The organism is Cohnella hongkongensis, assembly GCF_042654645.1.
GTDB classification, from domain to species: domain Bacteria; phylum Bacillota; class Bacilli; order Paenibacillales; family Paenibacillaceae; genus Cohnella; species Cohnella hongkongensis.
Genome location: NZ_JBHSEP010000003.1, coordinates 287,344 through 344,215, shown reverse-complemented (window position 1 = coordinate 344,215; position 56,872 = coordinate 287,344). Strand labels below are relative to the sequence as shown.

The following is a 56,872-nucleotide window of genomic DNA, read 5'->3' as shown; positions in this document are numbered from 1 at the left end:
TTTTCGGTAGGCGTCACATCGTTGCCGAAGTATTATCCGAGGGAACGGCATGGCTTTGTCAACGGCATCTACGGGATCGGCAACTTGGGGACCGCCATTTCCGCTTTCGGAGCTCCGGTGCTGGCCAGTTCGATCGGATGGTCGAAAACGGTGATGTTCTACAGCGTGATGCTCGTCCTGCTGGCCGGGCTCAACTTCCTGATCGGAGACCGGAAGGAAGCGCCGATTCGGACGCCGATTATGGAGCAGATTAAAGCGGTATCCGGCAACGAAAAGCTGTGGTTCCTGTGCCTGTTCTACTTTCTGACCTTTGGTTCGTTCGTTGCTTTTACGGTATACCTGCCGAATTTTCTGGTGAGCCACTTCGGTCTGGAGAAAGTGGACGCGGGCTTGCGCACGGCGGGCTTCATCGTGCTTGCTACGGCGATGAGGCCGGTTGGAGGCTGGCTGGGCGACCGCTTTAATCCATTCAAGATTTTAATGCTCGTATTCGCCGGACTAACGGTGGCTGCGGTCGTGCTGTCCTTCTCGCCGTCGATGGAGCTATATACGGTCGGCTGTTTGACCGTGGCGCTGTGCGCGGGGACCGGCAACGGGACGATCTTCAAGCTCGTTCCGCTCTACTTCACCAAGCAGGCGGGCATCGCCAACGGGATGATATCGGCCATGGGCGGCTTGGGCGGCTTCTTCCCGCCGCTGCTGCTTACGGCGATCTATAATCTATCCGGACAGTACGCAATCGGCTTTATGGCGCTTTCGCAAATTGCCTTAGCCAGCTTCGTGCTGGTCAACTGGATGTTCTTCCAGGACAAACTCAGACTATCCGCCAACATTTTGGAGAACACGATCGAAGCGATTCTGGTTACGGATACGAATGGCGTCATTACATCGGTTAACCCCGCCTTTACGGCGATTACTGGCTATACGGCCGAAGAGGCGATCGGCCGGAAGCCGAGCATTCTGAAGTCCGGCAAGCAGGACAAGAGCTTCTATGACGAGATGTGGCGCTCCCTTCGGGAAAACGGCTACTGGCAAGGGGAAATCTGGAATCGGCGGAAAAACGGAGAGATCTACCTGGAATGGTTAAGCGTTACGGCGATCAAGAACGATGCCGATGAGGTGAAGAACTATGCGGGCATGTTCAGCGACATCGGCTCGAATCGACGAACGGTCCGGGAAGGGTGAAATGACGCAACAGCAAAGAAATGGCGGTGCGAGGGTTATCCCTGCATCGCCATTTCTTAATATCGAAGCCTTAGAGAAAACCAAGCGTTTCTTTCGCTTCCATCGACATCATGCGGGGGGACCATTTCGGTTCCCAGACGATGTCGACATGGACGTCCGCTTGGCCCGTTCGTTCCGCCAGCACCCATTTGACGCCTCCGGCGATCGTATCGTGCAACGGACAGCCGGGAGTCGTCAGCGTCATCTTGACGTAAATACGATCCGGCTCTTCGCGAACCTCGTAGACGAGGCCGAGATCCACGATGTTGATGCCCAGTTCCGGGTCGTAAACTTCCTTTAACAGCTCGCGCAGACGTTCTTCGCTATGAGCCACTGCAATCAACCCCATTTCATTAGAATTAGCGGGCGAATACGAGCCCGATCAACGAAATATAGGCGATGGAAAGCAAGGATAAAGCTGTACCGGCTATCGAGATCAGCGTCGGCGAGCCCGACGAGAGCCCCGCCAGAAGGACAAGGCTGGCTGCGGCGATCGCTGCCAGTCCGAGGTTTGCTTTATTTTCGTCCAGCAGGTCGGCCATCAACGGAGTTCCGGGCTTGCCGGCTTGCTTTCCGTACTTGTGCGTCCACCAGAGGAAGGGAACGATTTTGGACGCGTAGCCGAGAATCGTGAAGGAAACCCATCCGCCCAAATAAGCCCATCCCGCTACGACAACGGAGCGGCTTTGGAGCAGCCGTTCCGGATAGAGGAGCGCATAGACGAGCAGCGCGATCGTCATGCAGGCGAACGCCTGGCTGGCGTATATCGACCACTTGATTCCCGGTCCGGGATTGCGCTTGTGCCGTTTGCTCTTGATCTGCAGCAGGTGCAGATTGTACAATACGGCCGCCGCCGCAAGCAGAAGCAGCGCCGATTGGATCGCCCATATGCTCCAGTCGGCCAGAAATGCGAGCGCGCCGATCCATACCGCGGCATTCCACAAGAGCGTGACGGCGCTCTGCAGCTTTGTCGGATAATCGTGCGCGAGGTAGAACATAGGCAGCATTTTGTAGCTGAAGCCGGTAATCAGCAGACCGAACCAGCCGATCGTTCCGAGCCAGATGTGAGCGCCGAACAGGTTATCATGGTGCCCCGCCCATATGCCGGTGGCGAAGTTCAGTCCCAGCGCCATCCCGGACAAGCCGGTCAGCAGCAGGCAGATGACCGAGCAAGCCGCGCTGATCGTGATCGCATTCCACTTCGCAGCTCGCAACAGCGTCGCGCCGATATTCCAGGCGAACGCGACGATGCCGCAGAAGGCAAGCGAGGCGAAGGCGGCGATCCAGAGAACCTCGCCCCGCATAAAGCCGATCAGCAGACCGGACAGACCGACGGTGAACAGCGCATAGTGCGCGTAGCCAAGCCCTTCGCTGTACAGCGAAGATTGCAAAATCACATTGATCAGTTGATATACGGCGCCCATGGCCAGCATGGTCGCCCATCCCAGAACGAACAAATGAATGTGGAACCAACCGTTCGGACCGCGCACTTCCTCGCCCAGCCACCCGGATAACGAAAGCAGGGAAGCCGCATGGAACAGCACGAATCCTGCGATCCCCGTTACGATAAACAGAAAGGGGAGACGGGACATCGTTCTCGCCTCCTTACGCTTTACGTATTTTCACCTTGGCCGATCCGTCGGGCTGCTCCTCCACCGTATACGGATAGCCCAGACTGTGCAGCTCTTCGATCAGGAACATCGGTACGCGGTCGTTGTGAATGAGCACTTCATCTCCGGGCCGGCAGCGATCGAGCGCGGACAACGTGCGGATCATCGGCTTGGGCGGCTCCAACCCGCGGTTGTCCAGAACGATCGAGCGGGGCTCCCCCTCTGGAGCGGGAGCGTCTCCGCTGACATCGGGCGCTTCATTTTCATCCGCAGCTTCATCCTCGGAAGCCCCTTCCTCGAGCCAGCTTCTGTTTTTCTTGTTCACGAAAGTCGAAATCCAATGCTCCGGACCGATCTGTTCGGCTTTTCCCGCGAAGCCCTTCACTCTCAGCACGCCGAACAGCGGCGTCGGCTTGAAAGTGGCGTGGAGGACGAAGATATCGTCTTTGCCGAGGGTTTTGACCGAATCCATAATGAGTTGGAACGGCTCCATCTTCTTGCGAAGATAGGGCCTGACGTCCAATTCGACGACTCTGGCCTCTTGTCGCTCCATCCTTGCTCACCTCCTCGATTATCCGGTCTCCCGTTGCTTGGCCGCCTCGTACAAGCCCGCCATGCCGCCGTACAAAGAGTAGAAGAAGGAGTCGGGTGCGTCCAGCGAAAAGGAAGTGTACTCCTTCGGGTCGATGCCGAGCATGCTCTCGAACAGCCGGGCCGAGTCGTAGGCGTAAAAGCAGAAATACGTATAGTGAAACTCGGGCATTTTCTCGTAAATCTTCACAATCTCGGAAGCATACTCGTCGATATGACGGGCCGCCTCCCGAACCATAGAGACCGCATCCTCCAACGTGACGGTAATTTTGATCGTCCTCTCGTCGACGATATCGACGGCTGCCATCAGACTTTTCCGATTTTGACCTGGAAGACGGCAGGCCCGCGTTCAATGTAGTCCCATGTAAAATGCTCCGGGTGATTCGCTTCGAACTGATAACGCAGAGGGACGGGATCATGATCGTTGATGAGCAGCATAGACTCGTTCGTCGCCAGACGCTCGAACGTTTCGAAAATGACTTTGTGCTTCAGATGCGGCGGATATTCCGTAGCGTTAACGGTAGCGGCATAGGAACTCATTTTACATTCCTCCTCGGGAGTAGATGCCTTACGCCTCTGATTATAGAGCAGGCGGTTCCCGGACTTTGTGACCGCGATCACATATGGAGCGGATTTCGCGCCTGAAGGCTTGCGCAGAGTGATGTCAGTCACAGCCTGAGAGGGACGGTGAACCTATACTTATGGAGCATTCATGGAGAGGAAAGGGACGAGGCGTATGGGGAGCGGCCGGAGGAAAGCCGGACAACGGAAGCAGCCGCTGCATCCGGAAAAGGTGAACATTCGCGGCTATGCGATGGGGCGGGATGTCGTGTTTCTTGTGACGGGAGGCGAGGCGCACGTCGGCGCGGCGGCGACGGCGTACTGGCCTGAGGGGGAAGACGGCGTTCGCAGCGGCGTGATGTCGCTTCCCGGACACCGCGAGGACGATCTGGCGGCCGAGCTTGCGATGATGGCCGCTCAGGCTCTGCGCCGCACAGCCGTCGTCGTGGCGGGCATCCACCTGCACCGGCCGTCCGCACAAGAGATTGAAGAGATCGTTGCGGAGGCGCGCGAGCGGATGAGACAGGTTCTCGTCGAATGGGAGGACCGGGCAAAGGAGAGCGGCGCGAATGGTGAAACGTCTCATTGACCCATTCGGCAGCGTTCACGATGGCTTGCGCATTTCGCTGACGGATCGCTGCAGCCTGGGCTGCGTCTACTGCATGCCGGAGAACGTTCGGGCTTATCGACCCGATCAGCGGGCCTCTCTGCGGCGGCTGCGGTCGAGGCGCTGTTGCGGCAAGCGTTTGTGTCGATTTGATGACGGGGTGATGCCGGTCACAGTTGGTCGAAAGCGCTCGATGTTACATTGAACTACGGATTTAGGATGAGACCGTCCGATGATGAACATACTCCGCACCCAGATAAGGAGGAGAACGATGGGCAAGTCGAGAACGCCATTGTTTCACAAGCTCAAATACTTTGCCAAACGGGAACAGCATGCCGACGGTTGGAGCGAGGTGTCGTCCGCCGATCGGAATTGGGAAGACGTGTACCGCAGACGGTGGCAGCACGACAAAGTCGTGCGCTCGACGCACGGCGTTAACTGCACGGGCTCGTGCAGCTGGCAAATCTACGTCAAGGACGGCATCGTCACCTGGGAGAATCAGGCGACGGATTATCCGTCCACAGGCCCGGATATGCCCGAATTCGAGCCGCGCGGCTGCCCGCGGGGCGCTAGCTTCTCCTGGTACTTATACAGCCCTCTGCGGGTGAAGTATCCTTACATTCGCGGGGTTCTGCTCGAGCTGTGGCGGGAAGCGCTGCGGCGGGAGGGCGATCCGGTGCGGGCCTGGGCCAGCATTGCAGGCAATCCCGAGCTTGTCAAGAAGTACAAAACCGCCCGCGGCAAAGGAGATCTGGTGCGCGCCTCCTGGGAGGAGGCGACGCAGATGATCTCCGCGTCGATGATTCATACGATCAAGCAGTACGGGCCCGACCGAATTATCGGATTTTCTCCGATTCCGGCGATGTCCATGGTCAGCTATGCGGCGGGATCGCGCTTCCTGTCGCTGGTCGGATCGCCGCTGCTTAGCTTTTACGACTGGTACGCGGATCTGCCTCCGGCTTCGCCGCAAATCTGGGGCGATCAGACCGACGTGCCGGAGAGCAGCGATTGGTTCAACTCCGGCTACATTGTCGTTTGGGGCTCCAATCTGCCGATGACGCGGACGCCGGACGCCCACTTCCTGGCCGAGGCCCGTTATCGCGGCACAAAGGTCGTCTCCGTCAGCCCCGATTACGCCGAGTTCGTCAAGTTCGCCGATACGTGGATGTCGGTCAAGCAAGGGACGGACGGCGCGCTCGCGATGGCGATGGGACATGTCATTCTGAAGGAGTTCTACGTCGAGAAGCCGACGGATTATTTTATTCAGTATGCCAAGCAATACACGGACTTCCCCAATCTGGTCCTGATCGAAGAGCGCAACGGCGGCTATGCGGCGGGACGCTTCCTTGTCGCGGACGATCTGGGCGAGAAGGGCAACAACATGCAGTGGAAAACGGTCGTATACGACGACGACAGCGGCGCGCTTGCCGTGCCGAAGGGCAGCCTCGGGTTCCGCTGGGGCGAGGAGGGCGCCTGGAACTTGCGGATGGAGACGGCCGATGAGAGGCGCCCGATTAATCCGCGGCTGTCGCTGCTGGGCGTTCACAACGAAACGGTGACGATCAGGCAGCCTTACTTCGACGACGACGGCCGGCATGTCATGGAGCGGGCGATACCGGTCAAGCGAATCGTCAGCGGCGGCAAGTCGCTGACCGTCGCGACCGTCTACGATCTGGTGCTGGCCAAGTACGGCGTCGATCGCGGGCTGGAAGGGGCGCGGCTGGCGGAGGAAGAGGAGAACCGGCCGTTCACTCCCGCCTGGCAGGAGAAAATTACGGGGGTCGATCGCGAGACGGTCGTGCAGATCGCGCGCGAATTCGCGCGCAATGCCGACGAGACGAAGGGCAGATCGATGATTATTGTCGGCGCGGGCATCAACCACTGGTATAACTCGGACGTCATCTATCGGGCGATTCTGAATCTCGTCGTCATGACGGGCTGCGAAGGCGTGAACGGCGGCGGCTGGGCCCATTATGTCGGGCAAGAAAAGCTGCGCCCTGCGGAAGGCTGGCAGACGATCGCCTTTGCCAGAGATTGGACAGGGCCGGCGCGGCTGCAGAACGGAACGTCGTTCTTCTATTTCGCGACGGATCAGTGGCGCTATGAGGAAACGGCGATGGACAGCCTGATCTCGCCGCTCGCCGACAAAGCGCGCTATGCGCATCCGGCCGACTATAACGTCCTGGCGGCAAGGCTTGGCTGGCTGCCATCCTACCCGCAGTTTACCCGCAATTCGTTGGAGCTGTACCGCGACGCGCAGCGGGCGGGGGCCGGAACCAAGGAGGAGATCGCCGCCTATGTGGCGGACCAGCTCCGGTCTCGGAACCTGAAATTCTCGATCGAGGCTCCGGACGATCCGGCGAACTTCCCGCGCGTGCTGTTCGTATGGCGGGCGAATCTGATTTCCAGCTCGGGCAAAGGCCACGAATACTTCCTGAAGCATCTGCTCGGAACGACCAACGGTCTGCTAAACGACGACGCCAACAGCTTCAGGCCGGAGGAGATCGACTGGGCGGAGCAAGCGCCGGAAGGCAAGCTGGATCTGATGGTGAATCTCGACTTTCGGATGGCCGGAACGGCGCTGTACTCGGACATCGTCCTGCCGGCGGCGACCTGGTACGAGAAGAGCGACTTGAGCAGCACGGACATGCATCCGTTCGTGCATCCGTTTAATCCCGCGGTGTCCCCGCAATGGGAATCGCGCTCCGACTGGGACATTTTCAAGGAATTGGCGCGTACGTTCTCGGCGATGGCCGGCCAGCAGTTCGAGCAGCCGCAGCATGACATCGTGGCGACGCCGCTGCTGCACGATTCGCCGGACGAGCTGGCGCAGCCGCAAGGCCGCATTCGGGATTGGAGCAGGGGGGAGTGCGAGGCGATCCCGGGGCGTACGATGCCGCACATCCACGTGGTGGAGCGCGATTACGCAGCCGTCTACGAGAAGATGATCGCGCTTGGTCCGCTGGTCCGAGACAAGCCGATAGGCACGAAGGGAATCGCCTGGTCGGCGGCTCCCGAGTACGAGAAGCTGAAGCGCGTGCTGGGTATGACAAGACAGGGTCTGGCGGAAGGCTGTCCCGATCTGAGCACCGACCGCAAGGTGGCGGAGGCCATTCTGACGCTGTCCTCCACAACGAACGGCCATATGGCGGTTCGCGCCTGGGAATCGCTGGAGAAGAAAACGGATCTGCAGCTGAAGGATTTGGCGGAGGAACGGGCGGAAGAATGCTTTACCTTCGAGGAGATTACTTCCCGTCCGAAGACGGTTATTACTTCGCCCGCCTTCAGCGGTTCGGAGAAGGGCGGACGGCGCTACTCCCCGTTCACGACCAATGTGGAGCGGCTTATTCCGTGGCGGACACTAACTGGCCGGCAGCAGTTCTATATCGACCACGAAATGCTGCACGAATTCGGGGAGACGCTGGCGACGTTCAAGCCGACGCTGAAGCATACGCCATTCCACCCGGACAGCAAGCGGCCGGTCGAGGGTGGCAAGGAAATCGTGCTGAACTACATGACGCCGCACAACAAATGGTCGATTCACAGCATGTACTACGACGCCTTGCCGATGCTCACGCTGTTCCGCGGCGGACCGACGGTATGGATGAATCACGAGGACGCCGTCGAGGCGGAGATTGCCGACAACGGCTGGATCGAATGCTTTAACCGCAATGGCGTAGTCGTCGCCCGCGCCGTCGTCTCGCACCGTATTCCGCGAGGCGTTGCCTTTATGTATCACGCTCAGGATCGGCACATCAACGTGCCTGGAACGCCGATCTCGCAGACGCGCGGCGGAACGCACAACAGTCCGACCCGCATCCATATCAAGCCGACGCACATGATCGGCGGTTACGCGCAACTAAGCTACGGCTTTAACTATTACGGCCCGACCGGCAACCAGCGGGATCTGCATGTCATCATTCGCAAGCTGGAGGAGGTGATCTGGCTTGAAGATTAAAGCCCAGGTCGGCATGGTGATGAATTTGGACAAATGCATCGGCTGCCATACGTGCAGCGTAACCTGCAAGAACACATGGACGAACCGCCCCGGCGCGGAGTACATGTACTGGAACAATGTCGAGACGAAGCCGGGCATCGGTTATCCGAAGCAATGGGAAGATCAGGAGCGGTACAAGGGCGGCTGGGAGCTGAAGAATGGCAGGCTGGAATTGAAATCGGGAAGCCGGAGCAAGCGGCTGCTGAACATTTTCCACAATCCGGATCAGCCGACGCTGGACGATTATTACGAGCCGTGGACGTACGAATACGAGAAGCTGACGAACAGCCCGGCCAGGAAGCATCAGCCGACAGCAAGACCGAAGTCGAAGGTGACCGGCTCGTACATGAATATCGAGTGGGGGCCGAACTGGGAGGACGATTTGGCGGGAGCGCATGTCACCGGGCTTGAGGACCCGAATATGCGAGGCCTGGAGCAGGAGATCAAGATGGATTTCGAGCAAGTGTTCATGATGTACTTGCCGCGCATATGCGAGCACTGTCTCAATCCGGCTTGCGTATCGTCCTGTCCGTCGGGAGCGATGTACAAGCGGGACGAGGACGGCATCGTGCTGGTCGACCAGAACGCGTGCCGAGCGTGGCGGTTCTGCGTGTCGAGCTGTCCTTACAAGAAGGTGTATTTCAACTGGCAGACGAACAAGGCGGAGAAGTGCACGCTGTGCTTCCCGCGGATCGAAGCCGGTCTGCCGACGATCTGCTCGGAGACGTGCGTCGGACGCATTCGCTATCTCGGATTGATGTTTTACGATGCGGACAAAGTCGAGGCTGCGGCTTCGGTGGAGAACGAGCAGCATCTGTACGAATCCCAGATGGGCGTTTTCCTCGATCCGCACGATCCCGAGGTGATCCGGGAAGCGCGCAAGGAAGGCATTCCGGAGGATTGGATCGAAGCGGCGCAGCGCTCGCCGATCTATAAGATGGTCATGGAGTGGCGGATCGCGCTGCCGCTGCATCCGGAGTACCGTACGCTGCCGATGGTGTGGTACGTGCCGCCGCTAAGCCCGATCACGAACCGGATCGAGGGAAAGGGCAGCTCGCTGGACCCCGACGACATTTTCCCGGCGATCGACAACATGCGGATTCCGGTCGAATACTTGGCCAACCTGCTGACCGCCGGCGATTCGGAATTGATCCGGGAGGTGCTACGCAAGATGGCGGTCATGCGGATTCATATGCGCAACAAGCAGACCGGACGCGTCAGCGACCCGGCTATGCTGGAGGAGATCGGGCAAAGCGCGCAAACGGTGGAAGACATGTATCGGCTGCTGGCGATCGCCAAGTATGACGACCGCTTCGTCATTCCGCCGGCTCACCGGGAACAGGTGGCCGATCTGTACAACGAGCAGGGCGGCTGCGGTCTGGACTTCATGGGCGGACCGGGCGCTTGCGGCGTATTTTGACCGAGGAGGAGCTGCGGATGAATATCAAGACGACGCAAGCGATGTGCGGGCTGCTTTCCTATTTGTTTCAGTATCCCGATCCGTTCTGGCGGGAGCAGCTTCCGGTCTGTCGGGAGGAGGCGCAAGCCTTCCCCGATCCGGAGGCGCGGCGGATATTGTCGGCATTCGTGCAGCTGGCGGAAGAGACGGACGACATGCAGTGGCAGGCCGGCTATGTTCGCGCCTTCGATTTCGGGAAGAGGTCCAATCTGTATTTGACTTACGCGCAGCACGGCGACGAACGGGAACGCGGGCCGGCGCTGCTGGAATTGAAGCGGCGTTATGCCGCCGTCGGCCTCGAGCTGACCGGAAGCGAGCTTCCCGATTACCTTCCGCTGGTGCTTGAATTCGCGGCGGTTGCGCCATGGGATGCGGCCGAAGCCGTATTGGCGGGAAGGGCCAGGGCGCTGCAGTCGATTGGTCGTGAGCTGGCGGAAGCGGCAAGCCCATATTCGGCATTAATCGAGCTGCTCTTGCGGCACGTTCCGAACGAGCCGCCTGCGCAAGCTCTGGAGCCGGTCATGGCGACGAGAGGAGGGAGCTGAGCGGATGGATCTGTTCCTATGGGGGGTTCTGCCCTATATTGTTTTGACGCTCTTTATTGCCGCGATCGTCTGGCGGTACGTGACGAACCCGTTCGGTTGGACGTCCAAGTCGAGCGAAATGCTGGAGAAGCGCAAGCTGAAATGGGGGAGTCTGCTGTTTCATTACGGCATTCTCGCCGTATTCTGCGGACATGTCGCGGGCTTGCTTGTGCCTGTAGAGGTGTACCGGACTCTGGGGATCAGCGACGAGCTGTACCATCTCGCGGCGGTTGCCGGCGGCATGCCTGCAGGCATCGCGGCGTTCGTCGGCTCGCTGATTTTGCTGTACCGCAGATATGCCGATCCTCGCATTCGCGCGACGAGCAGCTTCGGCGATCGGGTCGCGATCATCGTTCTCGTCATCGTCATCTTCACCGGGCTGGCGGCGACGACGGCCAATTCGCTTAGCCACAGCGAGTTCGATTATCGAACGACGATCAACCCGTGGCTGCGCGGAGTGCTCGCCTTGCAGCCGGAACCGGCGCTGATGGAGACGGTGCCGATCGGGTTCAAAGTTCACATTGTCACAACGTTCGTGCTGTATCTCGTATTCCCGTTTACCCGCCTCGTGCATGTGTTTAGCTTGCCTCTCGGCTACTTAAGAAGAAGCTATGTGCTGTATCGTCGAAGAGGCGGTTCGGTATAATCGAATCAGAGCATTCTTGTATCCTCCTGAACGCCGGATGCGGACGCACCGGATTCAGGAGGATTTTGGCATATTTCGGACGCACCGGACTCTGAAGGACTTTGGCATATTTCGGGAGCATCGGATTCAGGAGGACTTGGGCGTCCGGAAAGCGGCCTTCGATGCGAGGCTACATTCGGCACAGCTCTTTGGGACATAGTTCGCAGCGGCATATCGACTGCAAGTAGGGCATGTCCGTAACGGTAATGATTCCGTCTTGGATGACGATCGCGCCAGCCCGTTTCAGATCGCTCAGCATGCGGTTGACGCTTTCGCGCGCGCAGCCGATGTGGTCGGCCAACTCGCCGTTCGTCATTTTAAGCCCGATGCGGATGCCGATGTCGGTGCTGGTTCCGTACGTGTTGGACAAGCGGATCAGGGTGGAACAGAGCGCGCCGGGCTTGCCGAGCATGACCAGATCGCGGAATTTCGTCTGGGTCAACCGGTGCATAAAGCCCATCCAATACATGAACTCGATCGCCAGGTCCCCATGCTGCCACAGCAGAACCTCCAGATCGCTTCGCTGAATGACGCCGATGACGCACTTTTCGATCGTCGTGGCCGAGAAGGGATGGGGGAGCTTGGAGCCCGAATCGAACTGGCCGAAAAAATCGCCCTCATGGAACAGCGACATAATGTACTCTTTGCCTTCCTCCGAAAGCTTAGTTAATTTCACCTTGCCCGATTGAATGAAGAACAGGCTGCTTGACGTTTCCCCTTCGCGAAATACGGGAGCGTGGGCGCTCAGGTTCTGAAAGTACATAATCTGTTTTAATTTCTTCATATTATCGCAGGAAAAACAAGAAGAGTTTTGAACGGAGTGGATGTCGGGCTGTCTGTATACGGTGAACATATGAGACACCTCCAGGTTACGTTGGTGTAAGTATAACAAAGGAACCGAAGGTCAAGTGTGATTCATCTCACACCGGGGGAGGCGAGATCGAACGAAGTGTGTTCCGCGTCACAGAGGGAGCTTATCTTTGCGCCTATACTGTGAGTGAACCCACTATAAGAGATGAAAGGATGGATCGGAGATGAGCCAACGCTTTAACGGAGAGGAGACCGTCGGCGCGATCGTGGCCGATTTTCCGGGAGCCAGCAACTTGTTCAAGGAAATGAAGATCGACTTCTGCTGCGGAGGGAACCGCGCCTTGTCGGAAGTTGTCCGCGCTCAGGGGTTGAACGGAGACGACATCCTGACCAGGCTGAACGAGAGCTATGCCGAGGCGGCCGCCAGAAGCGAAGCCCGCGGCGTGGACTGGCGGGAGGCGCCGATCCCGGAGCTTGTCGATTATATCGTCGATCGCCATCACGCTTATTTGAAGAAGGAGCTGCCGCTGCTTAGCGAATTCGTGACGAAAGTGCTTCGCGTCCACGGTTCCGAGCATGCCGAACTGGCTGGTCTGCACAAACGGTTTCATCAGATGAAGATCGAACTCGATCAGCATTTGATTGCCGAGGAGGAGACGCTTTTCCCGCTGCTGAAGCAATTTGCCGCCGAGCCGACGCCGGAGATGCGGGAGAAGGCGGCCAAAAACTTGGACGATCTGGAGAAGGATCACAGCGTTGTCGGAGACTATTTGAAGGAAATGAGAGAGATCACAGACGGATACGCATTGCCTTCAGGAGCCTGCAACACTTACGTTCTCGCGTTTCGCAAGCTGGGCGAGCTGGAGTCGGATCTGTTCGAGCACATCCATCTGGAGAACAACATTCTGTTTCCTCGAATAGCGCACGAATCGGCCTGAGTCGGCTTACTTGTGCTCTTTTAACAGCTTTAGCGCTTCCAGGTCGATGATGACGATTCGGCCGCGCTCAATCTGCAGCAGCTCTTCCTTGTTGAACTGGTTGAGCAGCCGATTGATCGTCTCTCTTGTCGTCCCGATCGAGTTGGCAATTTCCTGGTGGGTCATCGGAAGATTGATCGTGATTTTGTTGTCCTGTATATCGCCGTGCTGCTCCGCAAGCTGAAGCAGGAAGCTCAGCACCCTATGCTTGACGTCCTGTCCCGACAACACCTGAAGCTTCTCCTGCAGCTCGCGGATTTTGTCGCCCATTACGCGCATTATCTTGATCGTAATCGCCGGATGGTTCATCATTAACCGTTCGAATGAGCGGACCGGGATCGCGAGAAGGCGGGTATCGACGATCGCTTCCGCCGTGGCCGGATAAGGATTCTGGTTGAAGAAGCCGGTATGGGGGAACATGTCTCCGGATTTCAGGAAGGAAACGATCTGTTCGTGCCCGTTTTCATCCGTCTTGTAGGTTTTCACCAAGCCGTTCTGTATAAAGAAGACGGCCTCCTTCTCGCTGCCTTCGGTAAAAACGGTAGCCCGCCTCGCTGCGGATCGGGAGATTGTAATCTCTTCGACTCTCTCCAGCTCCTGCGGGGTCAAATCGTGGAACAGCGGAACCTTGTGCAGAAATACGGACGGCTTTTCCATTTTCATGAATACCCTCCTTGCGCTTCGAATTCACGATCTAGGGGTGGACGGATCGACTTTCTACAGCATAATGAATTTTCGATCGATTGGCTGTGAGTTATGTCATAGAGTCGTCGAGCCGGCGAGGACGATAATGGAGAAACAAACCCAATTATTCCACGATGATCCGGAGGCCTGAGAGATGTTGGATACGACTCATCGATTGACGATTGAAGAGAGAGTCAGTCTCTCCGGCGTCATTCTGGCCGGAGGGAACAGCCGAACGGTAGGCGGAGCGCATAAAGCGCTGCTTCCGATCCGTTACGAGAAGCTGGTTAACGTCCAGCTCCGCGAAATGAGGCGGATTTGCCCGGAGACGATTCTCGTTACGAACGAGCCGCGAACTTTCCTTCCGGTCGTAGGCAGCGAGGTGAGAATCATTACCGACTTCTACGAGAACAAAGGACCGCTCGGCGGCATTCACGCCGCGCTGTCGCTGGCAAGCTGCGCGAACGTCTGGGTTGTCGCCTGCGATATGCCGTTCGTCTCGTCGCTGGCGGCCCGGCTGCTGCTTGAAGCAAAGGAAAACACGGGCAGTGAAGCGGCTGTTCCATATATGAACGAGCGGCTGTATCCTTTGCACGGCGTTTACGATAAGAAAATCGCCGGCCGGATTCCGCTGCTGTTCGCCAGAGGGCAGATCGGAATCGGCAGCTTTCTGGATATCATCCGCTGCGAGAAGGTGGCGGAATCGGAATTTGCCGCCCGAGGAATCGATTCGCGATTTATTCTCAATATTGATTCTCCGGAGCAATACGCGCGTCTATCGTCGACGGACGTTCAAGCTGTTGAAGGCCAGTAACGGAGGGAGGGGGAGACTGCAGCCGTGAGAAAAAAGAAAATCGTCATCCCCCATGAGCATGGCGGCTGGGCTATGGTGAGCGTACCGTTCCTGACCGGAATGGCGGCGGGTACTCCGCAATGGATTCATTTGCCGCTCTTTATCGGGTGGCTGCTCCTCTATTTGGCCTCGTACCCGCTCTTGCAGGCCGTGAAGAGAGCTTCGAACCGAGACGATATGCTCCGATGGGGAGCGGCGTACGGCGCAGGCGCCCTTCTATGCCTGCTTCCGCCGCTCGTCGGCAATCCGTCGCTGCTGTATTTCGGAATCCCGCTGGCTGCGCTGCTAGCGGTCAATGTGTGGCATTCGAGACGGAAGTCGGAAAGAGCGCTGCTCAACGATTTGTGCGCCATTCTCAGCTTCTCTCTCGCCGCCGGAGCGGCGTATTTGGCAGGAGGCGGCAGCTGGGGCGCCGCCATGACCGCGATCGTGTTGTTCAACTTCCTTTATTTTACGGGCACCGCGTTCTTTGTCAAAACCGTGTTCAGAGAACGGTTGAACGCCCGCTGGGTCGTGTATGCGCAGGCATACCACATATGTATTCTCGCCGTTCCGTGGGCGATCGGATCCCCGCTGATGACCGTTCCCTTTGTGTTCCCGGCATTGCGGGCGTTCGTCTTCGCCGGCAAACCGATGAAACCCGCCAAGGTCGGTATGCTGGAAATCGTCGGCGCGCTGCAGTTTTTGATTTTGACTATTCTCTTGTTTTCCTGACGGCTTCAGACAGCCTGTTTTGAGTTTCTTTGATTGAATAGACCTTTATAGGTTAGAAACTCAAAGCCAGAACTCGCGGCAAACCATTCCCTTTCTCCGTTGCACTGGGCTGGCTCGATGATGTTCTTTGGTTCAACCTTTCTCAAGAGCCTACGAGGCAGGGACTCAAAGCAAGAACTTGCCTCGCAAGCTTGTTGCCTTCAACTTCACCTGATTACGCCCAATAGTATCGCCGCACGAGCTTATTGCCGCCAAATTACGCCCAATAGTGTCGCCACAAGGACTAATTGCCGCCAACTTCGCCTGGGTCTATTGATGTAGACAAGGGTCCCTCCCGCCGGATGCAGCAGCGACGGACGGGACCCTTTGGCGCTATTTGAGCTGCAGCGTTTCCTCTTTCAACCGTTTGCGCGTATTCCAATCGAAGCGCCGTGCCTTGCTCCAAAAATTGAACTGCCCCGAATAACAGCCTTCTTCGTCGACCCGTATTTTTTTGCGGGCAATCATCTTGACATAGCCGATAACTCTGCTGTAAGTAGCGAGGTCGTCGCTGCCGCAGACCGGACAATTCGCGAGGTTTTTCCCGTCGTCGGCCACGATCTGCCGGCTGCACGACAAGCAGCTTGTCAAAGTTGGCGTCAAGGTAATGTACTGGATCGGTTTGTCGAATATTTTCTTCAAATAATTCGCCAGCCGCTCGGGCGGGACTTTGCTTTCCAGAAAGTGGTGAAGGATGCTTCCGGAGGTGGCGTAAGCTTGAAATTCAGCGCTGTTCTCCAACTGCCGCATGAAGTCGTCCTCGCTGAAGGGCAGCATGCATCCCGACGTCAAATACACGTTCTCCCCGGAGCCTTGCACGAAGATGCCGCGGTTGCGGCTTCGCGCCCACTTCACGTCGTGGCGGGCCAGCTTGATCGCCGCGTTCTCTCCGGGCGCGTATTCGATACCGCAGGCGACGCGATCTCTAACGATAAAATCGTTGATCCGCTCCGTTATAAACTGCATAATCCGATGCGCCAACCGTTTGCCTTCCTCGTTGTTCATTCCTCCCGCATAGCCGATGTTGATCAGTCCTTCGTGCATGCCCGCAACCCCGAACACGTTGAAATAATTGGACAAATCGCGGTTAAACGCAAAGAAGGTCGGGTAAAGCTCCTTATTCCGTTCGATCCATCTCCGCTTGGCCATATGACCTTCCTGCATGATGTTCAGCAGCTCGGCGATTTTCGCGAACAGCTGGTTTTCGTCATGGGCGTATTCGAGCAGCACTCTGTTCAAATTCAGGTTCAACACCTGCACTGCCCCGGTAGAGCCGGTCGAGCTGCCGAAAATTCCGCTGCCGACTCTGGACAGCACGTTCAGATCGATCTGCAATCGGCAGCACAGGCTGCGGCTTGCCTCCGGATCGCGCGGTTTCAAATAGGGGTTAAGCTGTCTGTAACGTTCGTTCAGGAACGGGGCGGTTCGGAAATTTTCGAAGTATACGCCGCCCCAGCGATACATGCCGTCAAGCAATTCCAGAAACAGGCCGTTGTCGTAGTCGAATTCGTCGTCGATCGGCACGGTCAGCAGCGGGAAGGTGAACGGAATGCCGTTGCCGGCGCCCTGCATCATCACTTCGATGACGGCGCGGTTGATCCGATCGAAGTAGGAGGCGGGTATATCGCGGTACCGAATATCGAGCGGCGCTCCGCCGATAATCACGAGCTCGTCCTTGATCTCGTCGGACGGCTTGCCGAACTCGAGCGTAATGTTGGTAAAAGCGGACTGGGAGCCTCCGCGCAGCGGCATATTCATCTCCCAGATCAGACTTTGGAACAATTGCTCCAGATCGTCCTCCGTAAATCGGCGCCCGCTAATTTGTTCCTCGGCATACAGATAAGAGGCCGAGACGGTGGTCATTTGCGCCAGCATCACCGCGCCCGACACTTGCTGGGACATCAGCACGACGACGTTGCTGAAGTGCCGGAGCAGCGTATCCAGCTTGCGGGTCGGTTTGGAAGACATCATGTTTTTTGCCAATGTGGGTATGCCCCTGGCGGCGATGTCTTTGCACGAGACGCTCAGGCAGTAGGGGCTGAGCTGTTTGTCGTGAATGTAGACGACGCCGTCCCGATAAAGCTTGGTCAGACTGGCCGGCAGCACGTTCTGCAGCAAGTACTCCTCCTCGGAGAAGTTGGTCAGGTTATGCCGGAGCAGAGGGAGGGAGTAGACAAAGTTGCTGTTCTCCCGCTTCAGATAGTCGGCTTGCTTCGTTTCCGACGGGGAAGTAAACGTATCGATAATTTCTTCCGTGTGACGAAACATGGCGGTTCCTCCATTCAAGGGTGATGAGGCAGCCGCGCTTGCGGCGGATAATACGGATTCAGAAAATAGGGAACGCAGCTGTTGTGACGGGCATTCAATTCGTCTACAAAACCGCGTATTAACGCGAAATATTCGTCGCTGAGCAGCGGATATCGAACGGTTCGAACTTGGCTGACTGCGCTGTTGTGACGGATGACGGCTTCGATGGATTCCAGCATATCCAGACATAGCCGCCTGGAGGGTACCGTCCCGATAATCGCTTCGTAGACGTCGGCATCCTCCTCGGGATCCAGACAGTGATAGGGAAGCTTCATATCGATATGTACGCCGTCGACCAGCTTGCCGTCGAGCAGCAGGCGCAATTTTCGCGGAAAGGCGCCGTTCGTATACACGATGACGGAGCCGTCGAACGCTTCGCGAACCTGACGGAGAAAATCGACGATCTCGGAAGCGTTGTTCATGAGAAACTCTCCGCCGCTTATGAGCAGGGCGTCGAACAGTCCGGCGCTGCCCCGAATGCGTTCGATCGCCTGATCGGCGGTTAACCGGCTCCCGTCCGGGGCGGCCGCGATCAGATCGTCGTAATTGTGGCAGCCGACGCAGCGCATATTGCAGCCGTTCCAGCTATGGATCAGCAGAGATACGCGCTTGGGCAGATCGTCGAAAGTACGAATGAAACGGGGGTAGAAAGCGAGCATGCGCATCTCCTTTCGTCAAACAGCATAAGAATGGTGAATCCCTCCTCTTTTGATTATCACACTATATATAGGTGTTGTATTTGGATGATAATACAACATATAGGGATAGTAAAGTGATGAAAATCACAATGCTGGCGATTTGTGCCATCCTTCCGAAGGGAGCGGCTTTCTCGCGCTGCCGAATGGTGCTGCTGCCATCGGTCCTCCGGAGGACGGGAGGGCCCTTGCCTGCAGGACGTGACAGACCTCACATCGCGCGGTCAGCGGGTATGGTAAAGTAACGATCAAACCCATCACGTAGGAGAACCTTAAAATGACAGAAGAGCAGCGGCAATGGAAGACTTCCCGGTATACCCGCTTCGTGCGGATTGCCGGCAAAGGAGGGATGCTCTACAATTCCTACACCGGCGCGATTGCGGCCGTGTCAGCCGATGAGCTGGAGGAAACGGTCCGATGGCTTGACGACGGAACGGCAGCCCGGGAAGAGGTGGGACTGAAGGCGGAATTATGCGCCGCCGGATTTCTCGTTCCCGCCGACACGGATGAATGGCGGCGGGCCGGACAGTTCCACGAAGCGCTCAAGGAGGCAAGATCGATGCATCTTGTCTTGCTGCCGACAGAGGCCTGCAACTTCCGCTGTTCGTACTGCTATCAGAAATTTCAGCGGGGAACGATGACAAGGGACGTCATCGAAGGTCTTAAGGCGTACGTTCGGGAAGCGGCGGAGCGAATCGACCATCTGTCGGTCAGTTGGTTCGGGGGAGAACCGCTGCTTGCGTTCGACGCGATCATGGAGCTATCCGACAGTTTTATGGACAGCTGTGCGCGAAACGGAGCCGGTTATTCCGCGGATATGTCCACCAACGGCTACGGGCTGACCAAGGAGAAGCTTGTTCAGCTGGCCGAGCGACAGGTTCGGCGATACATGGTGACCGTCGACGGCAAGGACGAGGTTCACGATCGCAGAAGAAGGCTGGTTGGCGGCGGACCGACCTACCGGACGATTATCGACAACCTGCGGGAGCTTCTCTCCCTGGACGACGCTTTTACGGTCGATCTGCGCGTCAACTTTGACGAAGACAACGTGGGCCGCGTAAAGGAATGGCTTGACGAGTTGTCCGGATTGTTGCGCGGCGACCGTCGCTTCGGACTGCTCGTAAGACCGATCGGAAGATGGGGAGGGCCTCGGGACGCGCTCCTCCCCGTCTGCGACAGGACGAGCTCCGACCGGCACTTATGGGAGCTGGCCGGCTACGGCCAGCAGGTCGGGCTGCCGCTCAGCGAGGCGATCGCCGACGCGCTCATGCCGGCCGGATCCGTGTGCTACGCGGCCAAGCCGAATTCGCTCATTGTCGGAGCCGACGGACAATTGTACAAATGCTCTGTCGCGCTCGACGACGAGGCGAATCAAGTCGGCAAGCTGAACAAAGACGGAACAGTAGTGCTCGATCCCGACAAAATGGCGTTATGGACGGACTCCGGCGAAGAGCAGGACGAGGTGTGCCGATCTTGCTTTTATCGGCCCGCATGCCAGGGCAACCACTGTCCGCTCTATCGGATGCGGACCGGCAAGCGGCCCTGTCCCCACGAGAAGAGGAAGCTTGGGCGCGTGCTGGCCTTGCTCTGGAAGAACGACGCCGGATACGAAGGAGGCGAACAGGATGAAGCTGATTAGACCCCCGGTTGCGGCAGCGCAAGCGTTGAAGTCGGGAAAAATGATGAAATCGGCCCCCGGGAACTTGAAGTAACCGATGAAGGACGGAGGGAGCGCCGTGAACCGAGCGCTGTGGGCCGGAACGCGCCGATGGCGCGATAAGCGGTTGAAGGCGGGATGGGCTGTCCGGCTGCAGCATGAAGCGGGCACCGCTTGAGGCCGGCACCCGTGCTTGATTTGTAACGCTTCGTACTGCACTCAAGGCATTTCTGCCGGCTAATGACTGTGGCCGCTTCCGCAGCTGCCGCCGCAGCCGCAGTCCCCTTTGTTGAGGTCGCTTGGCTCCGGCAGCCGGTCCAGTTCGACAGTTTTCGTAAAATATTGGCTGACTTTATTGTGAATCTGGCCGAACTCGCGCTGGGCGTAAAGGAATTTGCGGATGACGGAATTGTCGTACAGCGCGCTTTCTTCTCGCTCGTAATCGGCGATTTCCTCGGGCGTCAGCTCGAGATCGGCTTGCTCCTTCTGCTGAAGATGCTGGTGCTTCTCCATGAAGCTCTCGTATTGCTGCAGCGCCTGCTCGTCGGAAGCAAAACGATCGATGGAATCGCGGAGCTCCTTGTACGCTTCTTGCTTTAGCAGCGTCTCGCAGAGCTCTTTCATCTTTTCCATGATCGGATCGCTGTCCAGCTTGATGATCATAAGTACGTCCTCCTTCTCGAATGGCTCTACCTCACTTTACTCGAATTTTCGCGCATGAACTGTGATGGCCCTCACACATCGGATGACGGCCGGGTGATAGGATGACATCGGTCACAGCTCGAGGAGGACGGGGGAAGCTTCGTGGCCCGCCGCCGCCAATCCGTGATCGGAACCGTCCCCCGTCATTTCGAGGATTGAACGATTGTGACGCTCCTCACAGCTTGAGGGGGCCAACTGGACTAGGCTATAAAGACCGATGAGTCAGCCCGAAAGGAGCGGCGGTATGTCGTTACATGTTCGAGAAAGAGACTACAACGTAAATCCGTTTATCGTCATCTGGGAGGTGACCCGGGCTTGCGCCTTGAAATGCCTGCATTGCCGTGCGGAGGCGCAGTATCGGGCCGATCCCCGGCAGCTTTCGTTCGAGGAAGGGAAGAGGCTGATCGACAGCATCGCGGAGATGGACGACCCCCTGTTCGTGTTCACGGGAGGGGATCCGCTCATGAGACCCGATCTGTTCGAATTGGCCCGGTATGCGATCGAGGAGAAAAAGCTGTCCGTCTCGATGACGCCAAGCGCTACGCCCAGGGTGACGCGAGAGGCGGTACGCAGGGCCAAGGAGGTCGGACTGTCCCGCTGGGCGTTCAGCCTGGACGGCTCTCGCGCCGCAATCCACGATCATTTTCGCGGCACGAAAGGCTCCTTCGATTTGACCATGAGAGGAATCGAATATTTGCGAGAGCTGCAAATACCGATTCAGATCAATACGACCGTCTCGAAATACAATCTTCGCGACCTCGAGGCGACGGCCGAGAAGGTGAAGCAGATGGGCGCCGTGCTGTGGAGCGTCTTTTTTCTCGTGCCGACCGGGCGCGCGGCGGAGAAGGATATGATCTCGGCGGAGCAGCACGAAGAGGTCATGAAGTGGCTATGCCGGATTCAGCGGACGATGCCGTACGGAGTGAAGGCGACGGAAGCGCCGCATTACCGCAGAGTGTTCGTGCAGGAGCAGCGGCGTTCGGGAAACGGGAGGGAACAGGCCGCCGAGAAAAGAACGGATTTGCTGGGACGCGCTCGCAAAGGGGTTAACGACGGAGACGGTTTCGTCTTCGTCAGTCATGTCGGCGACGTGTATGCTAGCGGCTTTCTGCCGATCGTCTGCGGGAATGTCCGGGAGAGGCCGCTGCCGGACATTTATCGCGAATCTCCCCTGTTGAAGCGGCTTCGCGACAAATCGCTGCTCAAGGGCAAATGCGGGGTTTGCGAATTCAAGGAGCTGTGCGGCGGCTCGAGGGCAAGAGCGTACGCGGTCACCGGAGACGAGCTGGCAAGCGATCCGTATTGCGCGTACGTACCGAAAAGGTGGCAAAGCCGGGACGAATAAGCGATCGAACTAAAAGGGCGGGGAACAGAATGGACAGGAGACGGACCATCGTCGTCGCGGGCGGGGGAATTACCGGAATGAGCGCGGCATTTTATGCCGTTAAATATTTGGCGGAGCGAGGAGGTCCGGTTGACGTTGTTCTTGTTGAGAAAAGTCGACGGCTAGGCGGACAGATTCGGACGCTGCGCCGCGATGGCTTCGTCATCGAGCAAGGCCCGGATTCCTTCCTGGCCCGAAAGCCGTCCGTTCTGGCGCTGGCGCGCGAACTGGACTTGGAGGCTCAGCTGAGGGCAACGAATCCGAATCCGCAAGCGAAGAAAAATTACATCCTGCATAAAGGAAAGCTGCACGAGATGCCGCCGGGGCTTGTGCTGGGCATTCCTACGGCGCTGTCCCCCTTGATCAAGACCGGGCTGGTGTCCCCGCTTGGCAAGCTTCGCGCCGCGATGGATTTGCTGCTGCCCGGAAGAAAGGATGACGGGGACGAGTCGCTGGGCAGCTTCATTAAGCGGCGGCTGGGCAGGGAGGTGCTGGACAATATGACGGAGCCGCTGCTCGCCGGCATTTATGCCGGGGATACCGAGGCTCTGAGCCTGCAAGCGACTTTCCCGCAATTTCGGCAGATCGAGCGGGAGCACCGCAGTCTGATGCTCGGGCTGCTGAAGGGCAAGAAAAACGCGCCGGCCACTGCGGCCGAGCTGCCGACAATCGCGCGGGGCAGCCTGTTTCTGACGTTCGAGCGGGGGCTGTCCACGATGGTCGATCGGCTGGAGCAGTCGATGCCGACCGTCAGGAAGCTGACCGGAAGCGGCATCGGACGCATCGTAAGAGAGTCTGAGGGGTACAAGCTGACGCTCGAATGCGGCACGGAGCTGCGGGCGGACGGCGTCATTTTGGCGCTGCCCGCGAGCGCAACGGCCAGGCTCGTCGCCGATATTCCCGAAGCTGCGTGGCTGGAGACGATCGCGTACGCTTCCGTGGCGAACTTGGCGCTGGCCTATCGCGAAGCGGACGTCCCCCGCAGACTCGACGGCTCGGGCTTCGTCGTCCCTCGCCGGGAAGGCCGGCTGATTACGGCCTGCACTTGGTCGTCGTCGAAGTGGCCTCATGCCGCTCCGCCCGGCAAAGTTCTTCTGCGGACGTATGTCGGGCGGGCCAATGCCCAGGAATGGCTGGGAATGACGGAGGAAGAACTGGTTGCCGGCGTTCGCGCGGACTTGAAGGCGACGATGGGCATCACCGCCGCTCCGCTGTTTATCGAAATCAGCCGCTGCCTCCGTTCTATGCCGCAATATCCGATCGGTCACCGGGACCGGCTGAAGGAGCTAAGAGCGCGGCTGGCGATCGAGAGGCCCGGCATGTGGCTGTGCGGCGCGGGCTATGAAGGCGTCGGCATCCCCGACTGCATCGAGCAGGGCAGGAGAGCGGCGGAACACGCAGTCTCTTATATGCTTTCCTAGAACGAAACGAGGCGATGCCGGAATCGATCCGCGCACCGCCTCGTTGCAATGACGCAGCCTTCATTGCTGCGCCTTAATATCCGCCCACATCTCGTCCTCGACATCCAATTCGATCTGCGAAGGGTAGACCCGCTGCCCGTACTCGTTCAGCATATAACGCATGATCGCTTCCTTCAGATTGGCCTCGACCAGAAACCGGCTGCGCCCCTGCACCCACACCTCGGCGCTGAAGCCGTTGTCCTCGTCGTACAGCAGCTCGACTTCCACCGATTCCACCGGAACCTCGTGGCGCTCCGCCATGTTCAGGCAGACCGCGTTGACGATTTGATCCATCGTGAGCCGCATAGCCGATTACCACTTGCGCTGCTGCGGGTTTTGTTGCTGCCTGCGGCGCTTGATCGCGTCATAGGCGGCGCGGAACGCGACGAACAGGACGAACAGAGCGAGCACGTTGACGAGCAAGCCGAGCATGTTGGCGAAGAAGCCGGTGCCGAACATGCCTCCGAACAGCAGACCGGCCAAGCCGCCGATCATCATTCCCTTCATAAAGCTGCCGCCGCTGAAAAATCCGCGGTTTGCCGTTCCGGCGGCGGAGGCTCCCGAAGACGAATTCGTGGTCGAGCTCTTGCTCACGCCGTCCTGCGTCTGGGCGAATAGGCTCATGATAATCAGCATTTTTTTCCACATGACGATGTTCCTCCCGAAGATGGTGATCAGAATCTTACCCTATTACATACGGTTCGCGGCCATTTTGGTTTCAGATCATTACGGGATGCCGAACCGGCGAAATTGCGCTATGCTTATGTAGGCGATAACCGGTTAGAGAGAGGAAGTGACCGAATGAACGCAATCGAATATCCTCAAGCTTATATCGATTACTTGGCCGAATATTACGGCTCGCGGGATTATTTCGAATGTCACGAAATAATGGAAGAATATTGGAAGGAAAACGAAAACCCGGAGTATCGGTCGTGCTGGCTCGTTCTCATTCGCATCGCGGTGTGCCAATATCATTCCCGCCGGGGGAATTGGACCGGCGCGCTCAAGCTGATGGGCAAGGCCGCGGAAGAAGCGGAGCCTAAGCTGTTCGATCGGCTCGGCATGGACGGCGGCGAGCTGAAGGCGCTGCTTGGGCGCACGGTCCGGGAATGGAGCGGTTCGAATCCGAGCTATCGGGACATCGAGCTGCCGATACGCGACGCCCGTCTGCTGGACGCCGCGCGGCAGCGCTGCGGGAAGCTCGGCTATACGTGGAGATTGCCGGGAGCGGAGGCGGGAGAGGACGTCGTTCACCGCCATTTGAGGAGAGACCGGACGGAGGTCGTGACGGCCCGCGCGGAATCCGCCCGGCGCAAAGCGCTCACTCGCGGGCTTCAAGCGCCTGATAGCCGTCGGTGACGACCTCAAGCTCTCCCGTATCGGGATGAATGATCAGGCCGTGAACCGGGGTTCCTGGGGGCAGCAGCGGATGGTTCCTCACGATGTCCACGCTGTTCACGACGCTTTCCCGGACACTGTCGAAGCCGGTCAGCCAGCGGTATAGATTAATGCCGGAATGGCGGAGCGTGTGGATGACGTTCTCGGGAATGCCCCGGGCCTGCATATGGCGGACGACCTCGTTCGGGTCGATCCCCGTCATGCCGCAATCGTGGTGACCGACGAGAAACACTTCGTTGGCGTGCAGCTCGTACAAAGCCACCAGCACGCTCCGCATAATGTTGCCGAACGGGGAGGTGATGATCGCTCCGGCGTTCTTGATGATTTTGGCGTCGCCGTTCTTCAGGTTCATCGCCTTCGGAAGCAGCTCCGTCAGCCTCGCGTCCATGCAGGTGACGATGACGACCCTCTTCTCCGGAGGGCGGTTTGTCGTCAAATATTGCTCGTAAGCTTTGCCTTCGACGAATTGCTTGTTGAAGGCTATCATTTCGTCTAGTTTGCGCATGCTGCTTTTCCTCCTACGTCATTCTCAATTTCTCAATCCGTCGGGCGATCCGCGTTGTCGCCGAAGCGCCCGACGGCGGTCGTGCCGGCTATACGGCCGGCGTTCTTCTGTCTTCCAGCCGAAGCTGGTTGCTGTAGATCTGGCCGTCGCTGGACAGCTTGAACGCCCTCCGCGAGGGCTCGTAGGATACCCGCATTCTCTCGTCGAAAAAAATCTCATGGCGCTTCTCGTACCAGACGTCCGCGCCGTTGCTCTCCGCCTGCAGGTCGCCTTGCTCCGGGCCGTCGATCAGCCACAGGGCGGCAACGCCGTTCATCGCGCAGCCGCATCCCGCCGAATCCGACACCAGCTTCCATATTCGCGCCTTCTCTCCGTAACGGACCGCAAGCTCGGCCAGCGCCTCTTCGCTCCAATCGATAATCAAGGCTTCTATCTCCTTTTCGTCCTGTTCGGATCCCCGCCGACAAGCAAACAGTAAGTTGATTATAAAGATTGCGGGGAGTATGATCAAGATGACAATATCCAGGAAGAAAGGTTGTGCATCCCCATGAGCAGCGCGGATCCGGCCGCATCGTCGCCGCTGAAGCGATTTCGGGAACTGACGGGTCGAATGAAACAGTACGAGGAAATATTGGGTCTGGTCTATTGGGACATGAGGACCGGCGCGCCGCGCAAAGGAATCGAGCTGCGTTCGGAGGCGGTGGGGGCGCTGTCCGCGGAGACGTTTAAGCTGTCGACGTCCGCGGAAATGGGCGAGCTGCTGGAGGAGCTGAACAAGCCGGAGCTGAAGGCGTCGCTCGGCGTGATCGACCGGAGGCTCGTCGAGGAGACAACGAAGGAGTTCGAGCGCAACCGGCGCATTCCGCCCGACATGTACCGGGAGTACGTCGTTCTGACCTCCCAATCGGAATCGGCATGGGAGGAGGCGAAGGAGAACAACGACTTTGCGGGTTTCGTTCCCTATTTGGAGAAAATCGTCGACTACACCCGCCGGTTTATCGAGCTGTGGGGCGTGAAGAAGACGCCTTACGATACGCTGTTGGACATGTACGAGCCCGGCTTGACGACCGGGGAACTGGATCGGCTGTTCGGCGAGCTGAGAGAACGGCTTGTGCCGCTGGCCGAGCGGATCGCGAAGTCGGCGAACAAGCCCGACAGATCGTTCCTGACCGGCGAGTTCGACAAGGAGGCCCAGAAGAAGTTCAGCAAGCTTATTCTGAAGGAGATGGGCTACGACTTCGAAGCCGGTCGTCTAGACGAGAGCGTCCATCCGTTCGCGACGGGACTGAACAAGAACGATGTCCGCATTACGACTCGCTATTTGCCGGAGGACTTGACGAGCGCTCTGTTCGGCACGATTCACGAGGGCGGCCATGCGCTCTACGAGCAGAACATCCAGGATGAGCTGGCGAACACGCCGCTCTGCACGGGAACCTCGATGGGCATTCACGAGTCGCAGTCCCGGCTGTGGGAAAACATGATCGGCCGCAGCCTCGGATTTTGGCAGAACTATTTGCCGGCGTTAAAGGCGCATTTTCCCGGACAGCTGGACGACGTATCGGCGGAAGCGTTCTATCGCGGCATCAACGTCGTGGAGCCGAGCTTGATCCGGATCGAGGCGGACGAGCTGACGTACAATCTGCATATTATGATCCGCTACGAAATCGAGAAAATGCTCTTTAATGAAGAATTAAGTCCGAGGGACCTTCCGGAGGTGTGGAACCGGAAGTACGAGGAAGCGCTGGGCATCCGGCCGCCGAGCGACGCGCTGGGCGTGCTGCAGGACGTCCACTGGTCGGGAGGAGCGTTCGGGTATTTCCCATCGTACTCGCTGGGCAATATGTACGCCGCTCAGATGATGGCGGCGGCCCGTCAGGACATTCCCGAGCTGGACGAACAGGTCGCCTCCGGCCGATTGCTGCCGCTTCAAGCTTGGCTAACGGACAAGGTATACCGGCACGGCAAGCTGCTGCGGCCTTCCGAGCTCATCGAGCGGATCAGCGGCCAGCCGCTTCAGTCCGCTTACTTGTGCGACTATCTGGAAAACAAATATAAGGATATCTACCGTTTGGAATAGAGGAGTGCGGATGGGGTTTCGGGTCATTAAGACGGCGGCGGCCGCCCTGACGGCTATCTATACCGCGTTACTGCTGGGCGTGGACAACCCGCTGTCGGCCGGACTGCTCGCCATTCTCGGCGTAGAGTCGACTCGCTGGCGAAGCATTAACGTCGTTCTGGCCCGGTTTGGAGCTTCCGTCCTGGGGCTGGGCGTGGCGTCTATGCTGTTCGGGTGGATCGGCTTTCACATTTGGGTGCTCGCCCTATACATTTTAATCGCTTTTCCGCTGCTTGTCCGATCCGGACTGAAGGACGGCATCGTGACGGGAGCGGTCATCGTGTTCCATCTGTTTGCCCGCGGCGAGGTAACGCTGCATGCGATCGGCACGGAGATCGCGCTTCTCGTCATCGGCCTCGGCTGGGCGACCGTATTTAACCTCGTCTATATGCCGAAAGAGAAAAAGGCGCTGACGGAACTCCGCCACCGGACGGAGGAAGCGTTCTCGGAAGTGTTCCGCAGACTGGCGGAGCATCTGAGGAATCCGGATACGGTATGGGACGGCGACGAGATTTTGCAGGGGGAATCGGCGATCGAGGCGGGCAGCGCCCTTGCCAAGCGGGCGCGGGAAAATCGTCTGATCCCGCAGGACGAGCCGTGGCAGCTCTATTTTCAGATGCGACGGCAGCAGCTCGAGTCGATTCAGCTGATGATGGAATGCATCGCGCTCGTGTCCAGGCATGTCCCGCAAGCGGAGCTGCTTGCGGTTCTGTTCGACCGGCTCCGGCTGGACGTCCGTTCGGAGTATTACGAGGGCGAGACCGACAAAATGCTGACGGAGCTGGAGAAGGGCTTTCGCGACCTGCCTCTTCCGTCGACGCGGGAGGAATTCGAAATCCGCTCCGCGCTGTTTCATCTGTCCCGGGAGCTGAGGCGTTTTCTCGGCGTAGCCGCCCGTATGAAAAAGCGAAAGTCAACTTCCGTCCAAGCGATCATACAATGAAACGTAAAGCCTATGCATCATACTTTTTTGTCACTCTAGACGAATGTCCTGCATAGACTTTAAGTGACTTGATCGTATGGAGGAGGTCTATCGAAATGGCTATTGCGGATAAACGGCTGCAGCGCAGGGAAATCATCACGAAGGCGGTTTGCGGCAAAGGCCGTAAGTTCTCGACGATTACCCACACCGTAACGCCGCCGCACCACCCGACCAGCATTCTGGGCGCGTGGATCATCAACCACCAGTATGAGGCGGTGAAATCGGGGGACGGAATCGAAGTCATCGGGTCTTACGATATCAACATCTGGTATTCGTTCAGCAAAAACTCGCAAACCGACGTAGCGAAAGAGACGATCTCCTATGTGGAGCACGTTCCGTTGTCGTACGTCGATCCGAGGCACCGCGCTTCCACCGAAGAGGTCTCCGCGGACGCCACGCAGGAGCCAAGCTGCGTCGAAGCGACGGTTAGCTCCAACGGCACTTCCGTCATTATCCGCGTCGAACGGGAATTCGCCGTGGAAATGGTGGCGGAGACGAAGGTGTACGTACTCGTCGATCCGGTCGGGGGCGACGAAGACGTCAAAGACGTCGATTTCGGCGTGGGCGAAGATGCGGATTTCGAAGATCTCGATTCCGATCTTCTGGAAGACGATTTGTGATCGGTTCGGATATCGGCCGGTACTTAAGTCTATGCGGACGCGGATCAAAAGTCGAGGGCGGATGCCCTGTCGAAACAACGGGATAAGCCTGTTTTCAGCAGGAGCGAACATGGGGAAGGGTCATTCGGCTTCGGCGTTCACGCGCCGCCTGCGGGACGGCCCTTCCCGTGTTTGGACGGGGGGAGACGGATGGAGAATCGGCCGGGAGCGCTGAAGATGTGGATCGCCGGAGGCGCGGGGGCGGGCGCATGGAAGGAGCTCGCTCGCGAGGCGGGCGTTCCTCTGCTGCTGACGTCGGCGGATGCCGGGCCGAACGATTGCGTGATGGCGGCCGGTCGGCGGACGGGGAATCCGGCGGGCAAACTCGGCAAGCCGGGAGAACCGGGCGAACGGGGAGAGGCAGGAGCGGCGAAAACGTCGGGAGCGTTGGGAGCGTCCGGACCGTCGGGAGCGTCGGGAGCATCCGAAACGTCCGAGTCGCATGGCGCTTCGTCGGTATCCCCTTGGCTCATGAACGCGGCAGCCTCCGAAGTCGAGTCGCTAACCGGCCGGGAGCTGGAGAGGCGGCTGCGGCGCGAAGGCGTATCGGCGCGGATCGGCGAGCAGGGCGGAGGCATGTCTTTAACTGTTGCGGTATGGGGCTTGGCGGCGTTGGAGATCAGAAGGGCGGGCAACGGCAGCGAATTCATGAATGGGATTAAGAAAGTAGAAGCAGCCGCTTCCCGGATGGCGATCTCCGAAGAGCATGCGCTATGGAAGCCGGCGGAGAAGCTGGCCGTTCGCGCGATCTACGCCTTGGGCCTCGATTTTGGACAAGTCGATGTGCGGATGAGCGATCAGGGCCGGTTTGCGGTAACGGGCTTCGATACGCGTCTGCTGCTGCGCACGCCGGAGGGGATGCGCCGATGGCGGGAGACGGCGGGCCGATTCGCCGCCGAATGGGCTGCGGAGACCGAAAAGGGGGGAGTGCGGACGGTTCTTGGCGCCGATCCGGAGTTCGTGCTGCTCTCGGCAGCCGGCCGCGTCGTTCCCGCTTCCCGCTATTTCCCTTACGGGGGCGAGACCGGCTGCGATTCGATGCGCGTGCGCGGCGAGAAAATATGGCCGCTTGTCGAGCTCCGTCCGCGTCCCTGTCCGGAGCCGTCGCAGCTGGCCGCCGCCCTGCATGGCCTTCTGCGAGAGGCGTCCGACCGTACCGCCGGCTCCGGACTGTCGTGGCGCGCCGGCGCCTTGCCGGTTCCGGGCGTGCCGCTGGGCGGGCACGTGCATGTAAGCGGGGCGGCGCTGCACGGCGAGCGGCTGCGGGCGCTCGACAACGCCGTGGCGCTGCCGCTCCGGCTGCTGGAGCCGCCGGGTGCGGGAAGGCGCCGTCCGCGTTACGGCGCGCTGGGCGACGCCCGGCGGCAGCCGCACGGCGGCTTCGAGTACCGCACGCCGCCGAGCTGGCTTGTATCCCCGAGGCTTGCGCTCGGGGTATTCGCGCTTGCGAAAGTGGCGGCCGAGCATTCGCGAGAGCTGGCGGCCAGTGGCCGGCCGCTGGACGATGAGCGGGTGCGCGAGGCGTTCTACGAGGGCGAACGCGAGACGCTGCTTGCCGCGGTCGAACGGGTATATCGGGCGATAGCCGCGACGGGCGGCTATGCGGCTTACCGCGAGCCGATCGACTTCGTGTTCGACGCAATCGGGCGAGGGCGGACCTGGAACGAGCATGCGGATATCCGCGCGAAATGGCGGATTCCGGTGCGATGATCGTCAGCAGAGGCTTGCGCGGAGAAGCGGCGGACCGCGCTAACTTCGGAGCGCTTCCGAACCCGAGCGCAACTAAAGGGGGGCTGTTCGCGTCTTTAAAGTAGCGGAGGAAGAAGGCGGCCGGCCCCGGAAGAAACCGTTGTCGGCGGCTCTATTCTATTTTCCGCGCCGGCTGTCCCGGCTGTTTCCGTTTTGATATTTTGATATAATGAAAGGATATCGAACGGCTGAACAACGCGCAGCTGCAAATACCGGGAGGAAGACGATGGCTGGATACACCCCGATGATGGAGCAATACTTGTCCGTCAAAGCGACGGCGAAGGACGCCCTGCTGTTCTTCCGCTTGGGCGATTTCTACGAAATGTTTTTCGAGGACGCGATCACCGCATCGAGAGAGTTGGAGATTACGCTGACGGGGCGGGGCGCGGGCCAGGAGGAACGGGTGCCGATGTGCGGCGTTCCGCATCATTCCGCCGAAGGATACATAGCGAGATTGGTAGAGAAAGGCTATAAAGTCGCCGTTTGCGAGCAGGTCGAAGATCCGGCCAGCACGAAAGGCGTCGTCCGGCGGGAGATCGTCCGCATCGTGACGCCGGGAACGGTGATGGACGCGAAGCTGGTCGGAGACGCCTCGAATAACTTCATCGTCGGGGCCGCTTCGCAAGCGGGGCGTCTCGGCATTGCCGCATGCGACTTGACGACCGGAGAGCTCTATTTGACTTCGTTCGCCCAGTCGCCGGAAGCGATCAACAACGTGCTCAACGTCTACCGCCCGTCGGAAGCGGTCGGCGACGAGGAGGCGATCGCGGCGATTCAAGAAGCGCTGCAGCCCGCCGGACGCTCCCTGTCGACGACGGTTCGCGAGGAGGCCGAGCCGGACAGGCTGGGAACGCAATTTCCGGAGGAAGCGTGGAGCGCGCACGAACCGGTCCGTCAGAAGGCGGTGGCGCGGCTGATCGCTTATTTGGAAGAGACTCAGAGACGCTCGCTTGCCCACCTGCGCTCCGTTAAAGCTTACGACACCGAAGCGTACATGTCGCTCGACGCGTTCACCCGGCGCAACCTGGAGCTGACCGAGACGATTCGCGACCGCTCGCGCAAGGGCTCGCTGCTCGGCTTGCTGGATCGCACTCGAACGGCGATGGGCGCGCGCCTGCTCAAGCGCTGGATCGATCAGCCGCTGCTTAGCCGCGAGGAGGCGGAGCGCAGGCTCGATGCGGTCGAAGCGCTTAATCGGGATTGGATCAAGCGCAAGGAGCTGAGGGACGAGCTCGGAGAAGTGTACGACCTGGAGCGTCTGGCCGGCCGTATCGCCTACGGAACGGCCAATGCGCGCGATCTGAACGCGCTCAAAAACTCGCTTCGGCGAATTCCCGCCGTTCAGGCGCTGTGCGCGAGCCTGGACGCGTCCCCGCTCGATTCGCTCGCTCGGAGCATGGACGCTTGTGCGGATATCGCCGACGCCATCGAGGCGGCGATCGCGGACGAGCCGCCGACGACGCTGCGGGACGGCGGTCTCATTCGTTCCGGTTATGACGCCAAGCTGGACGAGCTGCGGGAGGCAAGCCAGAACGGCAAGCAATGGATTGCCGAGCTGGAGCGCCGAGAACGGGAGGCGACGGGCATCAAGTCGCTGAAAATCGGCTTTAACAAGGTGTTCGGCTACTATTTGGAAGTGACCCGCGCGAACTTGGCGAGTTTGCCGGAAGGCCGCTACGAGAGAAAGCAGACGCTCGCCAACGCCGAGCGGTTCGTCACGCCGGAGCTGAAGGAGAAGGAAGCGCTCATTCTGGAAGCGGAGGATCGGATGTTCGATCTCGAGTACGAGACGTTCGTCGCCCTGCGCGACCGGATCTCGGGCCAGATGCCGCGGCTTCAGCGGCTCGCGGAGAGCGTCGCCGCGCTGGACGTGCTGCAATCGTTCGCGGAGGCGAGCGCGGAGCAGCGGTATACGCGCCCTAGCTGGACCGACGGGGACGGCTACGATCTGATCATCGAGGAGGGACGTCACCCGGTCGTGGAATCGGTGAACGAGAACGGCGTGTTCATCGCCAACGACACCTCGCTTACGGCGGAAGGCGGACCGATTCTGCTCATCACGGGCCCCAACATGGCCGGGAAGAGCACGTACATGCGCCAGGTGGCGATGATCTGCCTCATGGCCCAGATCGGCTGCTTCGTGCCTGCTCGCCGGGCGGTGCTGCCGTTCGTCGACCGAATCTTCACCCGAATCGGGGCGGCGGACGATCTTGTCGGCGGCCAGAGCACGTTCATGGTCGAGATGAAGGACATCCAGATTATGACCGAGCAGGCGACGGCGCGCAGTCTGATCATCATCGACGAGTTGGGCCGGGGCACCTCGACGGACGAAGGGATGGCGATCGCGCAGGCGGTCATCGAATACGTTCACGATCATATCGGCTGCAAGGCGCTCGTCTCGACCCATTTTCACGAGCTGGCCCATCTCGAGTCGTCGCTGCCGGGGCTGCGGAACGGCTGCATGGCGGTGAGGGAGAGCGCGGACGGCGTTACGTTCCTGCGCAAGCTCGTCCCGGGGGCTGCGGATTCCAGCTACGGGATTTATTGCGCGCAGTTGGCCGGATTGCCGGAGACGATCGTCGGCCGGGCCTATTCGCTGCTGAACGATCGCGGGACGGCGGGAGAGGCGCCGTCTCGTCCCGGGCCGATCGATCCGCGCATCCAGACGGTTCGGGAGACTGCGGCGGCCGGCGGAGCGCCGTCTCCGCAGCCGGTCGTCCAGCTGAGCCTGTTTCCCGAAGAGGCGCCGCCCGTCAAGCCGGCCAGACCGGCGGCGGGAGACAAGGTGCTGGAGAAGCTGAGGAAGCTGGACGTGATGAGAATGACGCCGATGCAGGCGCTCGAATGGTTGAACGACGCAAGAAACCAATTGACGGAAAGCGGGGAAACCCCATGAACCTGATCAGGAATTTGAGACGCTCTGCCGCACTGCTGCTGGCATTTTCGCTATTTTTCGTTTACGTGCCGGCTGCGCTGGGGGCCAGTTCCCAGCAGATCGAGGAGGTGCGCCAGCTTCTCGAGACGTATCATCTGAAGGGCCCGGACGATTCGGAGCTGGCGAACAAGGAAATCGAAGAGATGGTCGAGTCCTTGGGCGATCCTTATACGGAGTATTTCGACGATGAGGCGTGGAAGATTTACAGCACGGAGCTGGAGCAGACGTTCGTCGGCATCGGCATCGTTATGACGGAGAACAACGGCAAGGTTTACGTCGAAGACGTCTTCGCGGAAGGTCCGGCTGCGCTGGCGGGCGTTCAGGCGGGCGATCTGCTCGTCTCGGCGGACGGCGAATCGTTCGAAGGGAAAACGATGGCCGACATCCAGAAGGTCGTTCGCGGCGAGGAAGGAACGGAAGTGGCCTTGACCGTGTTGCGGGGAGGCAAGACGCTTAAGTTCAAGATCACGAGAAAACCGGTGCACGTGCCAGTCGTCGCCGCCCGAATGCTGGAGAAGGGCATCGGCTATCTGGCGCTGTCCAGCTTTACGTCCGAATCGGGCAAAGAGGTGAAGCGCGAGCTGGAGAAGCTCGAGAAAAACGGACTGACCTCTCTCGTGCTGGATTTGCGCAACAACGGCGGAGGCTATGTGAACGCCGCGCAGGAGATCGCCGGCTTGTTCGTCCAGGAAGGCGTGCTGACGCATATGAGAGACCGCGACGGCAACGACCAGCCGCTCTCCATCTCGGGGACGTCCAGGCCGTACGAGGTCGTCATTCTCGTCAACGGCAATACGGCGAGCGCGTCCGAGCTGCTCTCGGGAGCGCTGCGGGACTACGGCGTGGCGAAGCTGGTCGGAACGAAAACGTACGGGAAAGGCGTCGTTCAGTCGCTCATGCCGCTCAAGAGCGGCGGCGTGCTGAAAATGACGGTCCAGGAATACTACACGCCAAAAGGAAAAAAGGTGGACCAGGTCGGGCTGTCTCCGAACGTCGTTCTCGAAGGGGCGGCCGAGCAGCTGATCGGCGCGTTCCGTCTTGCCGGAGGGGAGAAGCTGATCGTCGGCTGGCACAATGGCGTGCTGACGGTTAACGGCCTCCGCTTCTCGCAGCCGGAAGCCTTCCGGAAGATCAGCAATCAATGGTACGTCAACTTGAAGCTGGGCGCGTCGATCGCCGGCGCAAAGCTGACGTACGACGCGAAGAGCCGCACCTACACGCTGGCGAAGGGCAGCCAGAAGCAGACGATTAAGGCGTCCGATCCTCGCGTGAACGTCAAGGACGGTCGCACGAGCATCGACGTCCGCCTGCTGGCGAAATGGTTCGAAGGCGTCACCTTCTCTTCCTCCGGCGACGCGTTGAAGCTGGGCTCCCGGTAAGCGCGGCTTCCGGGAATACGATCACGAGAAGGAGGTCGACGATATGGGCATCATTCGCCCGCTGAACGAGCATCTGGCGAATCAGATCGCGGCCGGAGAGGTCGTGGAAAGACCGGCCTCCGTCCTGAAGGAGCTGATCGAGAACGCGGTCGACGCCGGCGCGAGCCGCATCGACGTCTCGGCGGAAGAAGGCGGCCTCCAGCTGCTGAGAGTCGCGGACAACGGAAGCGGCATTCAGCCCGACGACATGCTTGTCGCCTTTCAGCGGCACGCCACCAGCAAAATTTCCACCGACAGAGACTTGTTTCAGATCGCGACGCTCGGCTTTCGCGGAGAGGCGCTGCCGAGCATCGCGGCGGTGGCCAAGGTGAAATGCGTCAGCGCGACGGACGACAGCGGCCTGGGAAGCCTGCTCGAGATCGAGGCCGGAGCCGTCGTCGCCAATCGCGAGACGAACGCCCCCAAGGGCACCGAGATGGTCGTCAAAGAAATTTTCTACAACACGCCCGCGCGTCTGAAATATATGAAGACGATCCAGACGGAGCTGGGCCACTTGTCCGATATCGTATACCGGCAGGCGCTGGCCAGGCCGGATATTGCGTTCACGTTCGCGCACAACGGCAACGTTCTGCTGCGCACGCCGGGAACAGGCGATCTTCGCCAGGTGGTGGCGGCGATCTACGGAACGGCTTCGGCGAAGGCGATGATCGAGGTTCGGGACGAGAGTCCGGATTACTCGCTCTCCGGCCTGACCGCTATGCCTACGGAGACGAGAGCCAACCGCAATGCGCTGACCGTGCTCGTGAACGGGCGCTACGTCCGCAGTCAGGCGGTCCTGCAGCCGCTGCTGCAGGCGTATCATACGCTGCTTCCGCTCCATCGCTATCCGTTGGCCGTGCTCGACTTGCGAATGCATCCGACGCTCGTGGACGTTAACGTCCACCCCGCCAAGCTGGAGGTGCGCTTCAGCAAGGAGGCCGAGCTGCGCGCCTTCGTGGAGAGCGCGATCAAGAAGGCGCTGAGCGGGCAAACTTACATCCCTTCGGGCGCGGCTGCCCGAACGCCGAAGACGAACGTCTGGGTGCAGGAGCAGATCCGCTTTCAGCTGCCGCCGGCCAAGGAGGATAAACTCGAGGTCGAACCGACGGCGGCCCCTCTGCCGGAGCCGCCGCCGGAGGCGGGCCGCTTCGCAGCCACGCAGCGGGGGGAGGGCGATCGCTCCCAACCCGCTGTGAAGGAGGCGGCGGCCGCTTACGATTGGCAGCCGGCCGCAGCGGACCGCGGCGTCCGGACGCCGGAGCGTTCGGCCAGGAGCGCGGCGGATCCGCTTTTCCCGGCAGCCGAGCCCGCCGAGCCGATTCCTTCCGAGGTGTGGAAGAGCGCGTTCGCCGCGCCGAGCGTCCCTCCGGGCGTTCCCGCGTTCCCGGAGCTCGTCTGGATCGGGCAGCTGCACGGCACCTATATCGTCGCCCAGAACCCGGGCGGGCTGTATCTGATCGACCAGCATGCCGCCCATGAGCGCATCCATTACGAATATTATTACGACAAGTTCGGCCGACCGGAGGAGGCGAGCCAGGAGCTGCTTCTTCCGGTTACGCTGGAGTTCGCGCCGGACGAATGCGCCGTTCTGCGGGGCAGACTCGCCGCATTCGAGAGCGCGGGCGTATATATGGAGGACTTCGGGGGCAATACCTTTATCATACGGGCTGTGCCGCACTGGTTTCCTTCAGGCGACGAGGCGGCGGTCGTCCGCGAGATGGCGGAGTGGATCATTCAGGAGAAAAGCGTCGATCTCCGGGTGCTGAGGGAGAAGGCGGCGATCATGTGCTCCTGCAAGGCTTCGATCAAAGCGAACCAGGCGCTGACGCGCGAATCCGGGGAGAAGCTGCTGGAGCGTCTGGCCGCCTGCAAGCAGCCGTATACGTGTCCGCACGGCAGGCCGATCGTCGTCAGCTTCAGCACGTACGAGCTCGAAAAAATGTTTAAGCGGGTGACGTCTTGATCGTAACGACATCGCAGCGTCCTTCCGGCCGGACGATCGAGCGGGCGCTTCGGCTCGCCGAGGAGCTCGGCGCCGTCTACGTCCCGAGAGGAACCCGAACGATTCGCGCGCTGCAGGCCGCCGCCGGCGCGACCGAAACGCTTGTCGTCGGCCCCCAGGACACGAAGCTGACCGCGGCGGATGGGCCGGCGTTTTATTTTCATCCAAGCATGGCGCTTGTCCGGATCAAGAGTCTGATTGCGGGAGGAACCGATTCGCTGCTCTCGGTGTCCGGCGTCAGGGCGGGCGATACGGTGATCGACTGCACGGCCGGGCTAGGCTCGGATTCGCTTGTGCTCAGCTATGCCGCAGGCGAATCCGGAAAAGTCACGGCGCTGGAGGCGGTGCACAAGGTGCATCTCGTCGTGCGGGAGGGGCTGCGGACTTACGAATCCGGAATTCCCGAGGCCGACCGGGCGATGCGGGCGATCGAGGCGATTCATGCCCGCTACGAGGACTGGCTGCCTCGCATGGAGGACGACAGTGCCGACGTCGTATATTTCGACCCGATGTTCGAGAAGCCGGTGACCGCCTCCAGCGCGATCGGCCCGCTGCGCGGCTTGGCCGTTCACCGTCCGCTCACGCGGGAAGCCGTCCGGGAAGCGGCGCGGGTCGCCCGCAGAAGAGTCGTCCTTAAAGACCATCGCGACAGCGGAAGGTTCGAGCAGCTCGGCTTCCGGGTGGCCAAATCGTCTTCGACCGCCGTCGCTTACGGAGTGATCGATATTGACTAACGCAGAGGAAGACAAGCGGCCTCCGCTGCTCGTGCTCGTCGGCCCGACGGCCGTCGGCAAAACGGCGCTCAGCCTGAAGCTGGCCAAGGCGCTGAACGCCGAAATCGTCAGCGGAGACTCGATGCAGGTGTACCGCGGGATGAACATCGGCACAGCCAAACTGATGCCCGAGGAGATGGAGGGCGTGCCGCACCATCTGATCGACATCCGCGAGCCGGACTATCCGTTCTCCGTATCGGAGTTCCAAAGTCTGTGCACCGAAGCCGTTCGGGAGATCCACTGCCGCGGCCGGCTGCCTTTTATCGTGGGGGGGACGGGATTATATGTGGAATCCGTCTGTTACGGCTTCCGCTTCCAGGACATCGGAGCGGACGAAGCCTTCCGGGCGGAGATGAGGGCGTACGCCGCCGAGAAGGGCGCGCAGGCGCTGCACGACAAGCTGGCGAAGGTCGATCCGGCGACGGCGGCCAAGCTCCATCCGAACGACGAGGGGCGAATCGTCCGGGCGCTCGAAGTGTTCCGGTTAACCGGAAAGCCGCTCTCCGAAGCGCAGAGCCAGTCCCGGGGCGACGAGAAGCGCTCGCCCTACAAGCTGTGCCTGATCGGATTGACGATGGATCGGGAAGAGCTCTACCGCCGGATCGAGCGGCGGGTCGACCTTATGCTTGAAGCCGGCCTGGTCGAGGAGGTGCGCGGGCTGCTGGAGCGAGGCGTTCCGAGAAGCGCCGTCTCGATGCGCGGACTCGGCTACAAGGAGATCGCCGCTTACTTGGCCGGGGAGACCTCCTACGAGGAAGCGGTCGCGATTCTGAAGCGCGACACGAGACATTTTGCCAAGCGGCAGCTGAGCTGGTTTCGTCACATGCAGGGACTCGAATGGGTGGATGCGGGCGGCGATGCAAAAAACAGCGCACTTTTCGAACGGATCTGTGCTATAATAGCAGGAAAGTTTCAGATTGATATTGAATATATTTGTTCATAAATATTTGTGGCGATGGGGGTTTGCGGCCAATGAACAAGTCCATTAACATCCAGGATACCTTTCTTAATCAACTTCGCAAAGACAGCATTCCGGTCACTGTTTATTTGACCAACGGGTTTCAAATTCGCGGCATCGTTCGCGCGTTTGACAACTTCACCATCGTAATCGACAGCGAGGGACGCCAGCAGATGGTCTATAAGCATGCGATCAGCACGTTTATGCCGCAGCGCAACGTCTCTCTGATGCAGCAGGACAGCGGAGCGGACAGTTAATCCGCCGTCCTCGCGGCGAGGGCCGAGTGAAACTTTTCCCCAGCCATTAGCGTCTAAAAGAATAGGCCGGCACTTGGGCAACCCGCGAACCGGGTTGTTCTTTCTTTATTAGGCTGGGCAGATTAGAGACGATATAGGTTGAACCGGGACTGTATGACAAAAACAGAGAGAGAAACGGATAGAGGGGGAGACAAAATGAGCCATTCGACAGTTTCAAGCCGAGCTGGCAGCATGGAGAGAAGCGGCAGGAACGGCGGAAAAGGCAAAGGAAACGGGAATGGGAAGAGCAAGCGTCCCCGCAAGGGCAAGAAAAAGCTCTTTCTCGTGTGGCTGTTCTTCGTCGCGCTGGTCGCGCTCGTATGCGCGGTCGTCGGTTATTTGCTCGTCATCCTGAACGGGGAACGCATTCTTAACGCCAATATCAACAAACTGAATCTGGATAAAGCTTCGATCGTCGTGGACAGAAACGGGAACGAAGTCGCCAAGCTGTACAACCACGAGGGCAATCGGGAGTTCGCCCCGATCTCGGAAATTCCCAAGCTGGTGCAGGACGCGTTCATCGCGACGGAGGATAAGCGGTACTACGAGCATAACGGCGTCGACCTGCTGGGCATCGGGCGCGCGCTCGTCAAGGACATTATCGCCAGAAGCGCGGTCGAGGGCGCGAGCACGATAACGCAGCAGCTGGCCAAAAATCTGTTCCTGAACGCGGACAAGACGCTTTTCCGCAAGGGCACGGAGGCGTCCATCGCCCTGGCGCTGGAGCAGAAGATGACGAAGCCGGAGATTTTGGAGCTGTATTTGAACCGGATCTACTTCGGCAAAGGCCAATACGGCATCAAGACGGCAGCGAAATACTACTTCGACGTGGAGAATCTGGACGATCTGGAGCTGTGGCAGGTGGCGACCTTGGCTGCCATGCCGAAGGCGCCCAACACCTACAATCCGATCCGCAATCCGGAGAAGTCGATGGAGCGCCGCGCAGTCGTACTGAAGCTGATGTACGATCAAGGGCTCATCAGCGAGCAGGAGAAGGAGGCTGCGGGCAAAGTCGTCTACAAGCCTTCCAAGGCGAGCCAAGTGGACGAGAAGTATTTGGCCTTCCTCGATTACGTGCTGGATGAAGCTCAGGAGAAAACGAACCTGACCGAGGAGGAGCTGCGCAGCGCGGGCTACAAAATTACGACGACGCTCGACACGAGGGCGCAATCGATCGCCGAGAAGGAGTTCGCCAACGACGAGCGGTTCGAGAAAAGCGTGGACGAACAGAAGGTCCAGGGCGCGATGGTCATTATGAATCAGCACGACGGATCGCTCGTCGCGATGATCGGCGGCAGAGATTACCAGGCTCAAGGCTGGAACCGCGCCGTGAAGCAAAGACAGCCGGGCTCCTCCTTCAAGCCGATTATCGATTACGGTCCGGCGCTCGATTCCGGCAACTTCTATCCGTGGTCGATCGTTCAGGACGTCAAGCAGTGCTACGGCGATTACTGCCCTTCGAACTCCAATCGCAACGCTTATTTGGGTCCGATTCCGATGAGTCAGGCGATCAAGGAGTCGCGCAACGTCTCGGCCGTCTGGCTGTTGAACGAGATCGGCATCGGCAAAGGGCTGGAGTTCGCGAAAAAGCTCGGCATCGAGCTTGGCAGCGAGGATCGCAATTTGTCCATCGCCTTGGGCGGGCTGACGAACGGCGTGACGCCGCTCCAGATGGCCCGGGCGTACACGGCGTTCGCCAACGGCGGCAAGCTGTACGAGCCGCATAGCGTCATGAAGATCGAGGACGTGAACGGCAAGACGATCTATGAATTCAATGCGAAGCCCGATCAGGTCATGAAAGAGAGCACTTCCCATTATATGACGGAGATGCTCGCAGGCGTCGTCCAGAAGGGCGGAACGGGCACGAGGGCGGCGATCAGCGGGCGGACCGTCGTCGGCAAGACGGGAACGACGCAAGCCGGAATTCCGAACCTGAAGACGAGCAAAAACCGCGACGTCTGGTTCGTCGGATATACGCCCGAGCTGACGGCGGCCGTCTGGTTCGGCTACGACAAGACCGATAAGGACCATCTGCTCGACGGAAGCAGCGGCCAAGCTGCGGCGATGTTCTCCGCCGTCATGTCGCAAGTGCTGGAAAAATACGAGAAAAAGAGCTTTCCAGTGCCGACAGGCGTGCAGGAGGAGGAAGAGGAGGAGCTGTTGGATCCCGTCAGCGGGCTGATCGTCGGCTATTCTCCGGAGTCGGTCAGCGTCGAGCTGATGTGGTCTGCGGTGCAGGGCGAAGGCGTCAGCTACCGGATCTACCGCAAGGAGGCTTCGGAAGCGGAGTTCAGGCTGCTGGCCGATGTTGCCGACGGCACGGCATACGACGACCTGGCCATTCTGCCGGATATGACGTACACCTATTACGTAACGGCATACCAAGCGTCGAAGTCGTTGGAGAGCCCGCCCTCCGAGCAGATGACGATTACGGTGACTTCGGGGATGGAGACTCCGCCGCCTCCGGAGGAGGGGGACGGGGAGACCGTTCCTCCGGTGGAGACTGGAGAGCCGCTCGAGCCGCTCGAGCCGCTCGAGCCGCCGATCGAGGTTCCCGGCGAGACGCCTACTCCTCCTCTCCAGACGGACGAGAACCCGCCGACGACGCCGGTCGAAAGCCCCGGCCAGGATCTTCCGCCGGACGGAGCGATCTCGGACGATGGGATCGTTCCGCTGACGGGCTTAACCCCCTGAATACAAGCATAAGAAGAGGGCGATGCCGGCCGAGAAAGCCGGACATCGTCCTCTTCGCGCGCGGGGCCGTCCGCCCGAAGGGGGCAAACTGGTTCGCGAAGACAACTTGTGGTAAGCTTTGCTTATATGGAGTTGCCATGCGGCAAAGCGGTTTGAGGACGCCTAACGGCACTGTGCGACGCGAATGAGCTTACAAACGTTAAGCGGACGGAAAGGAAAGTCGTGAATGAAACGTAAATTTTCGGATCGTGCCAATTGGCGGCGGATTTTAAAGAGAAGCTACGCATGCGTGCCGATGGACGACCCCCAATTCAGAGGGTTTGTCACGATGTATCAGATTCACGAGCTTCGCGACCCGCTGTGGAAGGAATACAACGGGAGGAAAATGTGCCTGGCGGACCGAGGGTATTTGTGGATGCAGCATTTCCCGAAGGGAGAGCATTTCGTCGTTACGACGATGTTTGACGACAGAGGGCAAGTCGTTCAATGGTATATCGACATCTGCAAAATTCAAGGCTTGACGGACCAGCAGGTTCCGTGGTTCGACGATCTGTTTCTGGATATCGTCGTTCTCCCGACGGGGGAGAAGCTTCTGCTGGACGAGGACGAGCTGGAGGAGGCGCTCGAGGAAGGAGAGATTACGCCTCGAGACTCTGCGATGGCTCGGAAAACGGCCTCCCGATTGATGGAGCTGATTCGGCAAAACAAATTCCCGTATTTCGATTTGAGCCGGCAGCATCGACGGCTGCTTCTCCATAAGCTGGGCTGGGGCGAAGGCGCGGAATGACGGGACAGCAGCGGCGAAAGGAGTCGGGACGGCATGGAGCCTGTCGTAAAACCGGCCGGGCGCGGCAAGCGGATGAGAAGAGCGCTGGCGCTGGCGGCGATCGGCGCGGTCGCGCTGCTCGTCTGGTGCCTCTCGCTCTACGCGGCGATCGTTCGGTTCGAGGGCGTTCCCGGGGACGGCAAGCCGATTCCGTCGGACGTCGGCATCGTGCTCGGCGCCAGATTGTGGAACGACGCGCCAAGCCCCGGTCTGAAGGAGCGCCTTGATCTGGCGATCGAGCTATACCGCCAGGGGGCGTTCGAGCATTTTATCGTGACCGGAGGGCTGGACGACGGCGGCGCGACGTTGACCGAGGCGGAAGGCATGCGGAACTATCTTGTGGCCCAGGGAGTGCCTTCCTCGGCGATTCGGATGGACACGCTGTCCAGAAGCACGTATGAGAATCTGGTTTACGCCCGGGACATTATGGAAAGCCACGAGTGGCGGACGGCCGTCATCGTGACGCACCGTTATCACGGCTCCAGAGCGGCCGACATCGCCAGAACGATCGGACTGTCGCCCGTACAGGTGAGCGTGACGGATTCCCGCGTGCTGAACGTGACCTACCATCAGGCGCGCGAGGTATTGGCCTATACGAAGTGGCTCGGCATGAAGCTGTTCCTATGACTAGGGATCGGACGGACGGAATACATTGGTATTGCGGCTAATCGTCGACTCAAGTTCATGGGGTGAAGCTTGATGAACGCTAAAGCGGGCGCATCGGATGTCAAGACGGCTGTCGCCTCTTCCGCTCGTCCCTCCCGGCAGATCAACATCGTTCTGCGCAATGCGGACCAGGAAGCGACGAACGGCTATGCAAGCCCGGCCGATCCATCGGGCAGTCTAAGAACGCTGCCCCCATCCGGCCCTTGGTCGGACTGGCAGAAGGAATTGGATCGTCTGGTCGGGCTGGACAACATTAAAGAGCTTGTCTACGAAATCTACGCGCTGCTTCAAATTATGAACTACCGCAGCGAGGCAAGCTTGCAGGCTCAGGCGCACGTCTATCACATGATCTTCAAAGGCAATCCGGGCACGGGAAAGACGACGGTCGCCCGCCTGCTGGCAAAGCTGTTCCAGAGCATGGGACTGCTGTCGAAGGGCCATCTCGTGGAGGTGGAGCGGGCCGATCTGGTCGGCGAATATATCGGGCATACGGCTCAGAAAACCCGGGATCTGGTCAAAAAGGCGCTGGGCGGCGTTCTGTTCGTGGACGAAGCGTACAGTCTCGCGCGCGGCGGGGAGAAAGACTTCGGCAAAGAGGCGATCGATACGCTGGTAAAGGCGATGGAGGATTACAAAAACCAGTTCGTGCTCATACTTGCCGGCTATACGCTGGAGATCGAAGCTTTCCTGATGACGAATCCGGGGCTTCCGTCCCGGTTCCCGATTCAGATGACGTTCCCGGATTATTCGGTCGACCAGTTGATCCAGATCGCTGAAGGCATGGCGAAGGACAGAGATTATACGCTGCTGCCGCAAACCGTCTACAAGCTCAGACAGCTGCTCGTGCAGGAGAAGGCGGAGGCGGTCTGCGATTTCAGCAATGCCAGATTTGTCCGGAACGTTCTCGAGCGGGCCATCCGCTATCAGGCGGTTCGATTGCTGTCGCAGCACCCGGCCGCGTCGCCGGGCCGCCAGGAGCTGATGGCGCTGCGGCCGGAGGATGTCCGGGGCTTGCAATCCTAAGCGGAATGAGGGAAAAGGATGAGACAAAGCGCATACGATACGGAAACGGCAAGCCAGGAGAGAGCTTTGCTCGTCAGCTTGGTGACGGACGAGGTCAGACGATCCGGAGCGGATCCCGAGCAATCGCTCGCGGAGCTGGCTTCCTTGGCCGAGACGGCGGGCGTCGCGGTCGTCGGCTCCGTCATGCAAAATTTGGACGCGCCGGACAACAGGTATTTCGTCGGCAAAGGGAAGGCGCAGGAGATTCGGGATATCGCGCTGCGGGACGGGGCTACGACGGCGATCTTCGATCAGGAGCTGACAGGCGCCCAGGTCCGCAATCTGGAGGAGACGCTCGATCTGAAGATTATCGACCGGACGCAGCTGATTCTCGATATTTTCGCCGGGCGGGCCAAGACGAGGGAAGGGATTCTGCAGGTCGAGCTCGCCCAGCTCACCTATTTGCTTCCGCGCTTGTCGGGACACGGCAAAAACCTGTCCCGGCTGGGCGGCGGAATCGGCACTCGCGGTCCCGGAGAAACGAAGCTGGAGATGGACCGTCGCCATATTCGGAGGCGGATCACCGAGCTGAAGCGTCAGCTTGAAGCGGTGACCGCTCACCGCAATCTGCACCGCGAGCGCAGGCGCAAGGTCGGCGCGGTGCAGGTCGCCCTTGTCGGCTATACGAACGCCGGCAAGTCGAGCCTGCTGCGTCAGTTGACCGACGCCGACGTCCTGGCGGAGAACAAGCTGTTCGCCACGCTCGATCCGACTTCGCGCAGCTTGGAGCTGCCTAGCGGCAAGCAGGTCGTGCTGACCGACACGGTCGGCTTCATTCAGAATCTTCCGCACGATCTGGTCGCGGCGTTCCGGGCGACGCTGGAGGAAGCCGCCCAGGCGGACTTGCTGCTGCACGTCGTCGATTCGTCGTCCCCGATGAGGGAACGGCAGATGGCCGTCGTCGAAGACGTGCTTCGGGAGCTCGGCGCGAGCGGAAAACCGACGCTGACCGTATTCAACAAGATCGACCTGCTGACCGAGCTGTCGGACCGGGCGCTGGTCGGAGGGGCGGACGCGATCCGCGTCAGCTCCTTCGATCCGGAGGATATGGCTCGCCTGCGAGCGGCGATCGAGGATCGGATTCTCGGAGAGATCGCGACGTTCCGGATTCCCGCGTCGAGAGGGGATCTGGCGTCCTTGGCTTATCGAGTCGGGGAAGTGACCGCCCGGGAAGCGGACGAGGATTATTTGCTGCTGTCGGTTCGGCTGAATGCCGCGGACATGGAGAGAGCCGGCGGCGAATTGGGAGATTACCGCATTTCGGATACGCAATAAGAACTGGGGAAGGAACGTAGAGATCATCATGCAGGCATCGGACTTCTCGGATTTCGAGCAACAATGGGAGCAATGGGAGGAAGCGGCCGAGGAACGGATCCATTCCGTCTTTCGCCGGCTGGATCGAATCGCGGAGAACAATCAGTGGAAGGTCATTCGGGCGTTCCAGAAGCACAGGGTGAGCGATTATCACTTCGCCGCGTCCACCGGCTACGGGTACAACGACAGCGGCAGGGAAACGCTGGACCTCGTCTACGCCGACGTCTTCGGAGCGGAGGCCGCTATCGTCAGGCCGCATTTCGCATCGGGAACGCATACGATATCGGCGGCTCTGTTCGGCTGTCTGCGGCCGGGAGACGAACTGCTGTTCGTTACCGGACGGCCGTACGACACGCTGCACAAAGTGATCGGCAAGCCCGGAGACGGACTGGGTTCGCTGGCCGACTGGGGCGTGACGACGAAGATCGTGCCGCTGCTGCCGGATGGCGGCGTGGATTGGGAGGGCGTCGCGGATGCGACGAGCGAGCAGACGAAGGTGTTCGCCATTCAGCGCTCGCGCGGCTACGATTGGAGGCCTTCGTTTACGATCGGACAGATCGCAGAGATGGCGTCGCGGCTTAAGCAATTGAAGCCGGATGCGATCGTGTTCGCGGACAACTGCTACGGCGAGTTTACCGAAGAGAAGGAGCCGACCGACGTCGGCGTCGATCTGATCGCCGGCTCCCTGATCAAAAACCCGGGAGGCGGATTGGCCGCAAGCGGCGGCTATATCGCCGGAAGGAAGCGTCTCGTGGAGCTGGCCGCCTACCGAATGACCGCCCCGGGCATCGGAGGGGAAGTCGGAGCGATGCTCGGAACGACGAGATCGATTTACCAGGGGCTGTTTCTCGCGCCGCTGCTCGTCGGACAAGCCGTAAAGGGCAGCGTGTTCGCCGCGGCGGTGTTCGAGAAGCTGGCGTTCGACACTCATCCGCGCTGGAACGATCCGCGGACCGATCTGATTCAGGCTATTCGCTTCGCGCAGGAAGAGCCGCTGATCCATTTCGTACAGGCAATCCAGAAAGCGGCGGCCGTGGACGCCCATGTCGTGCCGGAGCCCTGGGCGATGCCCGGCTACGAGCATCCGGTGATCATGGCGGCCGGAACGTTCGTCCAGGGCGGCAGTCTGGAGCTGTCGGCCGACGCGCCGGTCAGGGAGCCGTACATCGCCTATATGCAGGGCGGATTGACCTACGCTCATGTGAAGTTTGCCGTCAAGCTCGCCTTGAAGGAGCTGTGGGCCCGCGGATTTTTGTCGTGAATCACTTCCAAAAACCTTACATTCCTTGACATGTTTTAGGGAGGCAGGTACAATGAAAGTGATTTCAATAACAACACGTCAAGTTGGAAGGTTGGTATGAGATGGGCGACGAGATTCGCAGGAATATGGCGTTATTTCCGATAGGCATCGTAATGAAGCTGACCGACCTGACCGCCCGCCAAATTCGCTATTATGAGCAGCACGAACTGATTCAGCCCGCGCGCACGGACGGCAATCAGCGCTTGTTTTCTTTTAACGACGTCGAGCGTCTGATGGAAATCAAGGCTTTGATTGAGAAAGGCGTCAACATCGCGGGGATCAAGCAGGTCATGAATCCGGTCGGGCAGGACGAGAACGAAGGAACGATTATTAACGAAGTGTCCGAAGTGAAGCGGAGGGAGCTGAGCGATTCCCAGCTGCACCGAATGCTGAAGCAGCAGCTGATGCAGGGCAAACGTCCGGGCCAGGTGTCTTTGATTCAAGGGGAGCTTTCCCGATTTTTCAAGAACAAATAATTCATTCTCATGCTTTAGGAGGCTGTCATGACCTACACACGCGAAGATATTACCCGGATCGCCAAGGAACAGAACGTTCGGTTTATTCGGCTGCAGTTTACGGATTTGCTCGGTTCGATCAAAAACGTGGAAATTCCGGTCAGCCAGTTGGAAAAAGCGCTTGACAACAAAATGATGTTCGACGGTTCATCCATCGAGGGGTATGTTCGCATCGAGGAGTCGGACATGTACCTGTACCCCGATCTGAGCACTTGGGTCGTCTTCCCGTGGGTGACCGAGAACAAGGTTGCCCGTCTGATCTGCGATGTGTACATGCCGGACGGAACTCCGTTCGCGGGCGATCCGCGCGGCATTCTGAAGCGTGCGCTGGAAGAGGCCGAACGGATGGGCTATACGACGATGAACGTCGGACCGGAGCCGGAGTTTTTCCTGTTCCAGACCGACGACAAGGGCAATCCGACGACGGAGCTGAACGACCAGGGCGGCTATTTCGATCTCGCGCCGACCGATCTAGGCGAGAACTGCCGTCGCGATATCGTGCTCACGCTGGAAGAGATGGGCTTCGAGATCGAAGCTTCCCACCACGAGGTCGCTCCGGGCCAGCATGAGATCGACTTTAAGTACGCGTCGGCGGTGAAAGCGGCCGACCAGATCCAGACGTTTAAGCTCGTCGTCAAGACGATCGCCCGCCAGCACGGCTTGCATGCGACGTTCATGCCGAAGCCGCTGTTCGGCATGAACGGCTCCGGCATGCACTGCCATCTGTCGCTGTTCAGAGGCGGCGAGAACGCCTTTTACGACCCGAGCGACAAGCTGGGACTGAGCAGCGAAGCCCGTCATTTTATGGCCGGCATCCTGAAGCATGCGCGGGGGATCGCGGCGATTACGAATCCGACGATCAACTCGTACAAGCGTCTCGTCCCGGGTTATGAAGCGCCGTGCTATGTGGCCTGGTCCGCCAGCAACCGCAGCCCGATGATCCGCATTCCGGCCTCCCGCGGTCTCAGCACCCGCGTGGAAGTCCGCAACCCGGACCCGGCCGCCAATCCGTATTTGACGTTGGCCGTCATGCTGAAGGCGGGATTGGACGGCATTAGCAGCAAGCTGCCTACCCCGGCTCCGGTGGACCGGAACATCTACGTGATGAGCGAGGAGGAGCGGATCGACGAAGGCATTCCAAGCCTGCCGGTCGACCTGAAGGAAGCGTTGGCGGAACTGCTGCGGGACGACGTTATCTGCGACGCTCTCGGCGACCATGCGCTCACTCATTTCTACGAGCTGAAGGAAATCGAGTGGGACATGTACCGGACGCAAGTCCACCAGTGGGAGCGCGATCAGTATTTGACGCATTATTAAGTCTCCATAACAGCTAGCCTCTGAAGACGGGGGCGAGAGCAAGGGAAATCGGGCGGATGCCGTTCCCTTCTTCTCGCCCCCGTTATTTTGCGTCTCATGCGGGATCGATCGGCCCGTCCTCGTCCGGCGCAAGTGCGGCGGCCCTCGTCCCCGCCCCGAATCGCCGTTCTCCCGGGCAACTGATATGATGAACGAAAGGAGATCATGACCGTGCGAGCGCCGCTACTTCGATCTTCTTCCGATTTCGCGAATAAATTTGCCGTTGTCGTCATAGACCATAACGCTTAATCCTTTAATGGCTCTTTTGGTCTCGAAAAGCAGCTTAAAGGCCTCATCTCTCGATAGCGGTACGTTGACGCGTTTCCCGTTATATGCGAGATAATATTTCAGTTCTCAACCTCCAGGAAAACGAGAGCCCGGCGAGTCGTCCGACCCCCGCTGGTGTCATGAAATGCGCGCTAGTTCGGCTTGGGAACCAGATCGCGGCCCCGGGATACGGATTTCGACCTGCTTCCCCTCCCAGACCTATCATTCGACGTTTTTCATCTTTTTCCTTCCTTGGAAGCCAATGTGCAAATTTGCGAGCCGAAGGGACACGGCGAGCTGGAGAAGTTTGGGGAGCAGGGGGATGGCGTCGAGAATTCTCGCGGAAAAAACGCGGCAGGCAAATCAGAACAAGGCAGCCCCGGCAGTGAGATCTGCCGGGGCTGCCTTGTTCGGGCTTGCCGAGCGAATTAGTGGAAGGAGCGGATCAGTCCGATGACCTTGCCCAGAATGCTGACGTTGTGGAGCCGGATCGGCTCCATGCTGGCATTCTCGGGCTGCAGGCGAATGTGATCGCGTTCCTTGTAGAAGGTTTTGACCGTTGCCTCGTGCTCGTCGGTCATCGCCACGACGATGTCGCCGTTGACGGCGGTCGGCTGCTGGCGGACGATCACATAGTCGCCGTCGTGAATGCCGGCTTCGATCATGCTCTCTCCGCTAACGGAAAGCATAAATACCGGCTGATCTCCGACCATGGATACGGGCAGCGGATAATACTCCTCGATGTTCTCGGTTGCGGTAATCGGCACGCCTGCGGTCACTTTGCCGACAAGGGGGACCGGGCGCACCGAAGCCGATAGCTGCTGAACCGGATCGTCGTCGTCGAGAATCTCGATGGCGCGGGGCTTGGTCGGATCCCGGCGGATCAGGCCCTTCTTCTCCAGGCGATCGAGGTGGCCGTGCACGGTCGAACTGGAGGCGAGCCCCACGGCCTCTCCGATCTCGCGAACGGAAGGAGGATAGCCCTTATCGCGGACTTCGTTCTTAATGAATTCAAGTATGGAATTCTGACGGCTGGACATTTTCGTCACGCCAAACCCTCCCTATAAAAAAGCTCATGATGACAAATTATAACACAGAACCCGAGTTCGCACAAACATTCGTTCTAGAGAACGAATGTTCCGAAAATTCGTTGACATGAACATGTGTTCGTGTTACGATAACACCAGAACAAACGTTTGGGGTGGGTTATCATGGTCCATGCATGGATTCCGGCTGATACGACTTCCGCTGCAAGACGGCACGAACGCGACGCGACGCGGGGAATTCCCGCTTGTCCGGCGAAGCCTGATCATAGATCGATGAATTGGAAAGCGGCCAGAGCGCTGTTTGTGCTGACGGCTTTCCTAATTCTGTTCAGCGGACTTACGCTGATGCGCACGTTCGCTTCTTCGGGAGAACGGGCCCCCGCTTCCGGCGAGGAGATCGTCGTCACGGTGGAAAGCGGAGATACGCTGTGGGAGCTGGCGAGAGCGTACAAGGATCCGGCCCTCGACACGCGCCAAGCCGTTCATGTTCTGATGGAGAGGAACGGACTCTCGGGTCCCGACTTGCGGAGCGGACAGGACCTTATTTTCCCCGCTGACCTATTACCTTGAGTGACGATGCAGGCTGTGGCCAGGACCGGCGTTCCGGTCCTTTTTTGCGTTTTTGTCCTCTTTTTATTGCTTCGGATCGGCGCGTCCGGATTCTTCCGCCAATAGAGAAAGAGAGCTCGAAAAACCGCTGTCGAGCGTTCTTGACAAGCCGTCCGCGAAAATGGCAAAGTAGAGAAGATGCGAAAAGGGGAGTGAGACACCGATGGAGATGGATCAGTTGATTAACCGGATTAACGAATTGTCCCGAAAAAGCAAAAACGAGGGCTTGAGCGAGCAAGAGGTTGCGGAGCGCGACCGCCTTCGCAAACAATATTTATCGATCTTCAAAAACAACTTCCGTCAAGAGCTGGATCGGATCGAGATCGTCGACGAACCCCCGATCAAGCACTAAAGATAAACAGGCGATGCGACGAGGAGGAAGCGTATGTCCCGGTCTTGGGAACGAATGGTGACGAAAAATACGAAACAAATCAACAAAAGGCGCAAAAAGGAAGGTAAAAAAAGCATTGCGCCGAACGAGCCGCAGATCGACCGGTTTAGAGGACGGAATTATGTCGTGCCGTCTCTTCTTATTTTATTGATCTTGTTCTACGTGCTGCTGTCGCAGCCTTGGTCGGATCGTTTTCTTCAGGATCCGACGCTATTCTGGGTGACGATCGGCTGCTACGTTCTGCTCGCGCTGTTCTACTATATGAGGCGCCCCTATCTGGCCGTCAGCCGAGATACGCTGGAGACGCGCAAGTTTACGGGCTACAAGACGCTGCGGCCATCGCAGATCCGTAAAATCGTCGTCCAGCCCGGCTATGTTCTAATCGAATCGGTGAAGGGAACGAACTGGGTGTTCTCCAAGTTTATGAACCGATATCCGATCGAGAAGATGGCCGAGAGGCTTAAGGAGTATGCAGAGGTCAACCGCGTCGAGTTCGAGGCCAAAACGAAGTGAGGAGCGGAGACATGTCAATTAAAGCGGTGCTGTTTGATTTAGACGATACGCTGCTGTGGGACGATCGAAGCGTAAACGAGGCTTTCCAAGCCACTTGCCGCTATGCGGCGGAAGCGACCGGAGTCGACGAACGCGAGCTCGAGGCGGCCGTGCGCCGCGAAGCGAGAGCGCTGTACGCCGCCTACGATACGTTCGGCTTTACGCAGATGATCGGCATTAACCCGTTCGAGGCGCTGTGGGGCAAGTTCGAGCGCGGCGAGCATCCGATGTTCCGCAAGCTTCAGGAGCTCGCCCCCGGCTACCGGGAGAGCGCCTGGAGGAAGGGACTGGCCGCTGCAGGCGTTGACAACCCGGGTTTGGGGGCGCAGCTGGCGGAGATGTTCCCGGCGCAGAGGAGAAAGCTGAAATACGTTTACGACGAGACGTTCGACGTGCTGAACGAGCTGAAGAAGTCGTACAAGCTGCTGCTGCTCACGAACGGCTCGCCCGACCTGCAGCAGGAGAAGCTGGACGGCATGCCCGAGCTGATTCCGTACTTCGATTCGATCGTCATCTCCGGCAACTTCGGAGAAGGAAAGCCCTCCTCCAGACTGTTCGCCCACGCGATGGATCAGATCGGCATTACGGCGGAGGAAGGCGTCATGATCGGAGACAAGCTGACGACCGACATTCTGGGCGCGAATCGGATCGGCATGACGTCGGTGTGGATCAACCGGCACGGGGCGGTTCGAGACGACGAGATCGTTCCGTCTTACGAGATTAAGAGCTTGACCGAGCTTCCCGACCTTATTCGTACGCTAAATACGCGCCGCAATTAAGATGAGCGCAGCCATGGCGAAGGGCTATCCCCGATCCTCGCGAGAGGAAGACGGAAGATAGCCCTTCGCCATGCCGATTGCTTATTTCACGAAAGCGGGATCCTCGTAAGGTTCGGCGACCCAGCCTGCCGGTTCGATGAACAGGCGAACGGCTACGATCGCTTTATTCTCCATCAGCGTGAAGAAGTGAGGTTGTCCCTCCGGTACGGAGATGACGTCGCCGGCGCTCAGCTCGACGTCGAAGTAGCCGGTCTCGTCGTCGCCTTTAATAATGAAGATGCCGCGACCGGCGGTGATGGCGCGAACCTCGTCCTCGGTATGCGTGTGAACTTGCTCGAACTTCTTGAGCAGCTCCGGCAAGTTCGGCGTCGCTTCGGAGAGGGCCACGATGTCCCAAACCTTGTAGCCGCGCCGGCCGGCCAAGTCGCGAATCTCCGAATCGTAAGTGGACAGAAGCCGGGCTTTCTCGTCGTCGGACAGGACGAATTTCTCGTGCAGCTCGGCCGGAAGCTTGCTCATGTCCCAGTGCTCGTACAGCACGTTCTGCTTCGTCAGGAACGAGCGAACCTCTTCCTCGCCGGAAATTCTTTCGTTGGTGTTGCGGATGCGAATTTCTGCCATGGTAAATCCCTCTTTTCCCAATATGAATTTATGACATTATTATAGTCCAATTCCGTCTACCTGTCGATGTGTATCTTTTCGTCCCATCCGGATTCTGTTACTATAGAGTTTAATGATTTGACAGACAGGGGAAGAGACTTAACTATGACTTTAACGCAAAGCAAACCGTCTCTGCAAGAGGCTCTGGCATCCAGAATTTTAATTCTGGACGGAGCAATGGGCACGATGATTCAACAAGCGGATCTGACGGCCGACGATTTCGGAGGCGAGGCGTACGAGGGCTGCAACGAACTGCTCGTTCTGACGCGGCCGGACGTCATTCGTTCCATTCACGAAGCGTATCTGGCCGCCGGTGCGGATATTATCGAGACGAACACGTTCGGCTCGACGGCCGTCGTCCTGTCCGAGTACGATATTCCCGACAAGGCGCGAGAGATCAATCTGGCAGCCGCCCGGCTCGCGAAGGAAGCATGCGATAAGTACTCGACTCCGGATAAGCCGCGTTACGCCGCAGGCGCTCTCGGCCCGACGACCAAAACGCTGTCCGTTACCGGGGGCGTGACGTTCGACCAGCTCGTCCAGGACTATCTGGATCAGGTCGTCGCCCTGATGGAGGGCGGGGTCGACTGCATTCTGATCGAGACGTGTCAGGACACCTTAAACGTGAAAGCGGCGAGCATCGGCGTTCGCGAAGCGTTCCATAGAATGGGCAGGGAGCTGCCGATTATGATCAGCGGGACGATCGAGCCGATGGGGACGACGCTCGCCGGTCAGAGCATCGAGTCGTTCTATATTTCGCTGGAGCATCTGAAGCCGGTTTCCATGGGGCTCAACTGCGCGACCGGACCGGAATTTATGCGGGATCACATCCGGACGCTCTCCTCCATCGCGAAGACGGCCGTCAGCTGCTATCCGAACGCCGGCTTGCCCGACGAGAACGGACGCTACCACGAGTCGCCGGACTCGCTGGCCAAGAAGCTGCGAGCGTTCGCCGAGCAGGGCTGGCTGAACATCGCCGGGGGATGCTGCGGAACGACTCCCGCGCACATCGCGGCGATCGCCGATGCGATGAAGGACGTGTCCCCTCGCAGCGTAGAAGGGGAGCACCCGCCGGCGGTGTCCGGCATCGATACGGTGTACATCGAGAACGACGGCCGGCCTTACATGGTCGGCGAGCGGACGAACGTTCTCGGCTCCCGCAAGTTCAAGCGGCTGATCGCCGAAGGGAAATACGAGGAAGCGTCGGAGATCGCCAGAGCGCAAGTGAAGACGGGCGCTCATGTCATCGACATCTGCGTGCAGGACCCGGACCGCGACGAGGCGGCCGATATGAAACGGTTTCTGGACTTCGTCACCAAAAAGGTCAAAGTGCCGTTCATGGTCGATACGACCGACGCCGCCGTCATCGACCTGGCGCTTAAGTACATTCAGGGCAAATCGATTATTAACTCCATTAACTTGGAGGACGGCGAAGAGAAGTTCGAGAAGGTCGTGCCGATTCTTCACCGGTACGGAGCGGCCGTCGTCGTCGGCACGATCGACGAGAGAGGCCAGGCGATCTCGCGCGAAGACAAGCGCGAGGTGGCGATTCGCTCGCACGACCTGCTCGTTCACAAGTACGGACTGAAGGCGGAGGACCTTATTTTCGATCCGCTCGTCTTCCCGGTCGGCACCGGCGACGAGCAGTATATCGGCTCTGCGAAGGAGACGATCGAGGGCATTCGTCTGATCAAGGAAGCGCTGCCTGCATGCCAGACCATTCTCGGCATCAGCAACATCTCCTTCGGCTTGCCGGAGGCGGGGCGGGAGGTGCTCAATTCCGTCTTCCTGTACGAGTGCACGAAGGCGGGGCTGGACTACGCGATCGTGAATACGGAGAAGCTTGAGCGTTACGCCTCGATTCCGGAGCACGAGCGCAGGCTGGCGGAAGAGCTGCTGTACAACACGAACGACGACACGCTCGCTGCGTTCGTCGCCGCTTTCCGCGACAAGAAGGTCGAGAAGAAAACGAAGGTTGAGAATCTGACGCTGGAGGAGCGGCTTGCCAACTATGTGGTGGAGGGCAGCAAGGACGGCCTCTCGGCGGATTTGGACGAGGCGCTTAAGAAATACGCGCCGCTGGACATCATCAACGGCCCGCTCATGGACGGGATGACCGAAGTCGGCCGGCTGTTCAACAACAACGAGCTGATCGTGGCGGAGGTGCTGCAGAGCGCGGAGGTGATGAAGGCGTCCGTGGCGCAGCTTGAGCCGCATATGGAGAAGGCCGATTCCGCCGTCAAGGGGAAAATTCTGCTCGCCACCGTCAAGGGCGACGTGCACGACATCGGGAAGAACCTCGTCGAGATCATCTTATCCAACAACGGCTACCGGATCGTCAATCTCGGCATTAAAGTGCCGCCGGATCAGATCATCGAAGCCGTCCGCAAGGAAAATCCCGACGCGATCGGCCTGTCCGGACTGCTCGTGAAATCCGCGCAGCAGATGGTCATCACGGCGCAGGATTTGCGCAGCGCCGGCATCGACGCTCCGATTCTCGTCGGAGGCGCCGCCCTGACCCGAAAGTTCACGAAAAACCGGATCGCTCCCGAATACGAAGGGGTCGTGCTCTACGCCAAGGACGCCATGGAAGGGCTCGATCTGGCCAACAAGCTGAGCGATCCCGGACAGCGGGCGCGCATCATCGAGGAGCATTGGGCCGCGCAGGCGAAGCTTGCGGAGGAGGCCGACAAGCCGGCCAAAGCGCTGCCGGAAGCGTCCCGGGCGAGACGCTCCAGCATCTCCCAGGACGCTCCGGTGTTCACGCCGCCCGATTACGAGCGTCACGTGCTGCGCGACTATCCGATCTCGCACATTCTGCCCTACGTGAACATGCAGATGCTGCTCGGCCATCATCTCGGTCTGAAGGGCAACGTAGACGAGCTGCTGGCCGCCGGAGACGAGAGAACGGTCAGCCTGAAGCAAACGGTGGACGACATTCTGAGCCAGTCGCAGACGAATGGCTGGCTGAAGCCGCAGGCGATGTACCGATTCTTCCCCGCGCAGTCGGACGGCAACGACATCCTGATCTACGATCCCGCGGACACGAGCCGGGTGCTGAAGCGGTTCTCCTTTCCCCGCCAACAGGTGGAGCCGTTCCTGTGCTTGGCCGATTTTCTCAAGTCCGTGGACAGCGGGACGATGGACACCGTCGGCTTTCTCGTCGTCACGGCGGGTGAAGGCGCCCGCGAGCAAGCCGAGGCCTGGAAGGAGAACGGCGACTATTTGCGCTCCCACGCGCTGCTCGCCACCGCTCTGGAAGTTGCGGAAGGGCTGGCCGAACGGGTTCACCACATGATGAGAGACATCTGGGGCTTCCCCGATCCGGCCGATATGACGATGAAGAAGCGCTTCGGCGCGCGCTATCAGGGCATTCGCGTATCGTTCGGCTATCCGGCCTGCCCCGATCTGGAGGATCAGGGTCCGTTGTTCGAGCTGATGAAG

The 56,872-nt window shown here is 59.3% G+C and carries 52 protein-coding genes (2 of these 52 running past the window's edge); 36 read left to right on the top strand and 16 right to left on the bottom strand.

Annotated elements, in window-relative coordinates; translation table 11 throughout:
- A protein-coding gene (locus ACFO3S_RS07080; protein WP_378093781.1) for an MFS transporter crosses the window boundary here: on the top strand, positions 1-1,185 show its 3' portion. The gene continues 333 nt to the left of window position 1, outside the view; 1,185 of the gene's 1,518 nt are visible here — the last part of the coding sequence; its start codon lies beyond the left edge, outside the window; the stop codon is at positions 1,183-1,185.
- A gap of 70 nt (positions 1,186-1,255) precedes the next feature.
- On the opposite strand, the gene ACFO3S_RS07075 is transcribed toward ACFO3S_RS07080, so the two are convergent.
- Genes ACFO3S_RS07075 through ACFO3S_RS07055 form a run of 5 tightly spaced genes read right to left on the bottom strand, consistent with a single transcriptional unit; the run spans position 1,256 to position 3,965 of the window.
- Entirely contained in the window at positions 1,256-1,558 is a 303-nt protein-coding gene (locus tag ACFO3S_RS07075) for a metal-sulfur cluster assembly factor (RefSeq protein WP_378093779.1), read from the bottom strand.
- Between the two features lie 25 nt (positions 1,559-1,583).
- Positions 1,584-2,816, bottom strand: coding sequence for a hypothetical protein (locus ACFO3S_RS07070; protein WP_378093777.1), 1,233 nt, complete (start codon positions 2,814-2,816; stop codon positions 1,584-1,586).
- A gap of 13 nt (positions 2,817-2,829) precedes the next feature.
- On the bottom strand, positions 2,830-3,387 hold the full coding sequence (locus ACFO3S_RS07065) for a DUF2249 domain-containing protein (protein WP_378093775.1): 558 nt from the start codon (positions 3,385-3,387) through the stop codon (positions 2,830-2,832).
- A gap of 18 nt (positions 3,388-3,405) precedes the next feature.
- Positions 3,406-3,732: a hypothetical protein gene (locus ACFO3S_RS07060; protein ID WP_378093773.1), complete on the bottom strand. Its 327-nt coding sequence runs from the start codon at positions 3,730-3,732 to the stop codon at positions 3,406-3,408.
- Positions 3,732-3,965, bottom strand: a complete 234-nt coding sequence (locus ACFO3S_RS07055; protein ID WP_378093771.1) for a DUF2249 domain-containing protein — start codon at positions 3,963-3,965, stop codon at positions 3,732-3,734. The genes ACFO3S_RS07060 and ACFO3S_RS07055 overlap by 1 nt, the downstream gene beginning before the upstream one ends.
- A gap of 172 nt (positions 3,966-4,137) precedes the next feature.
- Here ACFO3S_RS07055 and lpdD point away from each other — a divergent pair, with 172 nt between their 5' ends.
- The 5 genes from lpdD to narI all read left to right on the top strand — a co-directional run bounded on the left by lpdD (position 4,138) and on the right by narI (position 11,279).
- The gene (gene lpdD, locus ACFO3S_RS07050; RefSeq protein WP_378093769.1) at positions 4,138-4,575 is read left to right on the top strand and encodes a prenylated flavin chaperone LpdD; all 438 of its coding nucleotides are present in this window, start codon (positions 4,138-4,140) and stop codon (positions 4,573-4,575) included.
- Between the two features lie 289 nt (positions 4,576-4,864).
- Positions 4,865-8,551, top strand: coding sequence for a nitrate reductase subunit alpha (locus tag ACFO3S_RS07045; protein WP_378093767.1), 3,687 nt, complete (start codon positions 4,865-4,867; stop codon positions 8,549-8,551).
- Positions 8,541-10,010 (top strand): nitrate reductase subunit beta, encoded by a 1,470-nt coding sequence (gene narH, locus ACFO3S_RS07040; protein WP_378093765.1) that lies wholly within the window; start codon positions 8,541-8,543, stop codon positions 10,008-10,010. Before ACFO3S_RS07045 ends, narH begins: the two co-directional genes overlap by 11 nt.
- 17 nt (positions 10,011-10,027) lie before the next feature.
- Positions 10,028-10,594 carry a nitrate reductase molybdenum cofactor assembly chaperone gene (gene narJ, locus ACFO3S_RS07035; RefSeq protein ID WP_378093763.1) on the top strand — a complete coding sequence of 189 codons (567 nt, stop codon included), beginning with the start codon at positions 10,028-10,030 and terminating at the stop codon, positions 10,592-10,594.
- Positions 10,595-10,598: 4 nt separating this feature from the next.
- Positions 10,599-11,279, top strand: a complete 681-nt coding sequence (narI, locus tag ACFO3S_RS07030) for a respiratory nitrate reductase subunit gamma (protein ID WP_378093761.1) — start codon at positions 10,599-10,601, stop codon at positions 11,277-11,279.
- Between the two features lie 169 nt (positions 11,280-11,448).
- Here the strand turns inward: narI and ACFO3S_RS07025 are convergent, their stop codons facing one another.
- Positions 11,449-12,171: a Crp/Fnr family transcriptional regulator gene (locus tag ACFO3S_RS07025; protein ID WP_378093759.1), complete on the bottom strand. Its 723-nt coding sequence runs from the start codon at positions 12,169-12,171 to the stop codon at positions 11,449-11,451.
- A 181-nt stretch (positions 12,172-12,352) separates the two neighbouring features.
- Here ACFO3S_RS07025 and ric point away from each other — a divergent pair, with 181 nt between their 5' ends.
- Positions 12,353-13,066 carry an iron-sulfur cluster repair di-iron protein gene (ric, locus tag ACFO3S_RS07020; protein WP_378093757.1) on the top strand — a complete coding sequence of 238 codons (714 nt, stop codon included), beginning with the start codon at positions 12,353-12,355 and terminating at the stop codon, positions 13,064-13,066.
- 6 nt (positions 13,067-13,072) lie between these two features.
- Here the strand turns inward: ric and ACFO3S_RS07015 are convergent, their stop codons facing one another.
- Positions 13,073-13,768 (bottom strand): Crp/Fnr family transcriptional regulator, encoded by a 696-nt coding sequence (locus tag ACFO3S_RS07015; protein WP_378093755.1) that lies wholly within the window; start codon positions 13,766-13,768, stop codon positions 13,073-13,075.
- Between the two features lie 175 nt (positions 13,769-13,943).
- Here ACFO3S_RS07015 and mobA point away from each other — a divergent pair, with 175 nt between their 5' ends.
- Positions 13,944-14,603 carry a molybdenum cofactor guanylyltransferase gene (gene mobA, locus ACFO3S_RS07010; protein WP_378093753.1) on the top strand — a complete coding sequence of 220 codons (660 nt, stop codon included), beginning with the start codon at positions 13,944-13,946 and terminating at the stop codon, positions 14,601-14,603.
- Positions 14,604-14,627: 24 nt separating this feature from the next.
- On the top strand, positions 14,628-15,356 hold the full coding sequence (locus tag ACFO3S_RS07005; RefSeq protein WP_378093751.1) for a YwiC-like family protein: 729 nt from the start codon (positions 14,628-14,630) through the stop codon (positions 15,354-15,356).
- Positions 15,357-15,728: 372 nt separating this feature from the next.
- Here ACFO3S_RS07005 and nrdD read toward each other — a convergent pair whose 3' ends face one another.
- Positions 15,729-17,663, bottom strand: coding sequence for an anaerobic ribonucleoside-triphosphate reductase (nrdD, locus tag ACFO3S_RS07000; protein ID WP_378093749.1), 1,935 nt, complete (start codon positions 17,661-17,663; stop codon positions 15,729-15,731).
- A gap of 14 nt (positions 17,664-17,677) precedes the next feature.
- The gene (locus ACFO3S_RS06995) at positions 17,678-18,361 is read right to left on the bottom strand and encodes a radical SAM protein (RefSeq protein WP_378093746.1); all 684 of its coding nucleotides are present in this window, start codon (positions 18,359-18,361) and stop codon (positions 17,678-17,680) included.
- A gap of 313 nt (positions 18,362-18,674) precedes the next feature.
- Here ACFO3S_RS06995 and ACFO3S_RS06990 point away from each other — a divergent pair, with 313 nt between their 5' ends.
- Positions 18,675-20,036 (top strand): radical SAM protein, encoded by a 1,362-nt coding sequence (locus tag ACFO3S_RS06990; RefSeq protein ID WP_378093744.1) that lies wholly within the window; start codon positions 18,675-18,677, stop codon positions 20,034-20,036.
- Positions 20,037-20,291: 255 nt separating this feature from the next.
- Here the strand turns inward: ACFO3S_RS06990 and ACFO3S_RS06985 are convergent, their stop codons facing one another.
- Positions 20,292-20,717, bottom strand: coding sequence for a YlbF family regulator (locus ACFO3S_RS06985; RefSeq protein ID WP_378093742.1), 426 nt, complete (start codon positions 20,715-20,717; stop codon positions 20,292-20,294).
- Positions 20,718-21,000: 283 nt separating this feature from the next.
- Here ACFO3S_RS06985 and ACFO3S_RS06980 point away from each other — a divergent pair, with 283 nt between their 5' ends.
- Together ACFO3S_RS06980 and hemG are read left to right on the top strand one after the other, a co-directional pair.
- The gene (locus ACFO3S_RS06980) at positions 21,001-22,101 is read left to right on the top strand and encodes a TIGR04053 family radical SAM/SPASM domain-containing protein (RefSeq protein WP_378093740.1); all 1,101 of its coding nucleotides are present in this window, start codon (positions 21,001-21,003) and stop codon (positions 22,099-22,101) included.
- A gap of 29 nt (positions 22,102-22,130) precedes the next feature.
- Positions 22,131-23,561, top strand: a complete 1,431-nt coding sequence (gene hemG, locus ACFO3S_RS06975; protein WP_378093738.1) for a protoporphyrinogen oxidase — start codon at positions 22,131-22,133, stop codon at positions 23,559-23,561.
- A gap of 60 nt (positions 23,562-23,621) precedes the next feature.
- On the opposite strand, the gene ACFO3S_RS06970 is transcribed toward hemG, so the two are convergent.
- Positions 23,622-23,906 carry a DUF2653 family protein gene (locus ACFO3S_RS06970; RefSeq protein WP_378093736.1) on the bottom strand — a complete coding sequence of 95 codons (285 nt, stop codon included), beginning with the start codon at positions 23,904-23,906 and terminating at the stop codon, positions 23,622-23,624.
- A 6-nt stretch (positions 23,907-23,912) separates the two neighbouring features.
- Positions 23,913-24,248 carry a hypothetical protein gene (locus ACFO3S_RS06965; RefSeq protein ID WP_378093734.1) on the bottom strand — a complete coding sequence of 112 codons (336 nt, stop codon included), beginning with the start codon at positions 24,246-24,248 and terminating at the stop codon, positions 23,913-23,915.
- Positions 24,249-24,401: 153 nt separating this feature from the next.
- On the opposite strand from ACFO3S_RS06965, the gene ACFO3S_RS06960 reads away from it, so the two are divergent.
- Complete coding sequence (locus tag ACFO3S_RS06960) at positions 24,402-24,959, top strand: DUF309 domain-containing protein (protein WP_378093732.1); 558 nt, start codon at positions 24,402-24,404, stop codon at positions 24,957-24,959.
- Here the strand turns inward: ACFO3S_RS06960 and ACFO3S_RS06955 are convergent.
- Both ACFO3S_RS06955 and ACFO3S_RS06950 read right to left on the bottom strand, forming a co-directional pair.
- Positions 24,922-25,503 (bottom strand): beta-class carbonic anhydrase, encoded by a 582-nt coding sequence (locus tag ACFO3S_RS06955; protein WP_378093730.1) that lies wholly within the window; start codon positions 25,501-25,503, stop codon positions 24,922-24,924. The genes ACFO3S_RS06960 and ACFO3S_RS06955 overlap by 38 nt on opposite strands.
- 88 nt (positions 25,504-25,591) lie before the next feature.
- A complete protein-coding gene (locus ACFO3S_RS06950) occupies positions 25,592-25,927 on the bottom strand; it encodes an iron-sulfur cluster biosynthesis family protein (protein WP_378093728.1) in 336 nt (111 codons plus the stop codon).
- 123 nt (positions 25,928-26,050) lie between these two features.
- Between ACFO3S_RS06950 and ACFO3S_RS06945 the strand changes: the two genes are divergently transcribed.
- From ACFO3S_RS06945 to glnA, 18 genes are all read left to right on the top strand, one after another.
- The gene (locus ACFO3S_RS06945) at positions 26,051-27,580 is read left to right on the top strand and encodes a carboxypeptidase M32 (protein ID WP_378093726.1); all 1,530 of its coding nucleotides are present in this window, start codon (positions 26,051-26,053) and stop codon (positions 27,578-27,580) included.
- Between the two features lie 10 nt (positions 27,581-27,590).
- Positions 27,591-28,562 carry an aromatic acid exporter family protein gene (locus ACFO3S_RS06940; protein WP_378093724.1) on the top strand — a complete coding sequence of 324 codons (972 nt, stop codon included), beginning with the start codon at positions 27,591-27,593 and terminating at the stop codon, positions 28,560-28,562.
- A gap of 95 nt (positions 28,563-28,657) precedes the next feature.
- Positions 28,658-29,221, top strand: a complete 564-nt coding sequence (locus ACFO3S_RS06935; RefSeq protein WP_378093722.1) for an outer spore coat protein CotE — start codon at positions 28,658-28,660, stop codon at positions 29,219-29,221.
- Between the two features lie 189 nt (positions 29,222-29,410).
- Positions 29,411-30,970: a putative amidoligase domain-containing protein gene (locus ACFO3S_RS06930; protein ID WP_378093720.1), complete on the top strand. Its 1,560-nt coding sequence runs from the start codon at positions 29,411-29,413 to the stop codon at positions 30,968-30,970.
- A gap of 265 nt (positions 30,971-31,235) precedes the next feature.
- The gene (gene mutS, locus ACFO3S_RS06925) at positions 31,236-33,905 is read left to right on the top strand and encodes a DNA mismatch repair protein MutS (protein ID WP_378093718.1); all 2,670 of its coding nucleotides are present in this window, start codon (positions 31,236-31,238) and stop codon (positions 33,903-33,905) included.
- Positions 33,902-35,323, top strand: coding sequence for a S41 family peptidase (locus ACFO3S_RS06920; protein ID WP_378093716.1), 1,422 nt, complete (start codon positions 33,902-33,904; stop codon positions 35,321-35,323). The genes mutS and ACFO3S_RS06920 overlap by 4 nt, the downstream gene beginning before the upstream one ends.
- A 43-nt stretch (positions 35,324-35,366) precedes the next feature.
- Entirely contained in the window at positions 35,367-37,325 is a 1,959-nt protein-coding gene (gene mutL / locus ACFO3S_RS06915; protein ID WP_378093714.1) for a DNA mismatch repair endonuclease MutL, read from the top strand.
- The gene (locus tag ACFO3S_RS06910) at positions 37,322-38,098 is read left to right on the top strand and encodes a class I SAM-dependent methyltransferase (protein WP_378093712.1); all 777 of its coding nucleotides are present in this window, start codon (positions 37,322-37,324) and stop codon (positions 38,096-38,098) included. Before mutL ends, ACFO3S_RS06910 begins: the two co-directional genes overlap by 4 nt.
- Positions 38,091-39,080, top strand: a complete 990-nt coding sequence (gene miaA / locus ACFO3S_RS06905) for a tRNA (adenosine(37)-N6)-dimethylallyltransferase MiaA (RefSeq protein ID WP_378093710.1) — start codon at positions 38,091-38,093, stop codon at positions 39,078-39,080. Before ACFO3S_RS06910 ends, miaA begins: the two co-directional genes overlap by 8 nt.
- Positions 39,081-39,109: 29 nt before the next feature.
- Complete coding sequence (gene hfq / locus ACFO3S_RS06900) at positions 39,110-39,352, top strand: RNA chaperone Hfq (RefSeq protein ID WP_378093708.1); 243 nt, start codon at positions 39,110-39,112, stop codon at positions 39,350-39,352.
- A gap of 195 nt (positions 39,353-39,547) precedes the next feature.
- Complete coding sequence (locus tag ACFO3S_RS06895) at positions 39,548-42,085, top strand: transglycosylase domain-containing protein (RefSeq protein WP_378093706.1); 2,538 nt, start codon at positions 39,548-39,550, stop codon at positions 42,083-42,085.
- 226 nt (positions 42,086-42,311) lie between these two features.
- A complete protein-coding gene (locus ACFO3S_RS06890) occupies positions 42,312-42,872 on the top strand; it encodes a ribonuclease FAU-1 family protein (RefSeq protein WP_378093704.1) in 561 nt (186 codons plus the stop codon).
- Between the two features lie 33 nt (positions 42,873-42,905).
- The gene (locus ACFO3S_RS06885) at positions 42,906-43,538 is read left to right on the top strand and encodes a SanA/YdcF family protein (protein WP_378093702.1); all 633 of its coding nucleotides are present in this window, start codon (positions 42,906-42,908) and stop codon (positions 43,536-43,538) included.
- Between the two features lie 72 nt (positions 43,539-43,610).
- Positions 43,611-44,600, top strand: a complete 990-nt coding sequence (locus ACFO3S_RS06880) for an AAA family ATPase (RefSeq protein WP_378093700.1) — start codon at positions 43,611-43,613, stop codon at positions 44,598-44,600.
- A gap of 18 nt (positions 44,601-44,618) precedes the next feature.
- Positions 44,619-45,914 (top strand): GTPase HflX, encoded by a 1,296-nt coding sequence (hflX, locus tag ACFO3S_RS06875; RefSeq protein WP_378093698.1) that lies wholly within the window; start codon positions 44,619-44,621, stop codon positions 45,912-45,914.
- A gap of 28 nt (positions 45,915-45,942) precedes the next feature.
- Positions 45,943-47,214: a methionine gamma-lyase family protein gene (locus ACFO3S_RS06870; protein WP_378093696.1), complete on the top strand. Its 1,272-nt coding sequence runs from the start codon at positions 45,943-45,945 to the stop codon at positions 47,212-47,214.
- A gap of 101 nt (positions 47,215-47,315) precedes the next feature.
- On the top strand, positions 47,316-47,729 hold the full coding sequence (locus ACFO3S_RS06865; RefSeq protein WP_378093694.1) for a MerR family transcriptional regulator: 414 nt from the start codon (positions 47,316-47,318) through the stop codon (positions 47,727-47,729).
- Between the two features lie 27 nt (positions 47,730-47,756).
- On the top strand, positions 47,757-49,085 hold the full coding sequence (gene glnA, locus ACFO3S_RS06860; protein ID WP_378093692.1) for a type I glutamate--ammonia ligase: 1,329 nt from the start codon (positions 47,757-47,759) through the stop codon (positions 49,083-49,085).
- A gap of 734 nt (positions 49,086-49,819) precedes the next feature.
- Here the strand turns inward: glnA and lexA are convergent.
- Entirely contained in the window at positions 49,820-50,440 is a 621-nt protein-coding gene (gene lexA, locus ACFO3S_RS06855) for a transcriptional repressor LexA (protein ID WP_378093690.1), read from the bottom strand.
- 162 nt (positions 50,441-50,602) lie between these two features.
- Between lexA and ACFO3S_RS06850 the strand changes: the two genes are divergently transcribed.
- From ACFO3S_RS06850 to ACFO3S_RS06835, 4 genes are all read left to right on the top strand, one after another.
- Positions 50,603-51,007 (top strand): LysM peptidoglycan-binding domain-containing protein, encoded by a 405-nt coding sequence (locus ACFO3S_RS06850; RefSeq protein ID WP_378093688.1) that lies wholly within the window; start codon positions 50,603-50,605, stop codon positions 51,005-51,007.
- A gap of 202 nt (positions 51,008-51,209) precedes the next feature.
- Positions 51,210-51,398 (top strand): DUF896 domain-containing protein, encoded by a 189-nt coding sequence (locus ACFO3S_RS06845; RefSeq protein ID WP_378093686.1) that lies wholly within the window; start codon positions 51,210-51,212, stop codon positions 51,396-51,398.
- Positions 51,399-51,431: 33 nt separating this feature from the next.
- Positions 51,432-51,950 carry a hypothetical protein gene (locus ACFO3S_RS06840; RefSeq protein ID WP_378093684.1) on the top strand — a complete coding sequence of 173 codons (519 nt, stop codon included), beginning with the start codon at positions 51,432-51,434 and terminating at the stop codon, positions 51,948-51,950.
- Between the two features lie 11 nt (positions 51,951-51,961).
- Positions 51,962-52,768: an HAD family hydrolase gene (locus ACFO3S_RS06835; protein WP_378093682.1), complete on the top strand. Its 807-nt coding sequence runs from the start codon at positions 51,962-51,964 to the stop codon at positions 52,766-52,768.
- Between the two features lie 81 nt (positions 52,769-52,849).
- On the opposite strand, the gene ACFO3S_RS06830 is transcribed toward ACFO3S_RS06835, so the two are convergent.
- Positions 52,850-53,389 carry a 1,2-dihydroxy-3-keto-5-methylthiopentene dioxygenase gene (locus ACFO3S_RS06830; RefSeq protein ID WP_378093680.1) on the bottom strand — a complete coding sequence of 180 codons (540 nt, stop codon included), beginning with the start codon at positions 53,387-53,389 and terminating at the stop codon, positions 52,850-52,852.
- Between the two features lie 144 nt (positions 53,390-53,533).
- Between ACFO3S_RS06830 and metH the strand changes: the two genes are divergently transcribed.
- Positions 53,534-56,872 carry the 5' portion of a methionine synthase gene (gene metH, locus ACFO3S_RS06825; RefSeq protein ID WP_378093678.1) on the top strand. Its footprint extends 117 nt past the window's final position, so only the first 3,339 of its 3,456 coding nucleotides appear in the window; it begins with the start codon at positions 53,534-53,536; its stop codon lies beyond the right edge, outside the window.

What these genes read in the sequence shown, in the direction of transcription:
- ACFO3S_RS07025 (WP_378093759.1), bottom strand. Translation starts at nt 12,171, where the DNA reads ATGTTCACCGTATACAGACAGCCCGACATCCACTCCGTTCAAAACTCT.
- ACFO3S_RS06845 (WP_378093686.1), top strand. Translation starts at nt 51,210, where the DNA reads ATGGAGATGGATCAGTTGATTAACCGGATTAACGAATTGTCCCGAAAA.
- ACFO3S_RS06965 (WP_378093734.1), bottom strand. Translation starts at nt 24,248, where the DNA reads ATGTGGAAAAAAATGCTGATTATCATGAGCCTATTCGCCCAGACGCAG.
- mobA (WP_378093753.1), top strand. Translation starts at nt 13,944, where the DNA reads ATGTTGGATACGACTCATCGATTGACGATTGAAGAGAGAGTCAGTCTC.
- ACFO3S_RS06980 (WP_378093740.1), top strand. Translation starts at nt 21,001, where the DNA reads ATGTCGTTACATGTTCGAGAAAGAGACTACAACGTAAATCCGTTTATC.
- ric (WP_378093757.1), top strand. Translation starts at nt 12,353, where the DNA reads ATGAGCCAACGCTTTAACGGAGAGGAGACCGTCGGCGCGATCGTGGCC.
- narJ (WP_378093763.1), top strand. Translation starts at nt 10,028, where the DNA reads ATGAATATCAAGACGACGCAAGCGATGTGCGGGCTGCTTTCCTATTTG.
- hemG (WP_378093738.1), top strand. Translation starts at nt 22,131, where the DNA reads ATGGACAGGAGACGGACCATCGTCGTCGCGGGCGGGGGAATTACCGGA.
- ACFO3S_RS06890 (WP_378093704.1), top strand. Translation starts at nt 42,312, where the DNA reads ATGAAACGTAAATTTTCGGATCGTGCCAATTGGCGGCGGATTTTAAAG.
- ACFO3S_RS06835 (WP_378093682.1), top strand. Translation starts at nt 51,962, where the DNA reads ATGTCAATTAAAGCGGTGCTGTTTGATTTAGACGATACGCTGCTGTGG.
- ACFO3S_RS07045 (WP_378093767.1), top strand. Translation starts at nt 4,865, where the DNA reads ATGGGCAAGTCGAGAACGCCATTGTTTCACAAGCTCAAATACTTTGCC.
- ACFO3S_RS07060 (WP_378093773.1), bottom strand. Translation starts at nt 3,732, where the DNA reads ATGGCAGCCGTCGATATCGTCGACGAGAGGACGATCAAAATTACCGTC.
- ACFO3S_RS06850 (WP_378093688.1), top strand. Translation starts at nt 50,603, where the DNA reads ATGGTCCATGCATGGATTCCGGCTGATACGACTTCCGCTGCAAGACGG.
- lpdD (WP_378093769.1), top strand. Translation starts at nt 4,138, where the DNA reads ATGGAGAGGAAAGGGACGAGGCGTATGGGGAGCGGCCGGAGGAAAGCC.
- ACFO3S_RS06830 (WP_378093680.1), bottom strand. Translation starts at nt 53,389, where the DNA reads ATGGCAGAAATTCGCATCCGCAACACCAACGAAAGAATTTCCGGCGAG.
- ACFO3S_RS06960 (WP_378093732.1), top strand. Translation starts at nt 24,402, where the DNA reads ATGAACGCAATCGAATATCCTCAAGCTTATATCGATTACTTGGCCGAA.
- mutS (WP_378093718.1), top strand. Translation starts at nt 31,236, where the DNA reads ATGGCTGGATACACCCCGATGATGGAGCAATACTTGTCCGTCAAAGCG.
- ACFO3S_RS06920 (WP_378093716.1), top strand. Translation starts at nt 33,902, where the DNA reads ATGAACCTGATCAGGAATTTGAGACGCTCTGCCGCACTGCTGCTGGCA.
- ACFO3S_RS06970 (WP_378093736.1), bottom strand. Translation starts at nt 23,906, where the DNA reads ATGCGGCTCACGATGGATCAAATCGTCAACGCGGTCTGCCTGAACATG.
- ACFO3S_RS07015 (WP_378093755.1), bottom strand. Translation starts at nt 13,768, where the DNA reads ATGAAAATGGAAAAGCCGTCCGTATTTCTGCACAAGGTTCCGCTGTTC.
- hflX (WP_378093698.1), top strand. Translation starts at nt 44,619, where the DNA reads ATGAGACAAAGCGCATACGATACGGAAACGGCAAGCCAGGAGAGAGCT.
- ACFO3S_RS06870 (WP_378093696.1), top strand. Translation starts at nt 45,943, where the DNA reads ATGCAGGCATCGGACTTCTCGGATTTCGAGCAACAATGGGAGCAATGG.
- ACFO3S_RS06945 (WP_378093726.1), top strand. Translation starts at nt 26,051, where the DNA reads ATGAGCAGCGCGGATCCGGCCGCATCGTCGCCGCTGAAGCGATTTCGG.
- ACFO3S_RS06895 (WP_378093706.1), top strand. Translation starts at nt 39,548, where the DNA reads ATGAGCCATTCGACAGTTTCAAGCCGAGCTGGCAGCATGGAGAGAAGC.
- ACFO3S_RS06840 (WP_378093684.1), top strand. Translation starts at nt 51,432, where the DNA reads ATGTCCCGGTCTTGGGAACGAATGGTGACGAAAAATACGAAACAAATC.
- nrdD (WP_378093749.1), bottom strand. Translation starts at nt 17,663, where the DNA reads ATGTTTCGTCACACGGAAGAAATTATCGATACGTTTACTTCCCCGTCG.
- hfq (WP_378093708.1), top strand. Translation starts at nt 39,110, where the DNA reads ATGAACAAGTCCATTAACATCCAGGATACCTTTCTTAATCAACTTCGC.
- ACFO3S_RS06985 (WP_378093742.1), bottom strand. Translation starts at nt 20,717, where the DNA reads ATGATCATCAAGCTGGACAGCGATCCGATCATGGAAAAGATGAAAGAG.
- ACFO3S_RS06935 (WP_378093722.1), top strand. Translation starts at nt 28,658, where the DNA reads ATGGCTATTGCGGATAAACGGCTGCAGCGCAGGGAAATCATCACGAAG.
- ACFO3S_RS06930 (WP_378093720.1), top strand. Translation starts at nt 29,411, where the DNA reads ATGGAGAATCGGCCGGGAGCGCTGAAGATGTGGATCGCCGGAGGCGCG.
- ACFO3S_RS06940 (WP_378093724.1), top strand. Translation starts at nt 27,591, where the DNA reads ATGGGGTTTCGGGTCATTAAGACGGCGGCGGCCGCCCTGACGGCTATC.
- ACFO3S_RS07055 (WP_378093771.1), bottom strand. Translation starts at nt 3,965, where the DNA reads ATGAGTTCCTATGCCGCTACCGTTAACGCTACGGAATATCCGCCGCAT.
- ACFO3S_RS07065 (WP_378093775.1), bottom strand. Translation starts at nt 3,387, where the DNA reads ATGGAGCGACAAGAGGCCAGAGTCGTCGAATTGGACGTCAGGCCCTAT.
- ACFO3S_RS06880 (WP_378093700.1), top strand. Translation starts at nt 43,611, where the DNA reads ATGAACGCTAAAGCGGGCGCATCGGATGTCAAGACGGCTGTCGCCTCT.
- narI (WP_378093761.1), top strand. Translation starts at nt 10,599, where the DNA reads ATGGATCTGTTCCTATGGGGGGTTCTGCCCTATATTGTTTTGACGCTC.
- ACFO3S_RS07070 (WP_378093777.1), bottom strand. Translation starts at nt 2,816, where the DNA reads ATGTCCCGTCTCCCCTTTCTGTTTATCGTAACGGGGATCGCAGGATTC.
- ACFO3S_RS06995 (WP_378093746.1), bottom strand. Translation starts at nt 18,361, where the DNA reads ATGCTCGCTTTCTACCCCCGTTTCATTCGTACTTTCGACGATCTGCCC.
- ACFO3S_RS06885 (WP_378093702.1), top strand. Translation starts at nt 42,906, where the DNA reads ATGGAGCCTGTCGTAAAACCGGCCGGGCGCGGCAAGCGGATGAGAAGA.
- ACFO3S_RS06865 (WP_378093694.1), top strand. Translation starts at nt 47,316, where the DNA reads ATGGGCGACGAGATTCGCAGGAATATGGCGTTATTTCCGATAGGCATC.
- ACFO3S_RS06955 (WP_378093730.1), bottom strand. Translation starts at nt 25,503, where the DNA reads ATGCGCAAACTAGACGAAATGATAGCCTTCAACAAGCAATTCGTCGAA.
- ACFO3S_RS06990 (WP_378093744.1), top strand. Translation starts at nt 18,675, where the DNA reads ATGACAGAAGAGCAGCGGCAATGGAAGACTTCCCGGTATACCCGCTTC.
- glnA (WP_378093692.1), top strand. Translation starts at nt 47,757, where the DNA reads ATGACCTACACACGCGAAGATATTACCCGGATCGCCAAGGAACAGAAC.
- mutL (WP_378093714.1), top strand. Translation starts at nt 35,367, where the DNA reads ATGGGCATCATTCGCCCGCTGAACGAGCATCTGGCGAATCAGATCGCG.